Annotated in this window: 47 protein-coding genes (2 of these 47 cut by a window edge); 14 read left to right on the plus strand and 33 right to left on the minus strand. The window is 70.4% G+C overall.

What is annotated here, in order from left to right; translation table 11 throughout:
- On the plus strand, positions 1–849 hold the 3' portion of the coding sequence (locus tag AB0I81_RS19420) for a 2-hydroxyacid dehydrogenase (protein WP_360658340.1). It extends 156 nt beyond the left edge of the window; 849 of the gene's 1,005 nt are visible here — the last part of the coding sequence; the start codon falls outside the window, past its left edge; its stop codon occupies positions 847–849.
- Here AB0I81_RS19420 and AB0I81_RS19425 read toward each other — a convergent pair.
- From AB0I81_RS19425 to AB0I81_RS19455, 7 genes are all read right to left on the minus strand, one after another.
- Entirely contained in the window at positions 839–1,699 is an 861-nt protein-coding gene (locus tag AB0I81_RS19425; protein ID WP_360658342.1) for a carbohydrate ABC transporter permease, read from the minus strand. The genes AB0I81_RS19420 and AB0I81_RS19425 overlap by 11 nt on opposite strands.
- Positions 1,696–2,577, minus strand: coding sequence for a sugar ABC transporter permease (locus AB0I81_RS19430; protein ID WP_360658344.1), 882 nt, complete (start codon positions 2,575–2,577; stop codon positions 1,696–1,698). The genes AB0I81_RS19425 and AB0I81_RS19430 overlap by 4 nt, the downstream gene beginning before the upstream one ends.
- Before the next feature lie 47 nt (positions 2,578–2,624).
- On the minus strand, positions 2,625–3,893 hold the full coding sequence (locus AB0I81_RS19435; RefSeq protein ID WP_360658346.1) for an ABC transporter substrate-binding protein: 1,269 nt from the start codon (positions 3,891–3,893) through the stop codon (positions 2,625–2,627).
- A 320-nt stretch (positions 3,894–4,213) separates the two neighbouring features.
- Positions 4,214–4,987 carry an AMP-binding protein gene (locus AB0I81_RS19440; protein ID WP_360658348.1) on the minus strand — a complete coding sequence of 258 codons (774 nt, stop codon included), beginning with the start codon at positions 4,985–4,987 and terminating at the stop codon, positions 4,214–4,216.
- A 415-nt stretch (positions 4,988–5,402) separates the two neighbouring features.
- The gene (locus AB0I81_RS19445) at positions 5,403–7,907 is read right to left on the minus strand and encodes a LuxR C-terminal-related transcriptional regulator (RefSeq protein WP_360658349.1); all 2,505 of its coding nucleotides are present in this window, start codon (positions 7,905–7,907) and stop codon (positions 5,403–5,405) included.
- A 165-nt stretch (positions 7,908–8,072) separates the two neighbouring features.
- Complete coding sequence (locus AB0I81_RS19450; RefSeq protein WP_360658351.1) at positions 8,073–9,509, minus strand: penicillin-binding transpeptidase domain-containing protein; 1,437 nt, start codon at positions 9,507–9,509, stop codon at positions 8,073–8,075.
- 36 nt (positions 9,510–9,545) lie between these two features.
- Positions 9,546–9,905 (minus strand): MerR family transcriptional regulator, encoded by a 360-nt coding sequence (locus AB0I81_RS19455; protein ID WP_360658353.1) that lies wholly within the window; start codon positions 9,903–9,905, stop codon positions 9,546–9,548.
- A 150-nt stretch (positions 9,906–10,055) separates the two neighbouring features.
- Between AB0I81_RS19455 and AB0I81_RS19460 the strand changes: the two genes are divergently transcribed.
- Positions 10,056–10,979, plus strand: a complete 924-nt coding sequence (locus AB0I81_RS19460; protein ID WP_360658355.1) for an aldo/keto reductase — start codon at positions 10,056–10,058, stop codon at positions 10,977–10,979.
- A gap of 12 nt (positions 10,980–10,991) precedes the next feature.
- On the opposite strand, the gene AB0I81_RS19465 is transcribed toward AB0I81_RS19460, so the two are convergent.
- Complete coding sequence (locus AB0I81_RS19465) at positions 10,992–11,630, minus strand: TetR/AcrR family transcriptional regulator (RefSeq protein WP_360658357.1); 639 nt, start codon at positions 11,628–11,630, stop codon at positions 10,992–10,994.
- A gap of 89 nt (positions 11,631–11,719) precedes the next feature.
- Here AB0I81_RS19465 and AB0I81_RS19470 point away from each other — a divergent pair, with 89 nt between their 5' ends.
- Positions 11,720–13,039: a GH1 family beta-glucosidase gene (locus tag AB0I81_RS19470; protein WP_360658359.1), complete on the plus strand. Its 1,320-nt coding sequence runs from the start codon at positions 11,720–11,722 to the stop codon at positions 13,037–13,039.
- Here the strand turns inward: AB0I81_RS19470 and AB0I81_RS19475 are convergent.
- Positions 13,021–13,917, minus strand: a complete 897-nt coding sequence (locus AB0I81_RS19475; protein ID WP_360658361.1) for a hypothetical protein — start codon at positions 13,915–13,917, stop codon at positions 13,021–13,023. The two genes, AB0I81_RS19470 and AB0I81_RS19475, sit on opposite strands and share 19 nt — an antisense overlap.
- A 201-nt stretch (positions 13,918–14,118) precedes the next feature.
- Between AB0I81_RS19475 and AB0I81_RS19480 the strand changes: the two genes are divergently transcribed.
- Together AB0I81_RS19480 and AB0I81_RS19485 are read left to right on the plus strand one after the other, a co-directional pair.
- Positions 14,119–17,142 carry a M14 family zinc carboxypeptidase gene (locus AB0I81_RS19480; protein WP_360658363.1) on the plus strand — a complete coding sequence of 1,008 codons (3,024 nt, stop codon included), beginning with the start codon at positions 14,119–14,121 and terminating at the stop codon, positions 17,140–17,142.
- Between the two features lie 125 nt (positions 17,143–17,267).
- Entirely contained in the window at positions 17,268–18,701 is a 1,434-nt protein-coding gene (locus AB0I81_RS19485) for an aldehyde dehydrogenase (protein WP_360658365.1), read from the plus strand.
- Between the two features lie 310 nt (positions 18,702–19,011).
- Here the strand turns inward: AB0I81_RS19485 and AB0I81_RS19490 are convergent, their stop codons facing one another.
- The 5 genes from AB0I81_RS19490 to AB0I81_RS19510 all read right to left on the minus strand — a co-directional run bounded on the left by AB0I81_RS19490 (position 19,012) and on the right by AB0I81_RS19510 (position 26,300).
- A complete protein-coding gene (locus AB0I81_RS19490) occupies positions 19,012–19,767 on the minus strand; it encodes an alpha/beta fold hydrolase (RefSeq protein WP_360658367.1) in 756 nt (251 codons plus the stop codon).
- Between the two features lie 10 nt (positions 19,768–19,777).
- On the minus strand, positions 19,778–22,399 hold the full coding sequence (locus AB0I81_RS19495; RefSeq protein WP_360658369.1) for a LuxR C-terminal-related transcriptional regulator: 2,622 nt from the start codon (positions 22,397–22,399) through the stop codon (positions 19,778–19,780).
- A gap of 90 nt (positions 22,400–22,489) precedes the next feature.
- Entirely contained in the window at positions 22,490–22,870 is a 381-nt protein-coding gene (locus AB0I81_RS19500) for an AMP-binding protein (RefSeq protein ID WP_360658371.1), read from the minus strand.
- Between the two features lie 78 nt (positions 22,871–22,948).
- Positions 22,949–25,504: a LuxR C-terminal-related transcriptional regulator gene (locus AB0I81_RS19505; protein WP_360658373.1), complete on the minus strand. Its 2,556-nt coding sequence runs from the start codon at positions 25,502–25,504 to the stop codon at positions 22,949–22,951.
- A 52-nt stretch (positions 25,505–25,556) separates the two neighbouring features.
- Positions 25,557–26,300, minus strand: a complete 744-nt coding sequence (locus AB0I81_RS19510) for an AMP-binding protein (RefSeq protein WP_360658375.1) — start codon at positions 26,298–26,300, stop codon at positions 25,557–25,559.
- A 257-nt stretch (positions 26,301–26,557) separates the two neighbouring features.
- Between AB0I81_RS19510 and typA the strand changes: the two genes are divergently transcribed.
- Both typA and AB0I81_RS19520 read left to right on the plus strand, forming a co-directional pair.
- Positions 26,558–28,408: a translational GTPase TypA gene (gene typA, locus AB0I81_RS19515; protein WP_360658377.1), complete on the plus strand. Its 1,851-nt coding sequence runs from the start codon at positions 26,558–26,560 to the stop codon at positions 28,406–28,408.
- Between the two features lie 223 nt (positions 28,409–28,631).
- A complete protein-coding gene (locus AB0I81_RS19520; RefSeq protein WP_360658379.1) occupies positions 28,632–31,169 on the plus strand; it encodes a hypothetical protein in 2,538 nt (845 codons plus the stop codon).
- A 53-nt stretch (positions 31,170–31,222) separates the two neighbouring features.
- On the opposite strand, the gene AB0I81_RS19525 is transcribed toward AB0I81_RS19520, so the two are convergent.
- The 4 genes from AB0I81_RS19525 to AB0I81_RS19540 form a co-directional block, all read right to left on the minus strand.
- On the minus strand, positions 31,223–31,873 hold the full coding sequence (locus tag AB0I81_RS19525) for a DUF2461 domain-containing protein (protein WP_360658381.1): 651 nt from the start codon (positions 31,871–31,873) through the stop codon (positions 31,223–31,225).
- 64 nt (positions 31,874–31,937) lie between these two features.
- Entirely contained in the window at positions 31,938–32,636 is a 699-nt protein-coding gene (locus AB0I81_RS19530; RefSeq protein ID WP_360658383.1) for a polysaccharide deacetylase family protein, read from the minus strand.
- Positions 32,637–32,762: 126 nt separating this feature from the next.
- Positions 32,763–33,068, minus strand: coding sequence for a hypothetical protein (locus AB0I81_RS19535; RefSeq protein ID WP_360658385.1), 306 nt, complete (start codon positions 33,066–33,068; stop codon positions 32,763–32,765).
- A gap of 157 nt (positions 33,069–33,225) precedes the next feature.
- Positions 33,226–33,840 (minus strand): XRE family transcriptional regulator, encoded by a 615-nt coding sequence (locus AB0I81_RS19540; protein ID WP_360658387.1) that lies wholly within the window; start codon positions 33,838–33,840, stop codon positions 33,226–33,228.
- A 91-nt stretch (positions 33,841–33,931) separates the two neighbouring features.
- On the opposite strand from AB0I81_RS19540, the gene AB0I81_RS19545 reads away from it, so the two are divergent.
- Positions 33,932–34,771, plus strand: coding sequence for a DMT family transporter (locus tag AB0I81_RS19545; RefSeq protein ID WP_360658388.1), 840 nt, complete (start codon positions 33,932–33,934; stop codon positions 34,769–34,771).
- 37 nt (positions 34,772–34,808) lie between these two features.
- Positions 34,809–35,720, plus strand: a complete 912-nt coding sequence (locus AB0I81_RS19550; protein ID WP_360658389.1) for a sensor histidine kinase — start codon at positions 34,809–34,811, stop codon at positions 35,718–35,720.
- 4 nt (positions 35,721–35,724) lie between these two features.
- Here the strand turns inward: AB0I81_RS19550 and AB0I81_RS19555 are convergent, their stop codons facing one another.
- Positions 35,725–36,309 carry a sigma-70 family RNA polymerase sigma factor gene (locus AB0I81_RS19555; protein ID WP_360658391.1) on the minus strand — a complete coding sequence of 195 codons (585 nt, stop codon included), beginning with the start codon at positions 36,307–36,309 and terminating at the stop codon, positions 35,725–35,727.
- 249 nt (positions 36,310–36,558) lie between these two features.
- On the opposite strand from AB0I81_RS19555, the gene AB0I81_RS19560 reads away from it, so the two are divergent.
- Positions 36,559–37,632, plus strand: coding sequence for a PLP-dependent cysteine synthase family protein (locus AB0I81_RS19560; RefSeq protein WP_360658393.1), 1,074 nt, complete (start codon positions 36,559–36,561; stop codon positions 37,630–37,632).
- A 139-nt stretch (positions 37,633–37,771) separates the two neighbouring features.
- Here AB0I81_RS19560 and AB0I81_RS19565 read toward each other — a convergent pair whose 3' ends face one another.
- On the minus strand, positions 37,772–38,746 hold the full coding sequence (locus AB0I81_RS19565; RefSeq protein WP_360658395.1) for an iron-siderophore ABC transporter substrate-binding protein: 975 nt from the start codon (positions 38,744–38,746) through the stop codon (positions 37,772–37,774).
- 86 nt (positions 38,747–38,832) lie between these two features.
- Here AB0I81_RS19565 and AB0I81_RS19570 point away from each other — a divergent pair, with 86 nt between their 5' ends.
- From AB0I81_RS19570 to AB0I81_RS19580, 3 genes are read left to right on the plus strand one after another with little or no spacing between them, the layout of a single operon-like run.
- Positions 38,833–39,867: an iron ABC transporter permease gene (locus tag AB0I81_RS19570; RefSeq protein ID WP_360658397.1), complete on the plus strand. Its 1,035-nt coding sequence runs from the start codon at positions 38,833–38,835 to the stop codon at positions 39,865–39,867.
- Positions 39,867–40,910, plus strand: coding sequence for an iron chelate uptake ABC transporter family permease subunit (locus tag AB0I81_RS19575; protein ID WP_360658619.1), 1,044 nt, complete (start codon positions 39,867–39,869; stop codon positions 40,908–40,910). Before AB0I81_RS19570 ends, AB0I81_RS19575 begins: the two co-directional genes overlap by 1 nt.
- Positions 40,907–41,695: an ABC transporter ATP-binding protein gene (locus tag AB0I81_RS19580; protein WP_360658399.1), complete on the plus strand. Its 789-nt coding sequence runs from the start codon at positions 40,907–40,909 to the stop codon at positions 41,693–41,695. The genes AB0I81_RS19575 and AB0I81_RS19580 overlap by 4 nt, the downstream gene beginning before the upstream one ends.
- 4 nt (positions 41,696–41,699) lie before the next feature.
- Here AB0I81_RS19580 and ftsY read toward each other — a convergent pair whose 3' ends face one another.
- From ftsY to AB0I81_RS19605, 5 genes are all read right to left on the minus strand, one after another.
- Positions 41,700–42,878 (minus strand): signal recognition particle-docking protein FtsY, encoded by a 1,179-nt coding sequence (gene ftsY / locus AB0I81_RS19585; protein WP_360658401.1) that lies wholly within the window; start codon positions 42,876–42,878, stop codon positions 41,700–41,702.
- A 53-nt stretch (positions 42,879–42,931) separates the two neighbouring features.
- Positions 42,932–46,714 carry an AAA family ATPase gene (locus AB0I81_RS19590; protein ID WP_360658403.1) on the minus strand — a complete coding sequence of 1,261 codons (3,783 nt, stop codon included), beginning with the start codon at positions 46,712–46,714 and terminating at the stop codon, positions 42,932–42,934.
- 185 nt (positions 46,715–46,899) lie between these two features.
- A complete protein-coding gene (locus tag AB0I81_RS19595) occupies positions 46,900–47,094 on the minus strand; it encodes a hypothetical protein (protein WP_043618321.1) in 195 nt (64 codons plus the stop codon).
- Between the two features lie 190 nt (positions 47,095–47,284).
- Positions 47,285–47,572, minus strand: a complete 288-nt coding sequence (locus AB0I81_RS19600; RefSeq protein WP_360658405.1) for an acylphosphatase — start codon at positions 47,570–47,572, stop codon at positions 47,285–47,287.
- A gap of 9 nt (positions 47,573–47,581) precedes the next feature.
- Positions 47,582–48,511 carry a LysR family transcriptional regulator gene (locus AB0I81_RS19605; RefSeq protein WP_360658407.1) on the minus strand — a complete coding sequence of 310 codons (930 nt, stop codon included), beginning with the start codon at positions 48,509–48,511 and terminating at the stop codon, positions 47,582–47,584.
- 92 nt (positions 48,512–48,603) lie between these two features.
- On the opposite strand from AB0I81_RS19605, the gene AB0I81_RS19610 reads away from it, so the two are divergent.
- Positions 48,604–49,965, plus strand: coding sequence for an MFS transporter (locus tag AB0I81_RS19610; RefSeq protein ID WP_360658409.1), 1,362 nt, complete (start codon positions 48,604–48,606; stop codon positions 49,963–49,965).
- Here the strand turns inward: AB0I81_RS19610 and mutM are convergent.
- From mutM to AB0I81_RS19650, 8 genes are all read right to left on the minus strand, one after another.
- Positions 49,929–50,774, minus strand: a complete 846-nt coding sequence (gene mutM, locus AB0I81_RS19615; RefSeq protein ID WP_360658411.1) for a bifunctional DNA-formamidopyrimidine glycosylase/DNA-(apurinic or apyrimidinic site) lyase — start codon at positions 50,772–50,774, stop codon at positions 49,929–49,931. The genes AB0I81_RS19610 and mutM overlap by 37 nt on opposite strands.
- Positions 50,775–50,892: 118 nt before the next feature.
- On the minus strand, positions 50,893–51,612 hold the full coding sequence (rnc, locus tag AB0I81_RS19620; RefSeq protein WP_360658620.1) for a ribonuclease III: 720 nt from the start codon (positions 51,610–51,612) through the stop codon (positions 50,893–50,895).
- Between the two features lie 287 nt (positions 51,613–51,899).
- Positions 51,900–52,079, minus strand: coding sequence for a 50S ribosomal protein L32 (gene rpmF, locus AB0I81_RS19625; protein ID WP_033409409.1), 180 nt, complete (start codon positions 52,077–52,079; stop codon positions 51,900–51,902).
- A gap of 1 nt (position 52,080) precedes the next feature.
- Positions 52,081–52,632, minus strand: coding sequence for a YceD family protein (locus AB0I81_RS19630; RefSeq protein ID WP_360658414.1), 552 nt, complete (start codon positions 52,630–52,632; stop codon positions 52,081–52,083).
- 72 nt (positions 52,633–52,704) lie between these two features.
- Positions 52,705–53,181 (minus strand): pantetheine-phosphate adenylyltransferase, encoded by a 477-nt coding sequence (coaD, locus tag AB0I81_RS19635; protein ID WP_360658416.1) that lies wholly within the window; start codon positions 53,179–53,181, stop codon positions 52,705–52,707.
- A 14-nt stretch (positions 53,182–53,195) separates the two neighbouring features.
- Positions 53,196–53,780 (minus strand): 16S rRNA (guanine(966)-N(2))-methyltransferase RsmD, encoded by a 585-nt coding sequence (gene rsmD / locus AB0I81_RS19640; protein WP_360658418.1) that lies wholly within the window; start codon positions 53,778–53,780, stop codon positions 53,196–53,198.
- A gap of 481 nt (positions 53,781–54,261) precedes the next feature.
- Entirely contained in the window at positions 54,262–56,433 is a 2,172-nt protein-coding gene (recG, locus tag AB0I81_RS19645) for an ATP-dependent DNA helicase RecG (RefSeq protein ID WP_360658420.1), read from the minus strand.
- A gap of 108 nt (positions 56,434–56,541) precedes the next feature.
- A protein-coding gene (locus AB0I81_RS19650; RefSeq protein ID WP_360658422.1) for a DAK2 domain-containing protein crosses the window boundary here: on the minus strand, positions 56,542–57,671 show its 3' portion. It continues 415 nt past the right edge of the window; the window shows 1,130 of its 1,545 coding nt (coding positions 416–1,545); its start codon lies beyond the right edge, outside the window; it ends in the stop codon at positions 56,542–56,544.

The following is a 57,671-nucleotide window of genomic DNA, read 5'->3' on the forward strand; positions in this document are numbered from 1 at the left end:
GCCTCCGACGTGGAGGAGGAGCTGATCGAGGCGCTGCGCGGCGTGGAAGTCTGCGTGACGCAGATGGCGCCGCTGACCAAGCGTGTCCTGGACGCCTCGCCCGATCTGCGGCTGTTCTGCGTGAGCAGGGGCGGTCCCGTCAACGCCAATCTGGAGGCGGCGGCGCGGGCGGGGGTGTCGGTGACGTACGCGCCGGGCCGCAACGCGGTGGCCACCGCCGAGCACACGCTGGCCATGTTGCTGGCCGCCACCCGGCGCATCCCGCAGACGCACGGCGACCTGGCGGGGGGCGTGTGGCGGGGCGACTACTACACCTACGACAACGTCGGCCCCGAATTGGAGGGCGGCACGGTCGGCCTGGTCGGCTACGGGGCCATAGGCCGCCGCGTGGCCCGCATGCTGGCGGGCTTCGGCGCGGAGGTCCTCGTGCACGACCCGTACGTGGACGTCGAGAACCAGGTCGAACTTCCCGAACTGCTCGAACGCTCCCGCTTCCTCTCCCTGCACGCCCGCGCCACCCCGGAGACCGCCGGCATGATCGGCGCCGCCGAGATCGCCGCCATGCCGCGCGGCTCCGTCCTGGTCAACTGCGCCAGGGGCGCGCTGCTCGACTATGACGCGTTGTGCGACGCGCTCGACTCGGGCCACCTGTTCGGCGCCGCGATGGACGTCTTCCCGCAGGAGCCGATCCCGGCGGGCTCACGCCTGCTCACGACGCCGAACCTGGTCATGACCCCGCACCTGGCCGGGGCCAGCAAGGAGACGGCGATGAAGGCCGCCGCGATCGTGGCGGCCGACGTGGCCCGCTACGTACGCGGCGAGCCCCTCGCCCACCTGGCTAACCCTTGAGCGCCCCGGCCATCAGCCCCCGCATGAAGAACCGCCCCAGCAGGACGTAGATCACCATCGTCGGGATGGACGCCAGGATCGCCGCCGCCATCTGCTGGCTGTACGGGGTGGCCTGCGCGCCCGCGATGTTGTTCAGCATCACGGTCGTGGGCCAGCTCTGCGGCCCGGTCAGGAAGACGGCGAACAGGAAGTCGTTCCAGAGCGAGGTGAACTGCCAGATGATCACCACGGCGATGGCGGGCCCCGACACCGGCAGCACCACCGACCAGTACGCCCGCAACATCCCGGCCCCGTCCACCCGTGACGCCTCGATCAGCTCGTCGGGGATCGTCACGTAGTAGTTGCGGAAGATCAGCGTGCAGATCGGGATGCCGTACACGACGTGCGCCAGCACCAGCCCGGGAATGCCGCCGTAGAAGACGCCCTGCAGCCCGGCCAGCTCATCCACGTTCACCAGCAGCTGCACCAGCGGGATCATCACCCCCTGGTAGGGGATGAACATCCCGAACAGGAACAGCGTGAACAACACGTCCGCCCCGGGAAAGCGCCACTTGGACAACACGTACCCGTTCATGGACCCCAGCGCGCACGACAGCAACGACCCCGGCACCGCCAGCAGCACGCTGTTCCACATGCCGGGGGCCAGCTTCTCCCAGGCCACCTGCCACGCCTCGGTCGTCCACGTCTGGGGCAGGTTCCACGCCTGCCCCGCGTCCGCCTCGGTGAGCGGCTTGAAGCTGGTGGCCAGCAGGACGTAGATCGGGATCAGGAAGACCAGCACGAAGAGCAGCAGCAGCCCGAACCGCAGCCACGCGAAGCCCACCGCCCTGCGCCCGGCCACCGCCGTCATGATCGCCTCTCCTTACGGACCGACCAGATCAGGTACGGGATCACGAAGACGGCCACGCTGAGCACGATGTACGAAGCGATAGTGGCCCCCTTTGCCGGGTCGTTGGAATCGAACACCGCCACCCACATGAACACCGCGGGCACGTCCGTGATGATCTGCTTGCCCGACACCGCGACGATCAGGTCGAACACCTTGAGCGAGATATGTCCGAGGATGATCAGCGCGGACAACGTGACCGGCCGCAGCAGGGGCAGCACCACGTGCCGGTAGACGCCCCACTCGGTGCAGCCGTCCACGCGCGCCGCCTCGCGCAGCTCCTCGGGCACGCCCCGGAACCCGGCCAGGAAGAGTGCCATGACATATCCGGACATCTGCCAGATGGCCGGCAACGCCATCGCGGCCATGCCCCAGTCCGGGTCCCTGAACCACTGCCACTGTGGCAGTCCAATCCAGTCGAACAGCCGGTTCAGCCCGACCGCCCGCTCCTCCGTCCCCGAGTTCATCAGCCACCGCCACACGATGCCGGTCGCCACGAACGAGATGGCCATCGGGAACAGGTAGATCGCCCTGAACGTCCCCTCGCCCCTGATCCCCTTCTCCATGAGGAACGCCAGCAGCCACCCGAGCAGCAGCGCCCCCAGCACGAACACGACCGTGAAGACGATCGCGTGGTTCACCGAGATGTGCCATCGGGGCAGGTCCCAGATGTCGATGAAGTTCTGCAGCCCGACGAACTTCCCCTCGGACACGGCATCGTGCTGGTCGGTCATGGCGACCTGGAAGTTCCAGCCGAGCATGCCGTACACGAAGACGCCGATCGCGATGATCGACGGCGTGACGAGGAGAAGTCCGGGCAGCCACGTGCGTGCCCGCCTCACAAGCCTTCCCTCCAGGGGGCGGCCACGGCCGCCCCCATGAGCCAGAGTTACTGGGCGTTGGCGGTGGCCGCGTCGGCCAGCGCCTGCTGCAGCGCCTTGACGTCCTTGCTGCCGATGTACAGGCCCACCGCCTCGTTGATCGAGGCCAGCCACGGCTGGTTCACCGCCACGCCGTGCTGGATCGATCCGGCGAGCTTGTTGCCCGACCAGTCCTTGAGCGCGTCGGCCAGGTAGTCGGTGTACAGGCTCTGGTCGGCGTCCTTGCGCGCGGGGATGGAGCCCTTCTTCGGGTTGAAGGCGTCCTGGCCCTCCTTGCTGGCCGCGACCTTCAGCCAGGCCATCGCCCCTTCACGGTTCTTCGCGCCCTTGGGCAGGGTGAAGCTGTCGGACAACCACAGGTAGGTGCCCTCGGTGCCGGGCGCGGGCGCCCAGTCGAAGTCCGTCTTCGACGCCTTGCCCAGGCCGCCCTGCGGCGGATTGTGGAAGTAGCCGTACGCCCAGTCACCCATGACGTTGAACGCGGCCTCGCCGTCGGCCACCTGCTTGGCCGCGGGCTGCCAGTCGTCCTGCGGGTCGCCCGCGTACGTCATGATCTTGGCGAAGTTCTCCAGCGCCGCCGTCACCTGCGCGCTGTTCCAGTCGGCGCCCGGGTTGAACAGGGCGTTGTAGGCGTCGGTGCCCAGCGTGCCGAGCAGCACGCTCTCCATCAGGTGGGTGACGGTCCACTCCGACCCGATGGACAGCGGGATCTTGCCCTTGGCCTTGACCTTCTCCAGGGCCGCGAGGAACTCCTCGATCGTCTTCGGCGCGGCGGCGACCCCGGCCTCCTTGAGCACCGCGGGGTTGAACCACAGGACGTTGGAGCGGTGGATGTTCACCGGCACGGAGTAGATCTTGCCCTCGACGCTGATCTGCTCGACGAGCTGGGCGGGGAAGACGTCCTTGAGCTTCAGCTCGTCATACAGCGAGGTCAGGTCCTCCAGGTTGCCCGCCTTGATGTAGCCCTGCAACTCGGCGCCCGCGTGTCCCTGGAAGGTGTCGGGCGGGGTGTTCGCCTGGAGCTTCGACTGCAGCAACGCCTTGGCCTTGTCACCCGAGCCACCGGCCACCGCGGCGTCGAAGAAGGTGTAGGACGGGTTCTGCTCCTCGAAGATCTTTCTCATCGCCTGCAGGCCGTCGGCCTCACCCGGGCCCGTCCACCATGAGAAGACTTCAACCTGCTGTTTCCCGCCGCCGGTGGCCGCGGGCGGCTGTCCCGTCTGTGCCGTCTGCCCGCCGCCGCCTCCGCAGGCAGCCAGGGTGAGCACGCTTGCCATCGTGATCGATAAGGCCGCTAACCATCGTCGCATTACGCACCATCCCTTCGAAGTCCCCCGAAAGTTGGTGAATGCTTGACAACGTTGTCAACAACGGCTATCAACCCATTTTCCGGCGCGTGCCGTCAAGGGATCGGCGGTAACAGCTCCGCATATTCGCCGCCCCGCGCCCGCTCCCGCCAGCCGACGCGCCCCAGGCACCCGTCCCGGCCCCTCAGCCAGCGCGCTCCAGCCACCCGTCCCGGCCCCTCAGCCAGCGCGCTCCAGCCACCCGTCCCGGCCCCTCAGCCAGCGCGCTCCAGCCACCCGTCCGGGCCTAGTCAGCCGACGCGCTCCAGCCGCCCGTCCGGGCCCGTCATCACCGTGACGCCGAAGTCGTGGCTGGTGCCCGCGAGATCGCCGTCCTTCGCGGCCACCACCAGCGCGCCCTTCGACACCCCGAGACAGACCAGGGCGAGCAGCCCGCAGCCGCCGTCGGGCAACCACGTGCTCAGCACCACGTCGGACTCGGCCAGGCGGACCGTCAGGTCCAGCTCCGCCATCCTGGCCAGCAGCTCCGCGTGCGACAGGCGGCTCCCGTCGGCGAGCAGGAGGGCGTGCTGGCGCTTGGCGTCGAGCGGCGGCAGCGCAGTGGGCTCCAGGGTGAGCAGGCAGCGGAAGTCGATCGTGTCGACCGCCGGACCCAGCGAGACGACCTGACGGATCCGCGACTCCTCGGCCGCCAGGATCGCGGTCTCCGCCAGGTCGGGCGTGGTGATCAGGGTACGGGCGTCGCATTCACGCAACCACGCGGCCATCTCATAGGCGCTGGCCGACGGGTCGATCGGCGCCGCCACCCCTCCTGCGGCCACCACGGTGTGCGCCGCCAGCGTCTGGGCGCCCGCCGTGGACACGCACACGCCCACCACCTGGTCACGCCGGGCGCCCCTGCGCACCAGCCCGGAGGCCGCCCTGGTCACCTCGTTCACCAGCCTGCGATAGCCGTAGACATGGCCACCACGCAGGTCGATCAGTGCGGGGCGGTCGCCGCGCTCGTAGGCCCGGCGGAACACTTCGTGGATCACGGTGCCGGTGGTCGAGGCGGTGCGTTTCATGCCCGCCAACGTACGACCGCCGGGGCGGCCGGAGCATCCACCGATCTATGTAGGCACCTATGCATTCGTCACCGGATCGGCGCGGCGGGTTGGGCGGGCCCGAGCCCTGCGCGGCTCGAGCCCGCTGCCACGCGTCCGGAGCCAGGCCTCCACCCCTCCGAGAAGGCCCCTGCTCCGCATGGACGCGTGACGTCCCCGACCGATCGGCCGCGGCGCCCCCGTCGCGAGGGGCGAGGTACGCGCGGTGCGGTCGATCACAGGAAGAAACGGTAGGCGTGCAGGGGGTGGCGGCACATGCACTGACATGCCCATTCGAAGATGTATGCGCGATGTGTAGAAGGCCACCAGCCCCGGAGCCTGGCGTAAAAAGGCGCCCGCCTCAGTGCTCGCCCCGGCGGGTGCCTCAGCGGCTGCCTCAGCGGCTGCCGACCACCCATGCGGCGATCTGTGTACGCGTGGCGAAGCCCAGCTTGGCCAGGATGTTGGCCACGTGGCGGGCGACGGTGGCCGGGCTGATGACCAGTTCGTCGGCGATCCCCCGGTTGCTCAACCCCCTCGCGACCAGCTCGGCGATCTCCTGTTCCCTGGGCGTCAGCCTGCTGTCCTGGGCCACGGCCGTGACCGGCTCGGTGGGCGGCTCGGGCAGGTCGCCTTCGAGCGCGCAGGCCACGGCCTGGTCGGCGGTCAGGTTCGCGCCCTGCGCCCACAACACCGCGACGACGGCCTCGCCGAGGCGGTCGCGGGCGGGCCGCAGCACCTCCTCGGTACGCGCGTCCGGCTGCCGCCCGCCCAGCGCCACCGAGGCCGCCACCAGCAGGACCGCCCGCCGGTGATCGCCCTCGGCGGTGACCAGGGACGCCCACGCCGCCAGCCGCCTGGCGATGCCCGCCCGCAGGCCCGCGTCCCGGCTGAGCACCAGCGCCTCGGTGAGCCTCGCCCTGGCCTCCACCAGATCGCCCTGGTCCAGCGCCACCCAGCCGAGCCCGGCCAGGCAGCTCACGATGTGCTGCCTGGCGTCCATGTGGCGCAGCAGGCGCAGCCCCGAGGCGTAGTGCCGCTTGGCGGTGGCGGGGTCGCCCGACCGCCTGGCCGCGCGGGCCAGGCCGATGTGGCCGAAGGTCTGGCCGAAGTGGTTGTCGATCTCCTCGCTGATCGACAACACCTCCTGGTAGCCCCGCCGTGCCTCGTGCATCCGCCCCTGGTGCAGGCACAGGCTGGCCCATGTGGCCTGGACCAGGGATTCCAGGACGAGGTCGCCGGACTCCCTGGCCGTCTCCAGCGCGTTGCCCAGTTGCTCCTGCTCGCCCGTCAGCCTGGCCAGCACGATCGTGCCCATGGCCGCGCCGTAGCTGTCCCCGGCCGCCGCGCACAACTTCAGCCCCGCGCGTACGTGCCGCAGCGCCGGTTCGCGATCCCCGGCGGCCAGCGCCAGCTCGCCGCGCACGATCGAGGCGCGCCCGCGCAGCCCGTGCGGCACCTGGGGGGCGTCGAGGGCGAGCAGCCGGTCGAGCCGCTCGGCCACGTCGAGCTTGCGCCCGCTCCCGACCAGCAGGTAGCGGATGCCGGTCATCATGGTGAGCGCGGTCTCCGGCATGCCGATCGCGATCGACCAGTCGCAGGCGGAGATGACCTCGGCCTTGAGCCCGTCGAAGAGGTTGATGTGCCGCTCGACCACCGGCCACGACGTGCGCGCCCCGGGCCCAAGCGAGTCCTCGAACCCGACGGCCATCCTGGTCAGCGCCATCAGGTGGCCGCGCCGCAGCTCGGCCTCCTCACCGGACTCGGCCAGCTGTTCCAGCGCGTATTCGCGTACGGTCTCCAGCAGCCGGTAGCGCGCGTACCCCGCGACCTCCCCGTCGAGGACCACCAGCGACTTGTCCACCAGGTCGCACAGTCGCGGCAGCACCTCCTCCTCCGTCAGCCCGGGGCCCGAGCAGACCGATTCGGCCAGGTCCAGCGTCCAGCAGGAGCGGAAGGTGGCCGTACGGCGCAGCAGCAGCCGCTCCTGCGGGGTGAGCAGCCGGTAGCTCCAGTCCACGGCCGCCCGCAGCGTGCGGTGCCGGGCGGGAGCGGTGCGCGCGCCGCCCGCCAGCAGCCTGAACCGGTCGTCGAGCCGCTCGACGAGCTGCCCCACCGACAGGACCCTGACCATGGCGGCGGCCAGCTCGATCGCCAGCGGCACCCCGTCGAGCGCCTCGCACAGCTCCACGACCAGCGGTCTCGTCTCGTCGGTCAGCTCGAACCCGGGCACGGCGGCAGTGGCCCTGGCCACGAACAACCGCACCGCCTCACTCTCGCCCCCGCTCCCCGCACCGCCTTCCGTCCCGCCCCCGGTCCCGCCTCCGGACCCGCTCCCCGGCCCGCTCGCGGCACCGGCTCCAGACGCGCTCCTCACTCCGCTCTCCGGCCCACTCCCGGTGCCGCCTCCGGTCCCTGCTCCGCTCTCCGGCCGGCGCACCGACAGCGGTGGCACCCGCCACACCGTCTCGCCCGGCACGCGCAGCGGCTCCCGGCTGGTGGCCAGGACGGTCACGCCGGGACAGGCCCGCAGCAGATCGCGGCACAACTCGGCGCACTCGCCGATGACCGGCTCGCAGTTGTCGAGCAATAACAGGATCCGCCGATCCCCGATCGTCTCCGTCAGCTCGCCCGCGATCCCAAGCCCGGCCGCGACATGCGCCCTGAGCTGCCCCTTCTCCAGGTCGGCCAGCTCGGTCACGCACACCCCACCCGGATGGGCGGAGGCGATCCTGGCGGCGAGCCGCAGGGCGAGGCGGGTCTTGCCGATGCCGCCGGCCCCGCACAGGGTCACCAGACGCGAGACCCGCATCAGGTGGACGAGTTCATCGATGTCGGCCTCCCGGCCCACGAACGCGTTGGGCTCGGCCGGTAGGTCGCGGAAGTCGCCAGGTCGCTTCATCACTGTGAGTGTGCCATCAACTACGCTTCGCGCCCATACTTAATCGATGCCAATGCGCTCAGGCCCTCACCCCAGCACCGCCTTAGCGACCGTACGACCTCACCCCAGCACCGCCTCGACGACCGTACGACCTCACCCCAGCACCGCCTCGACGACCGTACGACCTCACCCCAGCGCCGCCTCGATCACCGCGCGGGCGATCACCGCGACCGCGTCCGCCCGATCCCCCGGCCGTTCCAGCACCACCCCCACCGCCACCTCCGGCGTCTGGGCCGGCGCGAAGGCCGTGACCAGGGCGTGGTCCGCGGGCTCCCCCTCGTCCGCGGCCGTCTTGGACGCCATCCGCACCCCGGGACTCCCCGCCGCCGTGCCGCCCGGCGACGACGCCGACGTCATCATCGCCGCCAGAGAACGGGCCAGTCCGGGCGAGACGGCCCTGCGGTAAGGCGCCGGATCGGCCCGGTTGATGACCGAGCCGTCCGGCAGCCGCACCTCCTCCACCAGGTACGGCCGCATCAGCACCCCGTCGTTGGCCACCGCCGCCGACATCATGGCCACCATCAGCGGCGTCACCCGGTTCTCGTGGTGCCCGATGGCGGCCAGGGCCGTCTGGGACCGGTCGGCGGTCAGCGGATACCGGCTCGGCGTCGCGGGCAGCGGAATCCGCAGATTGCCCGCGTTGAAGCCGAACGCCTCCGCCTGATCCCGCAGCGGATCCTGCCCGAGCCGAAGCCCGATGGTGGCGAACGCCGTATCGCATGACGCCTGGAACGCGTACGCGAGCGTCGGACGCCCGCTCTCCGCGCAGCGCCCCTCCACGTACGCCGGCGCCCCGGGCAACCGCAGCCGCGCGGGCGCCTCCACCGGCGCCGACGGGCTGTACTCCCCCGACGCCAGCGCCGCCGCCGCGGTGACCAGCTTGAACGTCGACCCGGGCGGATAGACCTGGTTGAGCGCCCGGTTGAGCAGGGGCTGCGCGGGCTCCTGCCGCAACCGCCGCGCCGTCTCCGCCAGCCGGCCCCGGTCGAACGTGGCCAGCGCGTTCGGGTCATAAGTCGGATACGTGGCCAGCGCCCGCACGGCCCCCGTCGCCGGATCGAGGGCCACCACCGCCCCGGGCAACCCGGCCGACCTCAGCCCCTGGTGGGCCGCCCGCTGCACCCGGTCGCTGATCGTCAGCCGGACGTCGGCCCCCTCGATGGTCCCGCGCTGGACCAGCGACCTGAGCCTGACCTTGGGGTCGGCCCCCGACAACACCGCGTCCTGCGCGTGCTCGATGCCGGTCGCGCGGTGCAGCGCGGTGTACCCGGTGACGGCCGCGTACGGCTCACCCTGTGGATAGAGGCGCCGGTAGCGGTACGGGCCCGCGCCGGACGGGCGGCTGACGGCGAGCGGGGTGCCGTCGTAGGACAGGATGGCGCCGCGCGGATGGCCGTACCTGGCGAGCAGGGGGCGCTCGTTCCTGCGGTCGGCGTTGAGCGTGGGCGGGCCGATCGACTGGAGCAGCGTGATGTGCGTGAGCAGGACGAACAACATCGCCGCGGAGAGCCGGGCGACCCGGAGCAGCGGGACGTCGAGCAGCCGGCCCCTCGATCCAGCCATGAATCGAGATCTAGCAAGCGGGCCGCAAAGGCAGGGCTAGAGGACTCTGCGGTAGTAGGAAATCTTGGTGTGGATGTAGCGCTGGCGCGCGGCGAGGTTCTCGATCTGCGCCTGGACCTGCCGGTCGTGCTCCTCCAGGAGCTTGATGCGGTCGGGGATCGTGTGGTCGCCCGCGCGGACGAGTTCGGCGAAGCGCAACATCGTGGCGATCGGCATGCCCGTGTCACGCAGGCAGCGGACCATGCCCAGCCAGCCGACGTCCTCCTGGCTGAACCTGCGCTGACCGGCCGCGTTCCTGTCGATGCGCTCCAGCAGGCCGATCTTCTCGTAGTAGCGCAGGGTGTCGATGCTGAAGCCCGTCTCCTCGACCACTTCGGCAGGTGTGTACACGCTCACGCGACCTCCTCCGGAGGCCGCGCGAGCGAAACACTGCTGTGTCTAATTGTTCGCTCACTGCGCTCACTCACGCTCCCAGGATTTCACCTGGAGTGGGCTCCAGGTCAAGAGGTTGACCTGGAGCCTGGTCCAGGTCTCAGCATCTGAGCCATGAACTTCGCACTCGGCACGATTCCGTTCGGCACGACCGTCGGCATGGGCGACACCTTCGCCATCCTGGACCGCTTCCGGGAGGCCGGCGGCACCATGCTCGACACGGCCGACAACTACCCCTTCTGGGTGGAGGGCAGGACCGGCGATGAGAGTGAGCTGGCCATCGGCGCGTGGCTGGCCGCCCGTGGCAACCGGGAGGAGGTCTTCATCAGCACCAAGGTCGGCGCCCGGCCCACCGTCCCCGGCGACCTCACCCTGGACTCGGCGGAGGGCCTGTCCGCCGCCGCCATCGCCACGGCGGCCGAGGGCAGCCTCAAGAGATTGGGGACGGACTACATAGATGTGTATTGGGCGCACATCGAGGACCGTTCCGTACCGATTGAGGAGACTTTGGGGGCGTTCAACGAGCTGGCGGAGGCAGGCAAGATCCGCGCGCTCGGCGCCAGCAATGTGGCCACCTGGCGGCTTGACCGGGCCAGGACCATCGCGGCGGCGCGCGGCTGGATGCCCTACACCTTCGTGCAGCTCCGTCACACCTACCTGCGTCCGCGCCCGGACACCAGGCTCGCCGAGTCGGGGCACACGCTGGCCTCGGACGAACTGCTCGATTACCTGGCCGCCGAGCCCGGGATGACGCTGTGGGCGTACAACACGCTGATGTTCGGCGCCTACACGCGTCCCGACCGCGCGATCCCGGACATCTACGATCACCCGGGCACGACCCGGCGGCTGGCCGCCCTGCGTGAGGTCGCGGACGAGCTGGGCGTCACCCGGAACCAGGTCGTCCTGGCCTGGCTCATGGGCGACGGGATCGTGCCCATCGTGGGCGTCTCCACGATGGCGCAGCTGGAGGAGGCCATCGGCGCGGCGGACCTCAAACTGGACGCCGAGCTGCGGGCCCGCCTGGACGCCGCCTGCTGAGAGCGGGGGCGGTCAGGGCAGGTGGTCGGCCAGGTAGCGGCGGACGAGTTGCTTGCACTCGGCGATGAGGACGGGGTCGCCCTTCCTGTCGGCCCGGAAGGCGAGCTTGAGCACGGCGTCCGTCGCCTCCACCGCCACCAGCAGCGCCCGGTCGAGCCCTGGACCCGCGGGGGCGTCCAGGAGTTCGAGGGTCAGGGCGCGCAGGCGTTCGGCCACGACGACGTTGTTCTCCCGCGTCTCGTTGAGCGCCCGGCTGCTGCCCTCGACGGCCGGGCCGCCGGGGGCGGCGAGCACCTCGCCGAAGTCCACCACGGCGAATCCGGGCGTGCTGCGCTTCATGTCGACGAACTCGTCGATGGTCAGATCGACCAGGTCCGTCCAGTGCGAGACGTCCACGGTGGGGATGAGCTGGGTGATGCGCTGCAGGAACGCCTCCAGGTTGCGCCGCGCCAGCGCGCGCACCAGCCCCTGCTTGTCGTGGAAGAACTGGTAGAACGTGCCGATCGGCACCTCGGCCCGGCGCGCGACCTCTTTCGTGGTCAGCGCCTCGTAACCGACCTCGTCTAGCAGGAGCGCGCACTCGTCGAGCATCCGCTCCACCCGCACGACGCTCCGGCGTTGCGCGGGGCGGCGACGCAAGGTACTGGTCATGTTCCCATCCTGGCGCATTTCCGCGGGCCCCGAGTCATGGAATTCCACGTCGGTTAACATGAGCCTTTCTCGCATAACGGGAGGCCGGGATGTTCTTATGGGGTACGGCCACGGCGGCCTACCAGATCGAGGGCGCCACGGGCGAGGACGGCAGGGGCCCCTCCATCTGGGACACCTTCGCCCACGAGCCCGGCCGTACCAGGGACGGGCACACCGGGGACGTGGCGTGCGATCACTACCACCGCTGGCGCGAGGACGTCGCGCTCATGGCGGGGCTCGGCGTGAACGCCTACCGCTTCTCGATCGCCTGGCCGCGCGTGTTGCCCGTGGGCTCGGGCCGGGTGGATCCGCGGGGCCTGGACTTCTACGACCGGCTGGTGGACGCGCTGCTGGCGGCGGGGATCGAGCCGGTGCCGACGTTGTTCCACTGGGATCTGCCGCAGGCGCTGGAGGAGCGCGGCGGATGGCTGAACCGCGACGTCTGCCGGATCTTCGCCGACTACGCCGCCACGGTCGCCGCCCGGCTGGCCGATCGTGTCCCGTGGTGGATCACGCTGAACGAGCCGTTCGTCCACATGGCCTACGGCTACGCCATGGGCGTGCACGCCCCCGGCAGGCTGCTGATGACCGGCGCCCTGCCCGCCGCCCACCACCAGTTGCTCGCCCACGGGCTGGCCGTCCAGGCGCTGCGCGCGGCCGGCGCCCGTCAGGTGGCGCTCACCAACAACTGCACGCCGGTACGGCCCGCCTCTGACGGGGAGGCGGACCTGAAGGCGGCCGAGGCGTACGACATCCTGCACAACCGCCTGTTCAACGACCCCATACTTCTCGGGAAATATCCGGACCTGTCGGCGTATGTGCCCGAGGTGGACTTCGTCCGCGACGGAGACCTGGAGACCATCTCCGCCCCGCTGGACGCCCTCGGCGTCAACTACTACAACCCCACCCGCATCGCCGCCCCGCCACCCGGCGCCGGGCTCCCGTTCGAGGACGCGGGCATCACCGGCCACCCGGTCACCGCCTTCGGCTGGCCTGTCGTCCCCGACGGCCTGCGCGAACTGCTCACGGGCCTCAAGTCGAGGTACGGCACCGCCCTCCCGCCGATCCTGATCACCGAGAACGGCTGCTCCCAGGAGGACGCCCTCACCCCGGACGGCAGGGTCGAGGACGACGCCCGCGTCGCCTACCTCGACGGCCACCTGACCGCCATGCGGCAGGCCATGGCCGAGGGCGTGGACGTACGCGGCTACTTCGTCTGGTCGCTGCTGGACAACTTCGAGTGGGCCGAGGGCTACCACCAGCGCTTCGGCCTCGTACACGTGGACTTCGCCACCCAGCGCCGCACCCCGAAGCGCTCCTACCACTGGTACCGCGACTACCTGCGGAAGGCTCAGAACACCGACACGTGAACGTGGTCGTAGTGGTTGGCGGTGACCCCGCCGCGGTCCGACATCGGATCCCAGCCGCCGCCCGACCGGATGTCGTAGTAGCGCTGCTTCCAGATGATGTACATGACGCCGAGCCGCGAGCCGTTCTTGATCAGCCAGTCGGCCAGCGCGTCGCCGTTGGCCGCGTCGTTCCCGCCGGCCATACTGCCGCCGCCGGACATCATGAAGTCGCAGGCCCTGCCCTTGCCGTGCTCGCCCGGGTCACCGGGGCGCAGGCAGCCGACGCCGTACCGCATGGGGAAGTTCGCCATGATCTCCGCGCGGACGTTGATCATGCGCGGGGTCAGGCCCTCCGCGCCGCCCGGCTGCTGGAAGCCGTACTTCTGCAGCAGCTTCTGGATGTCGTCCTTCTTGTTCTGCAGGGTCTTGATCTCTTTGCGGAGCTTCTCGACCTTCTCGTTGGCGTTGAGCTTCGCCTCGTCGGCCTTCTCGATCAGCTTCTTGACGTTCTCGACCCGCTGCGCGCGCTCGTTGGCCATGTAGGTCATGTTGGCGGCCTGCCCCAGCATCGCGTACGGGTCGCCGTTGGGCGTGATGAGCCGGATGCCGTCGAGCGGCCCCACCATGTAGGAGGTCTGCACGATCCGGCTCACCTCCTCCTGGGCGGCCCTGAGCTGGGCCTGCAGGTTGCCGGAGTTGTCCGTGGCCTTCTTCGCCTGGATCCTGATCTCCTCCAGGCTCTGGATCTGGCCGCGGTAGAGGTCGTTCAGCCGCGCCGCCTGCTTGGTGAGTTTGCGCAGTTCGGCGGGGGAAGGGTCGGCCGCGGCCGGGGTGGGGGAAGGCAGTCCGAGCAGCCCCGAGAGAACGGCGACAAGAACGGCGAGCCGCCAGATTCTCACACCCGTCCCCTCCCTCATAGACGGTCCGAAACTATAGAAGATGATCTTGATCTCTGTCATCCGAATGACCGAACTGCTGCACCTTTGGAGGTGTTTTCAGGCTTTTGTCCGGTTTGAGGGCCGACGGAAAGTTGGGTCTTGTCTAGATCGCTCCAAACGTCTGAGATGGCGATCGATTCCGTCTCTGCGAAGGGGCAGACCGTGTCTCGATCCTTTGTCCTCACCACCGCCGTCATCCTCGGCTTATGCACCTCCATCGTGGCGACGCCCGCCGTGGCGTCCGTGGATCCGCTGCCACCCGCCGACCGCATCGAGTTGTACCAGCTCGACAGCCCGCCGGGCACCGCCCAGGCGCTCAGGGAGAAGGGCTTCGACGTCGTCAGGCAGGAGTCCAAGGGCGACAAGGAACACATCGAACTGACCGCCGACCGGCCGGACCTCGCCGCCCTGGCCAAGCTGGGCCACCGGCCCCAGGTCGTACGCAATCCGCAGGGCCAGTCCCAGCTGGAGGCCGCCAAGGCGCAGGCGGCCGCCGGCTACACCGTCTTCAAGTCCTATTCCGAGCCCGGCGGCATCGCCGACCAGCTCAGGGCGATCGCCCGCGACCACAGGGACGTCGTCAAGCTGCAGTCGATCGGCAAGAGCCTGCGCGGCCAGGACATCCTGGCCGCCAAGGTCACCACCGGCGCCCGGCTGCTGCCCGACGGCGTCAAGCCTTCGACGCTCTTCTCCGCCACCCAGCACGCCCGCGAGTGGATCTCCACCGAGGTGGACATGCGGCTGCTGAAGCACGTGGTCGCGAACAAGCGCTCGCTGCGGGACCTGCTGAACAGGACCGAGCTGTGGTTCGTGCCGGTGGCCAACCCCGACGGCTACGACTTCACCTTCACCGACGGCAACCGCCTGTGGCGCAAGAACCTGCGTGACAACAACGGCGACGGCCGGATCACCGGCGGCGACGGCGTGGACCCGAACCGGAACTTCCCCACGAACTTCCACTACGACGAGGAAGGCTCCTCCAGCATCCCCAGCAGCGAGACCTACCGCGGCACCGGCCCGGCCAGCGAGCCGGAGACCAGGGCCATGGACGGCCTGCTGCGGCGCGTCGGCTTCGAGACGCAGCTCAACTACCACTCCTACGGCCCGCTGCTGCTCTACCCGATCGGCTGGCAGATCGCCACGGAGACCGCCGACAACCCGATCTACGAGGCCCTCACCGGCGACGACGCCAACCCGGCGGTGCCCGGCTTCGACCCCGACCTCGGCGCCGAGTTGTACACCACCAACGGCGACACCAACGACCACGCCCACTCCCGGTACGGCACGCTGTCGTGGACGCCCGAGCTCAACGAGGGCTGCGACGGTTGCGGCTTCGTCTTCCCCGACAACGAGGCGCTGGTCCAGGAGGAGTTCGAGAAGAACCTGCCGTTCGCGCTCGACGTGGCCAAGTCGGCCGCCAACCCGGTCGAGCCGGTCAGCCACCTGGGCAACAGGACGCCCGACTTCGTGATCGACCCGTTCGAGGTCAGCCACGGCAGGGACCAGGTCGTCCAGGTCAACGCCAAGCGCAGGCTCGGTCCGGTGTTCCTGAACTACCAGGTCAACGGGGGCCGTACGAAGACGGCACTGACGAGGGAGTGGAAGGGCGGCGAGCGCTACGGCAAGGGCTACGACCGCTACTACCACCGGCTGCGCGGCAAGATCACCGGCACCAAGCCGGGTGACAAGGTCAAGGTCTGGTTCAGCTCGATCGGCAGGAAGAGCGCCGACTTCACCTACACCGTCGCCACCGACATCGGCGGCAAGGTGCTGGTGCTGGCCACGGAGGACGTCACCGGCCTGAGCCCCGCGCAGGGCGTGACCGAGGCCAAGTACGCCGACGAGTACGCCGCCGCCCTGCGGTCCTCCGGCTACACCTCCGACGTGTACGACATGGACAAGGCAGGCCGCAAGGCCCCGCACCCGCTGGGCGTGCTCAGCCACTACAAGGCGGTGGTCTGGGAGACCGGCGACGACGTCATCCCCAGGTCGCAGGGCCAGGTGCCGGGCACCACCTCCAAGGGCGGCGTGGACACCGAACTCGCGGTGCGCGACTACCTGAACGAGGGCGGCAAGCTGCTGCACGCCGGCAAGTACCCGTCGTACGCGGCCAACTTCAACGGCTCCTACTACTACGAGCCCGACCAGCCGCAGAACCCCGAGTGCACGGTGGACGACGACCCGCCCTGCATCCCGGTGTTCAACGACTTCCAGCAGTACTACCTGGGCGCGTACGTCTTCTTCGACAACGCCGGCACCGACCAGAGCACCCAGCAGCCGTTCGCGCTGCAGGGCAACGGCGGCGCGTTCGACGGCTTCAACGCCACGATCGAGCCCAGCCACACGCAGTCGTTCGTGGCCACCTCGGCCATCCTGCCCGCCGCGGACTTCCCCCGCTTCGCCAGCTCGGCCCAGGTCAAGTGGGTACGCCCGGGAGGCCCGTTCGACCCGCACACCGGTTCCTGGGACGTCTACAGCGGCATCGCCGACGTCTCGTGGAAGCGGCTGACCAAGACCATCGACCTGACCGGCAAATCCAGCGGCGACCTGTCGTTCTGGACGTCGTACGACACCGAACTGCACTGGGACCACCTGACGGTCGAGGCGCGCACGGCGGGCGGCGACGACTGGACCACGCTGCCGGACGCCAACGGGCACACCACCCAGGAGACCGGTGACAGCTGCCTGGTGGAGAACAGCGGCGGCTGGCGCGTGATCCACCCGTTCACCCAGCGCTACCAGGGCGTCAACTGCGAGCCGACCGGCACCTCCGGCGCGTGGCACGCGGCCTCGGGCAACTCCGGCGGCTGGCAGCAGTGGAAGATCGACCTGACCCCGTACGCGGGCAAGCAGGTCGAGATCTCCATCTCCTACATCAGCGACTGGGCCACCCAGGGCGCGGGCGTCTTCCTCGACGACGCCACCGTCACCCTGGACGGCGCGGTGAGCGAGACGACCTCGTTCGAGACGGACCTGGGCGGCTGGGCCGTCGGCGCGCAGCCCGAGGGCAGCTCGCCGTCGATCAACAACTGGTTCCGCACGGACCAGGTCTTCGAGGAGGGCGGCGGCATCGTCACCGAGGACACCGTCTACCTCGGCTTCGGCGTCGAGACCGTGGCCGATCAGAGCGCACGCGACGATCTGGTCAAGCGCTCCATGCGGCACCTGCTCGGCAATCCTCGCTGACGTCTGACCGAGGGGTGCGGCGCGCGACGCCGCACCCCTCTTGCGTGCCCGGACAGAACATGATTCGGTCACCTTGAGGCACACCGATAGCAAGCAAGCATTCGGTCAAGCGAGGAGCTCACGACATGCGCCAGCACGACAAGCTGTTCATCGGGGGCGAATGGGTGGCCCCAGCGGGCACCGGCACCATAGACGTCATCTCCCCGCACACCGAGGAGATCGTCGGCCGCGTGCCCGACGGCACGCCCGAGGACATGAACCGCGCGGTCGCGGCGGCCAGGGAGGCGTTCGACCACGGGCCGTGGCCGCGGATGACGTTCGCCGAGCGGGCCGCGGTGATCGGCAGGCTGGCCGAGATCTACAACGAGCGACAGGCCGAGATGGCCCAGCTCATCACCGAGGAGATGGGCTCGCCGATCAGCTTCTCCAACCTCGCGCAGGCGCCCCAGCCGCTCGGCATGTTGCAGTACTACGCCGAACTGGGCAAGACGTTCGCGCAGGAGGAGCAGCGGCCGGGGCTGTTCGGCCCGATCACCGTGCGCAGGGAGCCGGTGGGCGTGGTCGCGGCCGTGGTGCCGTGGAACGTGCCGCAGTTCGTGACCATGACCAAACTCGCGCCCGCGCTGCTGGCCGGCTGCACGATGGTGCTCAAGCCGGCCCCCGAGACGCCGCTGGACGCCTACCTGCTGGCCGACTGGGCCGCCGAGGCCGGCGTGCCGAGGGGCGTGCTGAACATCGTGGTCGCGGGCCGCGAGGTGGGCGAGCACCTGATCTCGCACCCGGGCGTGGACAAGGTGGCCTTCACCGGCTCGACCGCGGCGGGCCGGCGCATCGGCGCGATCTGCGGCGAGCAGCTCAAGCGGGTCAGCCTGGAGCTGGGCGGCAAGTCGGCCGCGATCATCCTGGACGACGCCGACCTGGCCGCCAGCATGGGCTTCCTGTCCATGGCCTCCCTCATGAACAACGGCCAGGCGTGCGTCGCCCAGACCCGCATCCTGGCCTCCCGCCACCGCTACGACGAGGTCGTGGACGCGATCGCGGGCATGGTCGGCGCCCAGCCCGTCGGCGACCCCGCCGACCCCTCGACCGGCATCGGCCCGCTGGTGGCCAAGCGGCAGCAGGACCGGGTGGAGGGCTACATCAGGCTCGGCATCGACGAGGGCGCCAAGGTCGTGGTCGGCGGCCTTGACCGGCCCTACGACAAGGGCTGGTACGTCTCGCCCACCGTCTTCGCGGGCGTCAGCAACGACATGCGCATCGCCCGTGAGGAGATCTTCGGGCCCGTGCTGGCGGTGATCCCGTACGAGGACGAGGCCGACGCCGTACGCATCGCCAACGACAGCGACTACGGCCTGGCCGGCACGGTGTGGACGGCCGACACCGAACACGGCATGGACGTGGCCCGCCAGGTGCGTACCGGGACGTACGGCGTGAACTGCTTCATGCTGGAGACCGGCGCGCCCTTCGGCGGCTACAAGGCCAGCGGCATCGGCCGCGAGCTGGGCCCCGAGGGCCTGAACAGCTACCTGGAGTACAAGACGATCGCCCGCCTCGGCTGAGCCCATCTCGGCTTCGACTGAGACCGTCCTGGCTGAGACCGTCCTGGCTGAGGCCGCACGTGAAAAGGGCCCCGCGTCGCGAGGCCCTTTTCCCTGCGTGGGCGGCCACCCAGCGCGCCCCCGCGACGCTGGGCGGCGAAACCACCCGGAAAGCCGCCGAAAACCGCCACCCACAGAAAATCACGACACTGTGGGCAACCGCCCGGTTACTACTGCAGTATCTCCTACGTCCACCGCAGCGTCGGTTTCCTTCCCTGCGGACTTTCTCCCGGTGGATTCTTTCCTTCCGCCCTAGGTAGACGTGTTTCACTCACGAAAAGTTCGAAGAGATCCACTTGCCGATTCTGCGGATGAGTTCGGGGGTCGCCGCGGACTCCGCGTGGCCGTACCCCGGCTCGATCCAGAGCTCCTTCGGCTCCCGCGCGCCGTCGTAGAGTTGCCGCGCGTGATCGAGCGGGAAGAAGGTGTCCGCGTCCCCGTGCACGATCAGCAGCGGCACGGGCGAGATGAGCCCGGCGGCCTCGTGCGGCGGCATCGGGATCGGGTCCCACTGGGCGCGCGCGATCCTCGTGCGCTTGGCCACCCGCGCCGCCCACCGGCCCAGCGGCCGCTCGATGGCCCAGTGCACCTGGCGCATCGGCCTGGTGCCCCGGTAGTACCAGCGGGCCGGGCCGCTCACCGCCACCACCGCGTCCACCCCGCCACGCAGCCCCGCGTGCCGGACGGCCACCGACGCCCCCATGGAGAAGCCCACGACCGCGATCTTGGAATAGCCGACCACGCGGGCGTGCCTGATCGCGGCCTCCAGGTCGAAGACCTCCCGGTCGCCCACCGTCGTCTCGCCGCCGGAGCGCCCATGACCGCGGAAGTCGAACGCGATCACCCCGCCGTACCCGCTCAGCACGTGCGCGATGCGGCGGGCGGTGCGGTCCCGCCACGAGCCGGTGAAACCGTGCGCCAGCACGATCCCCACATCCGACGAGTGGGGCGAGCGGGTGTGCGCGGCGTCGATGCGGACCCCGTCCTCGGTTCTGAGCATGACGGGGAAATGCGGCGCGTAAGGCATGGAACAGAGGTTATGTCCGCTGAACGTCGATCCCGCGCTCGGCCGCCCACACCGCGATCTGCGAGCGGGCGTCGAAGCCCAGTTTGTCCATGATGTTGGCGATGTGCCTGGCCACGGTTGCGGGGCTGATCACCAACTCCCCCGCGATGGCCCGGTTCGTCAGGCCGCGGGTGAGCAACGCGGCGATCTCGCGCTCCCTGGCGGTCAGCCCGGCCCCGCCCTCGGGCCCCCGCCCGGCCGCCCCAGACGGCCAAGCCCGTCCGGCCGCTCCTGACGGCCAAGCCCGCCCGGCCGCTCCTGACGGCCAAGCCCGCCCGTCCGCACCCGATGGCCATGCCTGCCCATCCGTCTCCTCGAACGGCCAGCCCTGCCCGTCGAGCGCGCGGACGGCCGCCTCTCCGGTCGGCTGGTTCTCGCCGTCGAGCACCCGCCCGGCCGCCTGCCCGGTCGGTTGGATCTCGCCGTCGAGCACCCGCCTGGCCGCCTCCGGCGTCCACTCCGCGCCCCTGGCCCACAACAGCCGCACCCGGCCCTCACCAAGCCGCTCGCGGGCCAGTGCCAGCAGTTCCTGCACCCGTCCCGGCGTGCCGAACTGCCCGATCGACTCGCGCAACGCGCCCGCCGCCGCCGCGGCCAGCACCGCGCCCTCCAGGTCGCCCCACGCCTGGGCCAGGGCCGACAGGGCCATGAGCGCCCGTACGATCCCCCTGCGCTGCCCGGTCTGCGTGGACAACTCCAGGCTCGCCGACACATGTCTCCTCGCGGCGGCATGGTCGCCCAGCCCGGCGGCCACCCGGCCCACCTGCGCATGGCAGCGGGCCAGCTCGACCCGGTTGTCCATGCCCTCCAGCAGCGGCAGCGCGGCGCAGTGGTGCGACATGGCCGCCTCCAGGTCGCCCGCAGCCTCGGCCACCGCGCCGAGATGGGTCAGCGCCCTGGCCTGCGTCCAGTGGTGCCCGGCCGCCCTGCCCAGCGCGAGCGCCTCCTCACCGCGGCACCGCGCCTGACGCAGCCGTCCCTCGAAGAGCGCCAGGTTGAGCTGCGCGATCCGGACCGTGGCCAGGTTGAACAGGTCGTCATGCGCGGTCGCCGCCGCCTCCAGCTCCTCCAGGTAGCCCGTCGCCCGCTCGGTCTGCCCCGTACGGAAGAACACGGTCAGCGCCACGCCGTAGGTGATGCCCAGCCAGTGTGTGTAGGGATGCCGCTTCTGCTCCGCCACGCCCTGCACGATGAGCTCCTGCGCGCGCTCCAGCTCATCACCCAGCTCCAGCCCGTACGCCAGCGCCCCCTTGGCCACCGCCAGGAGGTCGGCGGGCACCTCGGACACGTCCAGCGCCAGCAGCCGCTCATGCCATCCGACGCTCTCCCTCAGGTCGCCGCGGACGGCCAGGATCGCCAGCGCCGCACGGGCCAGGCGCAGCCCGAGCACCGGCTCGCGCGCCCGCACCGCCCACTCGATCGCGATCCCGCAGTCGTCGAGCAGCTCACGACCCCTGCTGAAGTACGCGAACCGCTCCGGCCACGGCATCCGCCGATCGAGCGAGCCGCCCTCGTAACAGCGCTCCACCTCCTCGCAGAACACCCGCAGGTGCCGGCCGCGCAGCCGCTCCACCTCGCCCACCTCGGCCAGCCGGTCGGCGGCGTACTGGCGGATGGTCTCCAGCAGGTGGTAGCGCCCCGACGCGCCCTGGTGCAGCACCAGCGACTTGTCCACCAGGCCGCCCAGCAGGTCGAGCACCTCACCCCTGCGCAGGATCCCGCCGTCGGCGCACACCCGCTCGGCCAGCGTGAGGTCGAACAACCCCGCGAACACCGCCAGCCTGCGCAGCAGCACCCGCTCCTTCGGCTTGAGCAGGTCGTGGCTCCACTCCACGGTGGCCAGCAGCGTGCTCTGCCGGTCGGGCGCCGTACGGTGGCCGGTGGTGAGCAGGGTGAACCGGTCGCCGAGCCGGTCGGCGATGCGCCCCGGGCTCAGCAGACTCGTACGGGCCGCCGCCAGCTCCAGCGCCAGCGGCAGGCCGTCGAGCGCGCGGCACAGGCGTACGACGTCGTCCATGCTCTCCGACACCCCGCGCGCCCCCGCCGCCAGCGCCCGCTCCACGAACAGCAGCACGGACTCGGCGTCGGGATGGTGGTCGTCGGGCAGCTCCAGCGGCGGCACGCGCCAGATCAGCTCGCCCTGGATGCGCAGCGGCTCCCTGCTGGTGAGCAGGAACCTCAGCTCGGGGCACTCGGCGATCAGCTCCGACACCAGCTCGGCGCAGGACTCGACCAGGTGCTCGCAGTTGTCCAGCACGATCAGCGCGCCGGCGTCGCGCAGGCGCACCAGCAGGCCGTCGAGCAGCCGGCCCGGGATCTCGTCGCGCACTCCGAGCACCCCGGCGATCTCGCTCACCACGAGCGCCGGACTGCCGACGCGGGCCAGCTCCACCAGCCACACGCCGTCGGCGAACCAGGGCAGCGCCTGCTCGGCCACCCGCAGCGCCAGCCGGGTCTTGCCGATGCCGCCCACGCCACTCAGCGTGACCAGGCGTTCCTCACGGACGAGCGCGCCCAGCTCCACCACGTCACGCGCGCGTCCGATGAAGCGGTTGGGCTCTACGGGCAGGTTGTGCGGAGCACGAGGGGTCATGTCGTCCAGGCCTGGGCGGTCACGGGAGGCTCACCTTCGCGCCAAGTCTCCCCCTACGCGGGGCCCGATGCGATCACTTTGCGTACATAGTTAACGACTGGTTGGACACGAATGTGCAGCGCTCAGGTCTGCGACGCTCATGATGATCCGTACCCGGGACTCGTCGGCCGCCTCCAGAGCCGGCCGGACGTTGGAGATCATCACCCGGGCCGCGCTCTCCTGGATGCGATCCCGCAGCGTGGCCGCGTCCAGATCGACGGGCAGCGGCCAGACGACTCCGCCGGCGGCGATCACCGCGTGGGTCGCCACCAGCAGGTCGGGCCCCACGGGCAGGCAGATGAGCACGGTGTCCCCAGCGCGCACTCCTCTGCGCCGCAGCTGGACGGCCGCGACCGCGGACCTCTCGTCCAGCTGCTCCTCGGTGAGCTTCAGGCCGGTGCCCGAGTCCACCATCACGATGCGCTCATCCATGTGGCCCACCGTAGGGAGGGCATCTCGTGCACACATGGGGCGGAATATGCAGATCCCTATGCAGAAGCGCGCGACCGCTCAGGAGGAGCCCTTGGGATGCTCGGCAGCCCACACCGCGATCTGCGCCCTGGAGGTGTAGCCGAGCTTCTCCATGATGTTGGCGATGTGCCTGGCCACCGTCGCCGGGCTGATCACCAGCTCCCCGGCGATGGCCCGGTTGGACAACCCCCGGGTGAGCAGGCCGGCGATCTCCTGCTCGCGGGCGGTCAGCAACGAGTGCCTGACCGGCTCGGCCGCCACCGGCGTGCGCTGCACGAGCCGCTCGCCCTCCAGCACGTGGCGGGCGGCGTCGTCGGGACTCATCGCCCTGCCACGCGACCACAACGAGGTGGTACGGCCGTCGCCCAGCTTGGTGCGGGCCCGGCCGAGCAACTCCTCGATCCTGACCGTGGCCGCGTGTTGCCCGATCGACTCGCGCAGACCGGACGCCGCCGCCGCCGCCAGCACCGCGCCGTCCAGGTCGCCTTCGTACTCGGCCAGCACCGACAGCCCCACCAGACAGCGGGCCACGCCCTGGCGCTGCCCGGTGGCCCGCCCCAGCGCAAGGGCGGCGGCCAGCCGCTCCCGCGCGGTGCCGAACTCGTGCAACATCGCCGCCACCCGGCCGATCCTGGCCAGGCAGCGCGCCAGTTCGGTATCGCTGCCCACCTCACGCAGCCAGGGGACGGCCAGCTCGTACTGGGCCTTGGCGGTCACCAGGTCGCCGCGGGCCTCGGCCACCGCGCCGAGCTGCCCGGCCGTCCTGGCCATCAGCCAGCGGTGACCGTGCTCGCGGGCCCGCGCCAGCGCCTCCTCGCCGTGCCGCTGCGCCTCGCGCAGCCGGCCCCTGGTCAGCGCCACCGCCGACAACCCGAGCAGCCCGGCCGTCTGGTTCCAGGTGTCGCCGGAGCCGGTGGCCAGCGCCAGGCCCTCCTCCGCGTGGTGCAGAGCGTCGTCGGCGCGGCCCATCCGCAGCAGCACGACCACCATCAGGCTGTGCATGACGCAGCGCGGGAACACCTCCTCCGGCGCCATCCCCGCCAGGCTCTGCCCGGCCGCCTCCAGCGACCTGCCCAGCTCGTCCCTCGCCTCCAGGCCATAGGCCAGGTACGCCTTGGCGTGCGCGACCTGGGTGGCGGGAACCCCGTCTCGGTCGAGCGAGAGCAGCCGCTCCACCCAGCCGACGATCTCCGTCAGGCTGCCCCCCATGGGCAGCAGCCCCGTGCTGGTCGTGCACAGCCGAAGGCCCAGGACCACGTTGCCGGACTCGGCCGCCCAGTCGAGCGCCACCCGCTGGTCGGCGACCAGGTCACGGCTGGCGATCAGCGCCTTCAGCCGTACCGGCCAGGGCGTGGCGGGCTGCACCATCTCGGTCGCGAAGTGGCGCTCCTGCAGCTCGCAGAGCACGTTGAGGTGCCGCTCGCGCAGGACCTCCCGCTCGCCGGCCTGGTCGAGGCGCTCGATCGCGTACCGCTTGATGGTCTCCAGCAGCCAGTAGCGCCTGCGGCCCTCGTCGCACAACACCAGCGACTTGTCCACCAGGCCGCCGAGCAGGTCGACGATCTCGCCCGGGGCGATGGGACGTTCGGCGCAGGTCTGCTCGGCCAGGTCGAGGTCGAAATCACCGGCGAACACCGACAACCGGCGCAACAGAATCTGCTCCTTGGCCGAGAGCAGGTCGTAACTCCACTCGACGGCCGCCAGCAGCGTGCGCTGCCTGGCCGGGGCGGTGCGCCCGCCGGTGGTGAGCAGGGAGAAGCGGTCGTCTATCCGGTCGGCGATCTGCCCGGGACTGAGCAGGCTGGTACGGGCGGCGGCCAGCTCCAGCGCCAGCGGCAACCCGTCGAGCGCCCGGCACAGGCGCACCACGTCACCCAGGCTCTCCGGCCCCAGCCTGGTCCCCGCCGCGGCCGCCCGATCCATGAACAACTGCACCGCCTCGGAGCCGGCACCGGCGTCGGCCAGGTCGGGAGCGCCATCGCTGGGGGCCGCTCCTCCTGGCGCTCCTCCTGGCGCTTCTCCTGGCGCTTCTGCTGGCGCTTCTCCTGGCGAGCGGGGAGCTTCTCCGGGCGAGCCGGGGACGGTCTTGCCGGGCAGGAGGTCGGGCAGGTCGAGTGGTGGCACCCGCCAGATCAGCTCACTGGCGATGCGCAGCGGCTCCCTGCTGGTGGCCAGCACGCGCAGTGACGGGCAGGTCGCGACCAGCGCGGCGGTGATCTCGGCGCACCTGTCGACCAGATGCTCGCAGTTGTCCAGCAGCAGCAGGCAGGACTGGTCGCGCAGGCGGGCCGCCACGGTGTCGAGCAGCGGCCGGCCGGCCTCCTCACGCACGCCGAGCACGCGCGCGATCTCCTGCTCGACCAGCTCGGGACGGCCGAGCCTGGCCAGCTCCACCAGCCAGACGCCATCGGGATAGGCCGGCACCAGCCCGATGGCCACCTTCATGGCCAGCCGGGTCTTGCCGATGCCGCCCACCCCGCACAACGTCACCACACGCGTCTCGCCGAACAGGTCGTGCAGGTCGTCGAGGTCACGCTCGCGACCCACGAACCGGTTGGGCTCTGCCGGAAGGTTGTGCCGGGGGGATGTTGGCATGTGCTCACCCTGCGTCGCGGAAGGATCACACTCTTCCACAGTGTCGCACTTTTCACAGGCCAAGCGAGCTCACGACCGCCCTTTCGTCCACGACGCGCAGCACGGGATCGCCGAGCAGCCTCCTGGCCAGCTCGTACGGCGCCACGACCACGGTGGCCCCGCGCTCCTGCGCCAGCACCCGGCAGCCGATCACGCTGGGCTCGTGGGCGACCACGACCTCGGCCCCCGACGTCATGGCCAGATCGATCACCCGTAGCCCGCGCAGCGGCTCGCTCACCGCGCTGAGCACGATGTCGTCCTTGCCGATCACCAGCCGGGTGGCGAGGTTGCGCAGGTCGGTGGTCAGCTCCGAGTTGTCGAACAGGCGCCGCCCGTCGAGCGAGAGCGCCGGCCCGGCCAGCGGCCCGAACTCCAGCGCGCCGTCGGTCATCAGCTCCGAGAACAGCCTCGCGCCGGGCGTGGGGCGGAAGGAGAAGACCTGGTCCACCTTCACCCCGGCCGGGTCGAAGTGGTCCTGGGCGATCATCATGCGGGCGGCGCCCGAGGCCGCGAGCACCGCGACCCCGCCGGCCCAGGCGACGGCGTGCACCGCCACGGGCAGGGTCGCGCCGAGGGGAACGTTGACCAGGACGTGGTCGCCATAACGCAGGCCCTTGGCGCGCAGGCCGGCCGCGGCTCGGGTGACCCGTCTGGCGAAGGCCGCGTAGGACAGCACCTCACCGGTCCTGACGTCGCTCACCGCCGGCTGATCGCCCTGAATCGGTGCCGCCGCCATAACCAGCTCTGTCCAGGTCATGCCGACAATCTAGGTTTCCGGCCGGAGCTTGCCATGCGCACAATTGTGCAATGCGCTATGTAGCCGCCCCCGGCGAGCCGCAGGTGGGGCCCTGACGTGGTTGCTCACAGCTACGGTGGCCGGTTCGTAACGGTGAGGATGCCCGCGTGTACCCTCGCCGCCATCTTGTCGCGCTCTTGCCATCTGAGGGGATCAACTAGACTTATGAGGTCGCGACTTCGCGCGGCCGCCCCCACGACACAGAGCGAGACGTCATCATGCCTTTGAACAGCCGCGACGACCTGCGGAACATCGCGATCATCGCGCACGTCGACCATGGCAAGACCACGCTCGTCGACGCCATGCTCTGGCAGTCCGGGGCATTCCGCGCCAACCAGGACGTCGACGACCGTGTGATGGACTCCAACGACCTTGAGCGCGAGAAGGGCATCACCATTCTCGCGAAGAACACCGCGGTCAAGCACGGCGGGATGACCCTCAACATCATCGACACCCCCGGCCACGCCGACTTCGGCGGCGAGGTCGAGCGCGGCCTGTCGATGGTCGACGGCGTGGTGCTGCTGGTGGACGCCTCCGAGGGGCCGCTGCCGCAGACCCGGTTCGTGTTGCGCAAGGCCTTCGCCGCCAAGATGCCGGTTATTTTGTGCATCAACAAGGTGGACCGCCCCGACGCCCGCATCAAGGAGGTCGTGGACGAGGTCTACGAGTTGTTCATGGACCTCGACGCCACCGAGGAGCAGATCGACTTCCCGATCGTCTACGCCTCCGCCAAGGCCGGCCGGGCCTCCATGGAGCGCCCCGCCGACGGCGGGATGCCCGACTCCGAGGACCTCGAGCCGCTGTTCGACATCATCAAGTCGACGATCCCGGCGCCCACCTACGACCCGAACGCGCCGCTGCAGGCCCACGTCACCAACCTCGACGCCTCCTCCTACCTGGGCCGGATCGCGCTGTGCCGGATCCACCAGGGCGTCCTGCGCAAGGGCCAGCAGGTGGCCTGGTGCCGTACCGACGGCTCGATCCAGCGCGTCAAGATCACCGAGCTGCTCATGACCGAGGCGCTGGAGCGCAAGCCGGCCGAGGAGGCCGGCCCCGGCGACATCATCGCCATCGCCGGCATCCCGGAGATCATGATCGGTGAGACGCTGGCCGACCCCGACGACCCGCGCCCGCTGCCGCTGATCACGGTGGACGAGCCGGCCATCTCGATGACCATCGGCACCAACACCTCGCCCCTGGTCGGCAAGGTGAAGGGCGGCAAGGTCACCGCGCGCATGGTCAAGGACCGCCTCGACAAGGAGCTGGTCGGCAACGTCTCGCTGCGCGTGCTGCAGACCGACCGGCCCGACGCCTGGGAGGTGCAGGGCCGTGGTGAGCTGGCGCTGGCCATCCTGGTGGAGCAGATGCGCCGCGAGGGCTACGAGCTGACCGTCGGCAAGCCGCAGGTGGTCACCAAGGACATCGACGGCAAGGTGCACGAGCCGGTCGAGCGGCTGACGGTCGACTGCCCCGAGGAGTACCTCGGCGCGGTCACCCAGCTCCTGGCCGTGCGCAAGGGCCGCATGGAGCACATGACCAACCACGGCACCGGCTGGATCCGGATGGAGTTCGTGGTGCCGGCGCGTGGGCTGATCGGCTTCCGTACCGAGTTCCTGACCGAGACGCGCGGCACCGGCCTGGTGCACCACGTGTTCGACTCCTACGAGCCGTGGTTCGGCGAGCTGCGCACCCGTAACAACGGTTCGCTGGTGGCCGACAGGTCGGGCCCGGTGACCGCGTTCGCCATGCTCAACCTGCAGGAGCGCGGCGCCCTGTTCGTCTCGCCGACCACCGAGGTCTACGAGGGCATGATCGTCGGTGAGAACTCCCGGTCCGACGACATGGACGTCAACATCACCAAGGAGAAGAAGCTCACCAACATGCGCTCCTCCACCAGCGAGGAGACGGAGAAGGTGATCCCGCCGCGCGCCATGTCGCTGGAGCAGGCCCTGGAGTTCATCCGCGAGGACGAGTGCGTGGAGATCACTCCGGACGCCGTGCGCATCCGCAAGGTGGTGCTGGACGCCGCCACCCGTGGCCGCGCCGCCGCCCGCGCCAAGCGAGGCTGACCGCAAGTCTCACATCACACATCCGGCCGCGCTTCGCTCGCTTTTTGCGAACAAAGCGCGGCTTTCGGGTAAGTACGGGCAGTAAGTGTCCGGCCTCGGCCACGTGCGATTGCAGAACTCTCCCGTGTCTCGCCGTAAAGAAAAGTTGTTATGGGAGCAGCTGTAATCACACCGTTACCCTTAGAGATAGAACAAACGCGTATGCCGGAGAATCATCCAAATTGTGGGAAAGCTCCGGATCGCAATCGCGTTCGGGCTGGCGCTGGTGTCGTTGGGGGCGATCGTTTGGTGCACCGTCGCAGCCAGGCCCGTGGCAGGACCCGCGCCGCCGAGAGGCATGGCGGCGCCCAACCCGTGGGTGGCCGCCGCCATCCGTGCCACCCTCGACATGCGCTATGCCCGCAGGGCCACCACCGAGATCATGGTCACCAGGGCGCGCACGGCCGACCTGGACTCGGTTCCTGAGGGACGGCTGGACCCTCGCCAGCGCCAGGTCAAGGTGACCATCGTGCACCGGCTCCAGCTCACCCGCGAGGACCCGCTCACCGAGGCGTTACGCCAGGGCAGCGGCTTCCCCGACACGATCCAGCAGGTCAACGACTCCGTCTTCGGCCCGATCAAGGTGGACGGCACCAGCCTGGAGCCCACCACGCGCCTCGCGCCGATCCTCACCTCCGACAGCAGGCAAGTCACCGCCCAGTTCACGGTCACGGTGTTGCGGCAGGTCCACATGGACGCGCTGCTGAAGCTGGGCTTCGGGCAGCCCACCTCCTTCCCCCTGATCGTGACCACGCGGGCGGTCACCGTGCTGCCCGGCGAGTGGACCGTGCTGCGCCTTGAGGGCTTCGAGCCGGAGCAGGAGCAGGAGGACCGGCTGGTGTTCACCGTCGGGGCCTACCCGGTGAGCATGACGCTGGCGCCGGACTCCTACGGGTTCGCCGACGTGGTGGTGGCCGACGACTTCTCGTGGGCCACCGCGCTCGGCGTGCTCACCGCGATCGCGCTGTTCGTCTTCCTGCTGCGCTCGCTGGGCCAGGGCTGGTGGGCGCGGCTGGCCAACAGGGAGTTGTTCATCGTCCTGATGCTGGCCGCGCCCACGCTGCTGATCCCGCTGTTCGCCGAGGACTGGTCGGCGGTGGCGTACGTGATCCTCTTCGTCGCCCTGCCCCTGCTCGCGCTGCGGCACGCCGGCCGGGTGCTGCCGACGAGCCCGCCTTGGAACAGCCGCGACCTGCTGATCGTGACCGGGGTCGGGCTGCTGATCGGGCTGGGCATGCTCAGCTGGTCGTGGCTGCACGGCCAGCTCTCCGGCCAGGCCCTGCTGGCGGGCGGGGCGGTGGCGGCCGTGGCGGCGGCGGGCTCGGCGGTCGCCTTCAGCGTGGACCTGGGCGTGCGGCCGGTGATCATCCGGCTGGTCGTGTTGTCGGCCGAGGCGGCGATCGGGCTGCTGGCGCTGGCCCTGTGGTTGCGGGCGCTGCTGGGCGGGGTGTACCCGCCCGACAGCATCCGGCTGGTGCTGGCGCTGAGCTGGGCGATGATCCCGATCGGCGCGATGGCCGTGGCGACCAAGCAGTGGAAGCGCCAGACCGTCGTGGGCGCCGTGCTCATCAGCCTGCTGGTGCAGGGCTGGCCGACCGAGTGGCTGGACTCGGGGTCGTGGAGCCTGGCGGTGTCGCAGCCGGAGCCGCAGATCGGCAGCCTCGTCCTCACTCCGATCGTCCGCGGCGTGCTGGGGCTGCTGCTGCTCGGTTTCGTGATGCTGGTGCTGCGACTGCGGCGGCTCGGCGGGCAGGTGTCGGCGATCGACAACCCGGTCGTGGAGTCCACCATGATCTGCGTGCTGATGGTGCTGTACATCACGCCGGGCGGCAGCACGACATTGGCCGACATCGACGTGCCGCTGCCCCTGCTGGCCATCACCTCGCTCGTGGCCTGGGGAACCGCCCGCTGGCTGCTCAGCGGCCCGCGCCCGGCGCTGCCCGAGCCGCTCAACCTGGAGGAACACCGGCAACTCGTCAGGGCCGCCCTGCACAAGCGGCTGCTGCTGGTCTCCGAGCAGGAGCTCTACCGGATCGGGCGGGGCAGGATCGGCGGCGGCGACATGACGATGTCCGAGTTCGACCAGCAGCGCAACGTCCTGGAGTCGGCGCTGAACCAGCACGGCAGGCACCCGGAGACCGCGTTCGCCACCTCCGCCGGCTGCACGCCCTGGCACAACGGCGTGCACGCCTTCACCGTCAGCCTGCTGCTGAGCCTGCCGTTCGCGCTGGTGTACGGCTGGCCGGAGGGAGTGGACCTGACCAGCTTCGTCTTCGACGGGCGCTACCTGATCACCGTGCCCGCATTCGGGTTCCTGTTCGGCTACTTCTACCCGCGCATCCGTGGCACCCAGCCGATGACCAAGGCCTTGCACCTGGCCGCCGCGGCCCTGATGACGGAGTTGTCGGGCTTCCTGTCCACGCTCGCCGAGCCGGACATCGGCGCCTTCGACAAGCTGGTGGTGATCGGCATCGTGGTGGGGCAGGTGATGATGGTGTGCATCGGGCTCGGGCTGTTCTGGGAGTGGCGGATGATGCACCTTGCGGGCGAGCCGTGGGCGCGCGTACGCAACCTGCGCAGCGTCCGCAGCCTGGCGGCGCCGACGCTGGCCCTGCTGCTGGCGGCCGGCACGACGGCGGCCTCTTCGGCGGCGGGACAGACGGTGGACCGCATCCTGAAGGGCGACCAGATCGTCACGATCACCACCCCACCACCCCGCTGAGCCACCAGGGCCGCCACCCCGGGGCCGCCGATCCACGCTGGCACCCCGGGCGGTCAGCGGCGGGGCAGTTCGCTGCCCCGTACGTGCGTGCACAGCCACTCCACCAGCGGCCCGAACGCCCGCCACGTGTGCTCGACCCGCTCGCGCACCTGCGCCGTGTGCACCCACTCCGCGGGCTCGAACCGCATCCCGGCGAACAACGACTTGTGCCGCAGCAGCTCGATCCGCGGATGCTCATCCCCGAACCCGCGCGGCCGGGTCTTGAGCCGCTCGCCGCGCAGTTCGTAGCCCTCGGCCGTCAGCGCGTCCGCGATCGACTCCAGCACCTTGCCGGACAGGTCCTCATCCACGGCCGCCCGGTAGCGGGCCACCTGGTCGGAGGCCGTGGAGTAGACGCCGCCCGCCGTGGACAGCCCCTCCGCGCTGATCTCCACGTAGAACCCGATCGCGGGCATGGCCTCCACGAACGCGCCCTGATGTGTCTTGTAGGGCGTCTTGTCCTTGGAGAAGCGCACGTCGCGGTAGGGCCGGAAGAGGTGCGCCCGCCCGAACTCCCCGGCCAGCTCCTCGGTGAGCGCGAGCATGGGCTCCCGCACGGCCTCCTCGTAGAGCCGCTTGTGCTGAGCGAAGTAGGTCTTGGAGTTGTCCGCCTCAAGACCCTCGTAGAAGAGGATCGCCTCGTCGGGAAAGCCGCTGAAACCCATGGCGACAAGACTGCCACGCGCCACCGACAACTCCGTCCGCCGGTGGTGAAGTGCGGATGACCGGTCATCGCTCGGTGTAGGTCCGGCCGGGGGACGGCGTCCTGCCGTACAGCTCCGACACGGTGACGAACGTGTAGCCCTTCCTGTCCAGCGAGTCGAGCAGCTTCGGCACGGCGTCCACCGTGCTGCGGTGGATGTCGTGCAGCAGCACGATCGAGCCGGGCTTGGCGTCGCCGGCCCGCTTGGCCACGGTCGCGGCGACCCGGTCGCGCCAGTCCAGGGTGTCCACGTTCCACAGGATCTGGGCCAGGCCCTCGCGCCGCGTCTCGGCCTCGACCTGGTCGTCGGTAGACCCGTACGGCGGCCGCATCACCCGCATCCGCACCCCGGTCAGCTTCCGCACGATGTCGTCGGTGTATTTGAGCTCCCGTTTGAGCGCTTCCTGCGACAACCCGGCCAGCGCCGGATGGCTCCACGAGTGGTTGCCGATCTCGTGGCCGTCGTCCACGATGCGCCGGACGGTGCGCCCTTCCTTGTCGGCCGCCACCATCTGCCCGATGACGAAGAACGTGGCCCTGACGTCGCGGCTGCTGAGCAGGTCGAGCAGCCGCCCGGTGTGCTCCCCCGGGCCGTCGTCGAAGGTCAGCGCCACGCATTTGAGCTTCGCGCAGTCGAACTTACGGCTGCGCGGCCAGCCCGACTGCATCGACACCAGCCGCTTGGCGAGCACGACGGGATCGACGGCGACCGGACTGGACGGCATGAAAGGCACCTCGGCCTGGTGCTGGCGGCGTGGCACCGATTGGGTGACGCAGCTCACCATAGCGACAAGGGCCAGCGGCAAAGCCCACCCGCGCATGATTCCCCCCGAAACGCCGCACGCGGGGGCTTACGGATAATCCTGGACCGGTGCCCCCCGCAGCTCCCTGGCCAGGTCGTCCCACCAGAGTGGGATATCCGCCTGCAATTCCTTGTAGCGGCGCGCCACGCGCATGGCACATCCGACCGGATCCGTACCCAGATGCCGACGTTTAACCGGCCCTTCCTGCCAACGGTAAAATCCATCCCTATAGCGGACGACCAGTCCTATCCACACCGAGATGGTCTCGTCGTCGCCCACCTCGTACGCGCTGGTGACGCCCAGACCATGCAGCTCCGAATGGAGCTTCTCCGTCGCCGCTCGGGCCTCACTCACACGCCACCCCCTGCCGACGTTTCGCAAGCCGTGCGGAGCGGGCGCGACCCGCTCACCGCATACAAGGGATGTACCCAACAACGGGCATCAGCCGTCCAAGACATGGAGTAATCATGAAACTCCGCCGGGTTACATGGGGGGCGTTCGCGGTAATTGGTCACGCGGGCGCGGCAGGATTTTGGGGCTGCGGTGGCGCGTGTGAGTCGTGGGGCTCGCGCGGTTCGGCGACGACCATCATGAATCTGAGCTGCCCTTCGCCCCGGTTCGCGTAGACATGGGGCCGGTCCGCGGTGAAGAGCACGGCGTCGTCCTTGCCGATCACGTAACTCTTGCCGTACACGGTCAGCGTCAGCTCGCCCTCCAGCACCGTGAGCATCTCGCGGGTGCCGGGCGGATGGGCGTCGCCGTCGTGGTGCTCGCCGGGCGCCAGCCGCCAGTCCCACAGTTCCAGGATCATCGGCACGTCCGCGCCCACCAGCAGCCGCGCCTCGGTGTCGCCCTGGCGGAAGGTGACCACGTCCGACTTGTCCACCACCCGCACCATCGGCACGTCGGCCACCTCGACCAGCCTGGCCACGGTGACGCCGAGCGCGGAGGCGATCCGGGTCAGGGTGGACACGCTGGGGTTCGTCCTGCCCTGCTCGACCTGGACCAGCATGCCCCTGCTCACCCCGGACCTGGCGGCCAGCGCGTCGAGGGTCAGCCCGCGGTGCGCGCGCTGGGCGCGGACGTTGTTCGCGATGGCCTGCGTGATCAGCTCCGCATCTTCCATGAGAGTGCAGTCTAGTGAAAAGGATTTGCAGTGGGTTGTACTCTTTGTGTTGCACTAACAGTGCAACAGAGTGAACTGGAGGAGCCCTGCGATGTCGGTGATCCTGGCCACGGCCTGCGCGCTCGTCTACGGCACGGCGGACTTCTTCGGCGGCCTGGCCACCCGACGCTCGCAGGTGTTGTCGGTCGTCGTGCTCTCACAGATCGCCGGCCTGGCACTGATCCTCGGCCTCATGTCGCTGCTGCCGGGCGCGTACAGCGACGCGGCCCTGTCCTGGGGGCTCGCCGCGGGCCTGTCGGGGGCGGCCGGGATGGTGCTGTTCTACCGGTCGCTGGCCACCGGCGTCATGTCGGTGGTGGCGCCGACGACCGCCGTCACCTCGGCCGCGCTGCCGGTGGCGTTCGGGCTGGTGAGCGGCGAACGACCGCACGTCTGGGCGCTGATCGGGGTGGCGCTGGCGCTCGGCTCCGTGCTGCTGATCAGCCAGGACAGGTCGGGCGGCGGGCGCTCATCGGCGGCGTCGGTGCTGACCGCGCTGGCCGCGGGGGCCGGCTTCGGCGGCTTCTTCATCCTGCTGTCCATGGCGCCGCACGAGGCGGGCCTGTGGCCGCTGGTCGGCGCCCGGCTGTCGTCGGTGTCCATGGTGGCCCTGGTGGCCCTGCTCACGCGGCGTACGCTGCGGCCGGGACCGGGCTCGCTGCACATCATCGTGGCGGCCGGGGTGCTCGACATGGGGGCCAACGTGCTCTACTTGCTGGCCCAGCAGGACGGCCTGCTCAGCCTGGTCGCCGTGCTGGTCTCGCTCTATCCGGCCAGCACGCTGCTGCTGGCCAGGAAGGTGCTGGGAGAACGGCTGCGGGCCGTCCAGGTGGCCGGCGTGGGATGCGCGCTCGCGGCAGTGGCTCTCATAGCCGTTGCGCAGCACCTCTAGCGCTTGCTACGTTTCGCCCGTGCGCCCTGGTGGGTCGTTGAAGCACGTCGCGGTGCCGTACGACTCTGATGAGTCCTTCCTGGATCTGGCCGTGCCGCGGGTGCGCTCCGCGCTGGACGAGGGCAGGCGCGTGCTGGTGATCACCTGCCGCCCCAAGCTGAACCTGCTGGCCGATCGCCTGGGCCGCGACGCCGGGCGGATCGACAGCCGTGCCTCGTCCTCCTGGTACGACCATCCGTACCGCACGCTGGCCGCCTACCACGAGTACACCAGGGGCCGCCGCACCCTCGTGATCGGCGAACCCGTCTGGCGGGACCGGAGCCTGCGCGAGATCAGGGAGCTCATCCGCTACGAGTCCGTGGTCAACGCCGCGCTGCACGCGACGGCCGTGATCATGTTATGCCTGTACGACCTGCGCGACGTGCCCAAGGACGTGCTCGACTTCGGCCCGATCAACCATCCCATGTTGCTCGGCGCGGACGGCGAGGTGACCAGCACCCAGTTCGTCCAGCCGCACGAGCTGGTGCTGAACGGCGACCGCCAGCCGCTGCCGCCGCCGGGCGGCGACGCCGAGACCATCCGGTTCACCGGCAGGGAGCTGAAGCGGCTGCGGCAGGGCGTCGGCGACTACGCCAGGGCGCGCGGCATGGACCGCAACCTCATCACCTCGCTGGTGATCAGCGTGTCCGAGATCGCGGCCAACAGCGTCGAGCACGGCGCCGGGCACGGCACGATCACGATGTGGGTGGCCGACGGGGAGCTGGTCTGCGAGGTCGCCGACCCCGGCGGCGCCCTGCACGACCCCTTACCCGGCTACATACCACCAGAGCCCGAATCCCCACGGGGATACGGGCTCTGGATCAGCAGGCAGTTGTGCGATCTGGTCGAGTTACGCGCGGAAGACGGACTCCTTCGAGTCCGTCTTCATCTCAAGATGGGGTCGTCCTAGGAGGTCAGGCGGCACGCTGGGCCGGCAGTCGCACGGCGCCCTCTTCGCGCACGTACTCCTCCAGCATCCCCCGGAGCTGGCGGCGGCCACGGTGCAGCCGCGACATCACGGTCCCGATGGGCGTGCCCATGCGGTCGGCGATCTCCTTGTACGCGAACCCCTCGACGTCGGCCAGGTAGACGGCCACGCGGAAGTCCTCGGGCAGGGAGCGCAGAGCGTTCATCACGACGTTGTCGGGCAGCCGGTCGAGCGCCTCGGTCTCGGCCGAACGCAGCCCGGTCGAGCTGTGCGACTCGGCGGCGTGCAGCTGCCAGTCCTCGATGTCCTCGGCGGCGGACAACTTCGGCGACCGCTGCTTCTTGCGATAGTCGTTGATGAAGTTGTTGGTCAGGATCCGGTGCAGCCACGCCTTGAGGTTGGTGCCCTCGCGGAACTGGTGGTAGGACGTGTACGCCTTGGCCACCGTCTCCTGCACCAGGTCCTCCGCGTCCGCGGTGTTACGGGTCAGGCGCATGGCGGAGGCGAAAAGCTGCGAGGTCACGGGCACGACATCGCGCTCGAACCAGTCCTGACGCTGCTCATCGGTCATAGTGATCAATTTTCATTCCCCCTTGCGCTATCCCCCGTTCGGCACAAGCCGCCTGACAGCATTTCCATCCTCGCAAGCCCCGCCTAAGGGGCGCGTTAGGAGGTTTCGCCTTGGTCAGAAGGGGTTGATCGTCCATCTGCTCGCGGCGTGCGTGGTCACGTCCACGGCCGGACAAGTCTCATTATCATAACACTAACCATCCAATTTTGTAGGAATAGTGGCCAGAGTCACATGGGATAGCGTATGAGGATGAGTTTCGTGGACCGGCACCACCTGGGCACACGCCGCTGGGTAGCTGAGGCCATACGCAAGGTCGAGGCCGATGCCAACCGTAGTTGCGACACACATCTGCACGTCTTTCCGCTGCCCTCGCATTGGGGGGTAAACCTCTACTTGAAAGACGAGTCAGTACACCCCACTGGTTCACTGAAACACCGTCTGGCCCGCTCGCTCTTCCTGTACGGCCTGGCCAACGGCTGGATCGGCCCGGCCACGACCTGCGTGGAGGCGTCGAGCGGCTCCACCGCCGTCAGCGAGGCGTACTTCGCCCGCCTGCTCGGCCTGCCGTTCATCGCCGTCATGCCCGCGTCCACGTCGCCGGAGAAGATCCACCTCATCGAGTTCTACGGGGGGAAATGCCATCTGGTCGACGATCCCACCCAGATCTATGACGAATCTCACCGGCTGGCCGACGAGACCGGCGGCCACTTCATGGACCAGTTCACCTACGCGGAACGGGCCACCGACTGGCGCGGCAACAACAACATCGCCGAGTCCATCTTCTCCCAGATGTCCCTGGAGCCCCACCCGGAACCGGCCTGGATCGTGGTGGGCGCCGGCACCGGCGGCACCTCCGCCACCATCGGCCGCTACATCCGCTACCGCCGCCACCCCACCCGCCTGGCCGTCGTGGACCCGGAGGGCTCGGCCTTCTACCCGAGCTGGACCTCCGGCGACACCTCGCTCACCGCTCCGGGCTCGCGCATCGAGGGCATCGGACGGCCCCGCGTGGAGCCGTCGTTCCAGCCCACGGTCATCGACCGCATGATCGCCGTGCCCGACGCCCGCTCGATCGCGGCCATGCACTGGACGCGCGAGGTGACCGGCCTGGACGTCGGGGGCTCGACGGGCACGAACCTGGCCGCCTGCGTGGACCTCATCGGCGAGATGCGCGACGAGGGCGTGCGGGGCAGCATCGTGACCCTGGTGTGCGACAGCGGCGACCGGTACAAGGGCACCTACGGCAACCCGGGCTGGCTGGCCGGCCAGGGCCTGGACATCGAGCCTCATCTGGACGGCCTGCGCGGCTTCATGACGGCCTGACCCGGATCGACGCCTTCATGACGGCCTGACCCGCCTTGGCGGGATCAACGGCTTCATGACGGCCTGACCCGCCTCGGCGGGATCAACGGCTTCATGACGGCCTGACCCGCCTCGGCGGGATCAACGGCTTCACGACGACCTAACCGGCTTTGGCGGGATCGACGCCGAACAGTTCGGCCACGTCGTCCAGGATCGCGTGCGCCCCCTGGATGCCCACCGCGCTCATCCACGTCAGGTCGTCCACCTCGTGCTTGTCGCCCTTGAGCCGGCCCCACAGCGGGTTGCCGACGAACTTCTCCTTCGGCCCGGCGCTGGCCGGGTCCGGGTAGGTCGAGACGAAGATGTGGTCGGCGTCCAGGTCCGCGATGCGTTCCTGGCTCACGTCCACCGCGATCGCGTCCTGCGCGACCGGCTGCTTCTCCGGGCGCGGGAACCCGACGTCCTTCATGACCACTCCGGAGTAGGACGCCTCCACGTACAGCCGGGTCGTGGGCTCACCGGCGAAGCGCACGATGGAGATCGTCGGCAGTTCGCCGTCCTTCTCCTTGATCGACGCGCCGATTTTGCCCGCCCGCTCCTCGAACGCCTTGAGAGTGGCGTCCGCGAGGTCCTCCTTGCCCAGGGCCTGGCCCATGAGGCGCACGTTCTCCTTCCAGATGGCCCCGGTGGTCTCGCTGAACACGGTCGGCGCGATCTTGGAGAGCTTGTCGTACAACGCCTCGTGCCGCACCTTCGCCGACACGATCAGGTCGGGCTTGAGCGCGATGATCTTCTCCAGGCTCGGCTGCTCCAGCGTGCCGACCGGGGTCGCCTCCTTGCCGTACCGCTCGGCGACCGTTCCGAGGTATGCGGGCAGCTTGTCGTCGATCGACCGGTACATCGTGTAGCCCACCACCGGCGTCTCCAGCGTCAGCACCGCGTCCACGAAGCTCTGGTCGAGCGCGACCACCCGCTTCGGCTGCGCGGGGATGACCGTCTCGCCCATCGCGTGCTTCACGGTCCTGAACGGGGCCGCGCCCGTGGACGGCGGCGCACCGCCCGTCGTCCCGGCCGAGCCGCAGGCGGCCAGTCCGGCCATGAGGACAACGCCGGCCAGCAACCGCAACGGTCTCATCGGACCCCTTCCAAAGGTAAGGCTAACCTAAACGCAGTCTAAGCTGACATACTGCACAGGATCGAGCAACGGCGAGGAGGACATGGGTGAGCGCAACCGCCGTCGCCCCCCGCCTCACCCGTCTCCGCGCCCGCCGCCTCACCGTGCTGCTCGCGCTGCTCGCCTGCGTGGCGCTCGCCGTGATCCTGAGCATCACGATCGGCTCAAAATCCGTGCCGATCGCCGACGCCTGGCACGCGCTGACGGCCCCCACCGGCACCGAGAACGACATCATCATCCGCTCACTGCGCGTCCCCAGGACCGCCCTGGGCATCCTGGCCGGAATCGCGCTCGGCGTGGCCGGCGCGCTCATGCAGGGCCACACCCGCAACCCGCTCGCCGACCCCGGCCTGCTCGGCGTCACGCAGGGCGCCGCCTTCGCGATGGTGGCCTCGATCATCCTGCTCGGCGCCTCCAGCCTGCTCGTCTACATCTGGTACGGCCTGGCGGGCGCGCTGGTCGCCAGCGTGGCGGTGTTCGCGCTCGGCATGGCCGGCGGCAGAGGCGGCCCAACCCCGGTCACCCTCGCCCTGGCGGGAACCGCCGTCAGCGCCCTGCTGTACGCGCTCACCTCGGCCATCGTCCTGCTGGACGAGCAGGCGATGGACGTCTTCAGGTTCTGGCAGGCCGGCTCGATCGCGGCCAGGGGCGCGGACGTGGTGTGGCAGGTGCTGCCGTTCATCGTCGCCGGGCTCGTGCTCGCGCTGGTGAACGCCCCGGGGCTGAACGCGCTCTCCCTCGGCGAGGACGTGGCCAGGAGCCTCGGCCAGAACATCCCCATGACCAGGGCCGTCGGCGTCACCGCCGTCACGCTGCTGTCCGGCGCGTCGGTCGCCGCCTGCGGGTCGCTGGCGTTCGTCGGGCTCATCGTGCCGCACCTGGCCCGCCCACTGTCGGGCACCGACCACCGGTGGCTGGTGCCGTACTCGGGGCTGATCGGCGCGGCGCTGCTGCTGACCGCCGACGTCATCGGCCGCCTGGTCGCCCCGCCGGGTGAGCTGGAGGTGGGCGTCGTGATCGCGCTGCTCGGCGCGCCGTTCTTCGTCGCCCTCGTCCGCCGCAGAAAGCCCGTGCGCCTGTGATGACCACCCTGTCCCTGCGCGTGGGCGCCCTGTCCTGGCGGGTACGGCCGCGCGGCGTCGCCGTCACCGTGGCGGGACTCGTGCTGCTCACCCTGCTCATGGCCCTGAACATGCGCATCGGCGACATCGAGATGACGCTGGCCGAGGTGATCGCGGGCACCTTCGACGCGAGCAGCCCCGCGCACTTCGTCATCATGGAGCTGCGCCTGCCCCGCGCCCTCACCGGCGCCCTGGTCGGCGCCGCACTCGCGCTGTCCGGCGCGATCATCCAGTCGATCGCCCGCAACCCGCTGGCCAGCCCCGAGATCCTCGGCGTCACCACCGGCGCCTCCGTCACCGTGGTCGCCGGCGTCGTGGCCGGCGGCAGCGTGTACGGCGGCGCCAGCGGCCTGCTGTCCACCCTCGGCATCCCCGCCCTGGCCCTGCTCGGCGGCCTGATCGGCGCGGCCGTCGTGTACGGCCTGGCCTGGCGGCGCGGCCTGGACGGCTACCGCCTGGTGCTGGTCGGCATCGGCGTGGCCGCCGTGTTCACCAACGTCAAGTTCTGGCTGCTGACCATCGGCGACGTCAACGACACCAGCCGCGCCATGGTCTGGATCAGCGGCTCGCTCAACGCCAGGGGCTGGGAGCACGTGACGCCCACGGCGCTGGCCCTGGCCGTACTGGTGCCGCTGACCCTGCTCGGCACCCGCTCGCTCGACGCCCTGCGCTTCGGCGACGACACGGTCACCGCGCTCGGCGTGCGCATGAACACCGCCCGCGCGCTGCTGATCCTGGCCGCCGTGCTGCTCGCCGCCGTGGCCACCGCCTCGGCCGGCCCGATCGCGTTCGTGGCCCTGGTCTCGCCGCAGATCGCGCTCCGGCTCGACCGCTCGGGCCGGCCTCCGCTGCTGTGCTCGGCGGTCATCGGCGGCGTGCTCACCACGGCGAGCGACCTGATCGCCAGGACCGCGTTCTCCCCCATCGAACTGCCCGTCGGCATCGTCACGGCCGTGCTGGGCGCCCCGTACCTGATCCACCTGATCTGGAGGTCGCGAAAGTGAGACTGCAGGCCGCCGGAGTCAAGCTCGGGTACGGCGAGCGCGTCGTCGTGGACGGGCTCGACCTCGGCATCGAGGCGGGCACCGTGACCACCATCATCGGCCCGAACGGCTGCGGCAAGTCCACGCTGCTGCGCGCGCTCGGCCGGCTGCTCAGACCGCAGGGCGGCGAGGTGCTGCTGGACGGCAAGCGCATCGACAAGATCCCCACCCGCGAGGTGGCCAAGATCCTCGGCGTGCTGCCCCAGTCGCCCAGCGCCCCCGAGGGCCTGACGGTGGCCGACCTGGTGGCCAGGGGACGGCATCCGCACCAGACGTGGTACCGGCAGTGGTCCTCCGACGACGAGGGCGCGGTCGCGGCGGCCCTCGACCTGACGGGCCTGGCCGACCTGGCGGAACGGCCGCTCGACGAGTTGTCCGGCGGGCAGCGGCAGCGGGCGTGGATCTCCATGGCGCTGGCCCAGGGCACCGACCTGCTGCTGCTCGACGAGCCGACCACGTTCCTGGACCTGGCCCATCAGGTGGAGGTGCTGGAGCTCGTACGGCACCTGCACCAGGAGGCCGGCCGCACGGTCGTCATGGTCCTGCACGACCTCAACCTGGCCGCCCGCTACGCCGACCGGCTGGTGGCCATGCGCTCGGGGCGGGTGATCGCCTCGGGCGCCCCGCAGGAGGTGCTGACCGAGGAGCTGCTGCGCGAGGTGTTCGAGCTGGACGCCAGGGTCATCGCCGACCCGGTGGCCGGAACGCCGCTGGTCGTCCCGATCGGCCCGCTCATCCGCCGCTGAGCTCTTATTCGCCCAGGATCGCGTCCACGAACACCTCGGGGTCGAACGGCGCCAGATCGTCGGGCCCCTCACCGAGCCCCACCAGCTTGACCGGAACGCCCAGTTCCCGCTGCACGGAGATGACGATGCCGCCCTTCGCGGTGCCGTCGAGCTTGGTCAGCGCGATGCCGGTGATGTTGACCACCTCGGCGAACACCTGGGCCTGGCGCATGCCGTTCTGACCCGTCGTGGCGTCGAGGACCAGCAGCACCTCATCGACCGTGGCCTTCTTCTCGATGACCCGCTTGACCTTGCCCAGCTCGTCCATGAGGCCGGTCTTGGTGTGCAGGCGGCCCGCCGTGTCGACGATGACGGTGTCGACCTTCTCCGCCATGCCCTTGGCCACCGCGTCGAAGGCCACGGAGGCCGGGTCGCCGCCCTCGGGGCCGCGTACCGTGTCGGCGCCCACCCGATCGCCCCAGGTCTGGAGCTGGTCGGCGGCGGCGGCGCGGAAGGTGTCGGCCGCGCCGAGCACCACCTTCTTGCCGTCGCCGATCAGGGAGCGGGCGAGCTTGCCCGTGGTGGTGGTCTTGCCGGTGCCGTTGACGCCCACGACGAGCAGCACCGCGGGCCGCTCACCGTGCTTCTGGACGTGCAGCGTACGGTCGAGGTCGGGGTTGACCTGGGCCAGGAGCTGCTCCCTGAGCAGGCCGCGCACCTCCTCCTGGGTGCGGCTGCCCAGCACCTTGACCTTGGTGCGCAACTCCTCGACCATCGCCTGGGTCGGCGCGACGCCCACGTCGGCCGTGATCAGGCTCTCCTCGATCTCGTCCCACACCTCGTCGTCGAGGCGGTCGCGCGACAGCAGTTCGAGCAGCCCGCGCCCGAACGCGCTCTGCGAGCGGGCCAGCCGCGAGCGCAGCCGCACCATCCGGCCCGCGGACGGCGGCGGAACCTCGACCTCGGGCTCGACGACCATCGGCTCGGCGGGCTTGGCCGCCGGCGGCGGAAGCGTGGTGGTGCCGCCCTCGGCCTCCTCACCGGCGCCCGCCGGCGGCTTCTCCTTCTCCTCGGGAAGCACTTGGGCCTGCGGCGGCTCGACAGGAGGCGCCTTGCGCCCCGGCCTGAACAGCAGGAAGAGACCGCCGGCCGCCAGCAGGGCGACGACGGCCACGATCACGATGACGCCGAGGTAACCATCCACAAGATGTCAGTTTTCCAGATCGACCACCATGGTCACGCCCAAGACCACACCGATCAGGCGGACTCTCGCTCCCGCAGCCGCTGGCTGACCACCTGCGTCACGCCGTCGCCGCGCATCGAAACGCCGTAGAGGGCGTCGGCTATCTCCATCGTGCGCTTGTTGTGGGTGATGACGATGAGCTGTGAGCTCTGTCGAAGTTCCTCGAACAACATCAGCAGCCGCTGCGTGTTGGTGTCGTCGAGCGCCGCCTCGACCTCGTCCATCACGTAGAACGGCGACGGCCGCGCCTTGAAGATCGAGATCAGGAACGCCACCGCCGTCAGCGACCGCTCCCCGCCCGACAGCAGCGACAGCCGCTTGACCTTCTTGCCCGGCGGCCTGGCCTCGACCTCGATCCCGGTGGTCAGCATGTCGGACGGCTCGGTGAGCACCAGCCGCCCGTCGCCGCCGGGGAAGACCCGGCCGAAGATCTGCTCGAACTCCCTGGCCACGTCCTCGTACGCCGAGGCGAACATCTGCTCAACCCGGTCATCGACCTCCTTGACCACGGTCATCAGATCGCGCCTGGTCTTCTTGAGGTCTTCGAGCTGGGAGTTGAGGAAGGTGTGCCGCTCCTCCAGGGCCGCGAACTCCTCCAGCGCCAGCGGGTTGACCTTGCCGAGCTGGTTCATCTGGCGCTCGGCCGCCTTGGCGCGCTTCTCCTGCTCCTCGCGTACGTACGGGACCGGCGGCTCGCCCGGCACCTGGGCCTCGGGGCCGTACTCGCTGATCAGCGCCTCGGACTCGACGCCGAACTCCTCCAGCGCCCGCTGCTCCATCTGCTCCAGCCGCAGCCGCTGCTCGGTGCGGGCCACCTCGTTGCCGTGCACCCGGTTGACCAGCTTGTCCAGCTCGTGGCCGAGTTCGCGCACCCGCACGCGGACCTGCTTGAGCTCGGCGTCCACCGCCACCCTGGCCAGGTCCGCCTCGTCCCGCTCCCTGGAGGCGAGCCGGATGGACTCCGCCAGCGCCGTGAGCACCTGCTTGGCGCCCTTGCTGACCGCCTCGGCCACGGCCGCCTGCCGCCTGCGCCTGGCGCGCTGCGCCGCCGCCTGTGCGCGCTCATCGCGCTCGCGCCTGGCGGCCCGCAGCAGGCCGTCGGCGCGGCCCTCGATGCCCTTGGCGCGCTCCTCGGCGGTGCGCACCTGCAGCCTGGTCTCCATCTCGCGCTGCCTGGCGCTCTCGCAGGCGCTCGCCAGCTCGTCGCGCTGGTCGGTGGTGGGCTCGGACTCCAGCTCCTGGGCGTACTCGGCCTCGGCCAGCCGGATCTCCAGCTCGGCCAGCTCCTCCAGCCCTTCCGTACGGGCCTCCTCCGCCCTGGCCACCCTGCCCGCCAGGCGCTCGGCCTCGTCGCGGGCCGCGTCGGCGGCGGCCTCCAGCTGGGCCAGCCGCTTGGCGGCGGCCGCGTTGCGCTGGTCGGCCTCCCGCTGGCGGCCCCTGACCTGGTCGAGCGCGCCCTGGGCGGCGCTCACGCCCGCCTGGGCGGTGGTGACGGCGGTCTGGGCCTCGCTGACGTGGGCCTGGGCGGCCTCAAGGGCGCTCTGGGCCTGCTGTTCCGCCTCGATCGCCTCGTCCAGGGCCTCTGTGCTCTGCTCGGCCCTGGCCTCGGCCTCCTCCAGGTCCCTGACGGCCTCGTCCAGCGCCGCCCTGACCTGGAGCACGGACGTACCGCCCTCAGACCCTCCGGCGGCCAGGTGGGCGGTGACCAGGTCTCCTGCCCTGCTCACCGCCTTCAGCTCGGGGTGGCGCTCGACGATCGCGCGGGCGGCCTCCAGGTCTTCGGCGAGGACGACACCTGCCAGCACGTGGTCCAGGGCGGGGCGCAGGTGGTCGGGCACCGTCACCAGGTCGGCCACCCACCGGCCACCGCCGGGAGCCGCCGCACGGGGGCGCCGGGCCCCGCCGTACACCTCCTCGCCGTCGCGGCGCTCAGGGAGCGTGGAGCCCGCATCGGAGCTCGCGCCGCCACCCGGGGCCGCGTCGCCGGGGCGTTCGGGGTCGGTGCCGGCTGGGAGGGCCACCAGGAGGGTGGCCTGGCCCGCGCCGCGGGTGCGCAGAAGCTCCAGGGCCTCCACCGCCGTGTCCAGGGTCTTCACCGTGATGGCCTCGGCCACGGGACCGAGCACGGCCGCGACCGCCAGTTCGGCCCCCGGCGTGACCTGCATCGAGGCGGCCAGCGGGCCCAGGACCCCGCCCAGGTCGGCCTCCAGGAGGGCAGTGCCGCCGTCGCCCTTGGCCAGGCCCAGTTCCAGGGCGTCGCGGCGGGCGGCCAGGGCGGCCACCGAGCGCTGTGCCTCCTGGTCGGCGGTGCGGGCGGTGCTCACGCCCGACTTGGCGGCCTGCAGCGCGGCGCGCGGCGCGTCGAGGGCGGACTTGGCCTCCTCCGCGGCGGCCCGCGTCTCGTCGGCGACCGCCCTGGCCTCCTCGACCACGGCCTGCGCGGTCGCGAGCTCCTCGACGAGCGCCGGATCGACGGCGGGCTCCTCCAGGCGCTGGGTCTCCAGGTCCTCCCTGGCCTGCCGCTCGCGCTCGCCCGCGTCATCGACGGCGTGCTTGAGCCGCCCGATCTCCTCCTCGGCGGCGCGTGCCCTGCTGCGTACGGAATCCACCTGGCCGCGCAGCTTGGCCAGCCCTTCGCGCCGGTCGGCGGCGGCCCTGGCGGCCATCGCGAGCCGCTGCTCCTCCGCGCTCAGCCCGGCCTCGGCCTCGGAGCGCCGCTCGACGGCCTCCTCCAGCAACTCCTGCGCCTGTTCGAGCTCGGCCTTGAGAATCAGCTCCCGCTCGCGCACCTCGGCCGCCTCGCGTTCGAGGTCCTCGGGGTCGCGGCCGCGGCGTTCGATGGCGGCGGCGTCGAGCGCGTGCCGGTGGCGTTCTGCGGCGAGTTGCTCCAGGCCGGTGATGCGCTCGCGCAGGGAGGAGAGCCTGAAGTACGTCTCCTGCGCCGCCGCCAGCCGGGGCTGCGTCTCGGCCTCGGCGGCCTCCAGGGCGCTCTCGCGCTGCTGGCCATCGGAAAGTTCGCTCTCCACCTGCTGCCGCCTGGCCGTGATCGCGGCCTCGTCGGCGGCGTCGCGCTCCAGCGTGACGCGCAGGATGCACACGTCGTCGGCCAGCAGCCGGAGCCTGGCATCACGCAGGTCGGCCTGGATGACGGCGGCCCTGCGGGCGATCTCCGCCTGGCGGCCCAGCGGTTTGAGCTGGCGGCGCAGCTCGGTGGCGAGGTCCTGGACGCGGGTGAGGTTGGCCTGCATCGCGTCGAGCTTGCGCAGCGCCTTCTCTTTGCGCTTGCGGTGCTTGAGCACGCCCGCGGCCTCTTCGATGAACGCCCGCCGGTCCTCGGGCCCCGCGTGCAGCACGGCGTCGAGCTGGCCCTGGCCGACGATCACGTGCATCTCGCGGCCGATGCCCGAGTCGGACAACAACTCCTGGATGTCGAGCAGGCGGCAGGTGTCGCCGTTGATCGCGTACTCGCTCTGCCCCGACCTGAACATCAGCCGGCTGATCGTGACCTCGGTGTAGTCGATCGGCAGCGCGCCATCGGTGTTGTCGATGGTCAGCGTCACCTCGGCGCGGCCGAGCGGCGGCCGGGAGGAGGTGCCGGCGAAGATGACGTCCTCCATCTTGCCGCCGCGCAGCGACTTGGCGCTGTGCTCGCCCATGACCCAGGCCAGGGCGTCGACGACGTTGGACTTGCCGGAGCCGTTGGGACCGACCACGCAGGTAATGCCCGGTTCGAAGCGCAGTGCCGTCGCGGAGGCGAAGGACTTGAAGCCGCGCAGGGTGAGGGTCTTCAGATACAAGCGCGGCCCCCTTCTCCCTGAACGGACTTCGGAAAAGCCTACTGGTCCTTGGTGCCCCACACGGGCATTCACATTCCGGGCCGCGTTTGACCAGGGCTTTGTTTGTCTCAGGGCATATAACTACCGGGGAAATAACAAGGGACGCCTCTTCGAGACGTCCCTGGAATCTTGCGCTCCGATCACTCTCAGGTGAGTGCCGGCTCGCGCTCCTGCACGCGGCTTAGCGCCTCGTCGCGGGTTTGCGCTGCAAGAGCGTCATTCGTGGCCTGAAGTCGGATGAGTTCTGCCTCAAGATCCCGGATACGCTGCTGCAGGCGGCGCATTTCCGAGACCATTCGAGGGTCAGGACCGCCGACGTGGCCGAGTAGAGCCTTCGCCATGGTAAAGGGTCCTCCACGCTGAGTGACCAGACTGGTTCGCGCACTTCTATTCCGCGGGAGGGGTGCGCGTGGTACCTAACAAGAGTCGCACCGGCAGTGTGGGCGGTCAAGTCGAACGAACCGCTGCGCCCTACTGATGGGCACTCCCGACATACAACTATACCCTATTTGGGCGGTTTGACGAAACGGGCTACCTCTCCACGAACCCGAGCAAACTACCTCGGGGTTCACTCCACCGTTCCACTACTCCAACCACTCTGCCCGGCGTGTCGCAACCTCTGAGCAGCGCCAGCAACTTCTCGCATGACTCGCGCGGCCCCTCCGCCACCACCTCGACGCGGGCGTCTTCCGTGTTGCGTGCCCAGCCTACGAGACCGAGTTCCAGCGCTCGCGCCCGGGTCCACCAGCGGAAGCCCACGCCCTGCACCCGGCCACGCACCCAGGCCGTCAACCGGATGTTCTCGCTGCCGTCCGGCATCTCATCTCCTCATGCCACCAGCGTCTCCACCGCTGCTGCCTCCATTGCCGCCTCCATCGCCACGGACTGCTGGACCGCCGCCTCGTCGAACGCCCTGATGGCGGCCGTCTCCCTGGTCCGCACCCAGGCCAGACCCAGGATCGAGGCGGGCAGCCCGGTGACGGGCACGAAGGCGACGTCGGGCCGTACGAGCTGGAGCGCCGTGGGTGCGCAGAACAACATTCCGCCCCGGTCGAGCGCCACCTGGGTCAGCCCCTCCTGCGTGGTGGCCACCCTACCGGCCAGGGGAATCGGACGTCCGGAAGGCGTCACGGAGGGTGCTATCCGCTCGTGCCACGACAGCGGCGCCGGCCCCTCCAGCCCGATCAGCGGAACCGAGACCAGTTCCTCCACGCCGATGCCCGGCCGTCCCGCCATCGGGTGCCGTACGGAGAGGCCGAGCAGATGGGAGACATGGTTCAGGCCCGCGCCGGTGGCCAGGTCCGGCTCCTGCGCCGGGAGCAGCGTGAAGGCGATGTCCACCCGCCCCGAGCGCAGCTTGCTGTAAGGGTCGGAGAGGGGGATCTCCACCAGTTCGACCACGCAGCCGGGGTTGCGGCGCTCGAAGGCCCGTACGCTGCCCGTGACGACCTCTGTCGGCGTGGCCAGGAACCCGACCCTGATCACCCCCGTGACCTCGCGCGCCGCCGCCTTGGCGCTGATCACGGCGTCGGTCAGGCCGTCGTAGGCGGGTCGCAGGCCGGCCAGGAAGTGCTCGCCCAGCGGCGTGAGCCGTACGCGCCTGCTCGTCCGGTCGAACAGCCGGCCGCCGATCCTGGTCTCCAGGGAACGCATGAGCTGGCTCACCCGTCCCGGCGAGAGGTAGAGGCGCTCTGCCGTACGCGCGAAGTGCAACTCCTCGCTGAGCACGATGAAGCACTCCAGCTCCCTGAACTCCATGCACGCCTCCGGCTGGGTCGTTTAATCCACCTAAACCAAGCCTTCGATCTTCGTCATTGTTCCCGCAGGCGGCCGGCAGGAGGCTGGGCGCCATGACAGTGAGTGATGTTTCCGGACCTTATGTCTCCAGTGACCTACGGGCGCGCTGGCTCGCCGTGACCTCGGTCGCGGTGGGCACCTTCACCGTGGTGACCAGTGAGATGTTGCCCGTCGGGCTGCTGACCTCGATGGCCGGGGAGCTCGGCGTGTCGGCGGGCACGGCCGGGCTGGCCATGTCCGCCCCCGGGCTGGTGGCCGCCGTCTCCGCGCCCCTGCTGGCCGTCACCGCGCGGCGGCTCGACCGGCGGGTCATCCTGCTGAGCCTGATGGCGCTGCTGGCGGTGGCCAACCTGGCCGCCGCGCTGGCGCCGAACCATCCCGTCATGCTGGCCGCCCGGGTGCTGACCGGGGTGAGCATCGGCGGCTTCTGGGCCTTCGCGGCCGGGCTCGGGACGCGCCTGGTGCCCGAGCGGTCCGTGGGGCGGGCCACGTCGATCATCTTGGGCGGGGTGTCGGTGGCGTCGGTGCTGGGGGTGCCCGCGGCGACGTTCGTCTCGTCGTTCGCGGGGTGGCGCAGCGCGTTCGCGGCCGCCGGGGTCCTCGCCCTGGCCCTGCTGGTGCTCCTGGCCACCACCCTGCCGCCCCTGAAGCCACAGCCCGAGCCCGCGTCGGACCTGGAGCCGCCGGCCGAGCCCGCGTCGGGCCTGAAGCCGCCGGCCGGACCCGCGTTGGACCTGAAGCCTCCGATCGAGCCTGCGTCGGGTCTGGAGCCTCCGATCGAGCCTGCGTCGCCTCAGAAGCCACCGACCGTACCCTTGCCGTCACCTATGCCGGAAAAGGGCTCCTCGTGGCTCTCAGGGCCTCTCAAGGCCGTCCTGGTGCTGACCGTCCTGACCATCTCAGGCCACTTCGCGGCCTACACCTACGTCCGCCCGTTCATGGAGCAGATCACGCACGCCGGCCCCGCCCTGGTCAGCACGGCACTCCTGCTGTACGGCGCCGCGGGCGTGGCGGGCAACTTCGCCGCCGGCGCCAGGGCGGCCAGGAACCCGAGTGCCACGCTGATCGTGCTGGTCACGCTCATGGCGGCGGCCATGGCGGGCCTGGTGCTGATCGGCCTGCCGCCGCTGGTCGCGCTCCTGGTCTGGGGCCTCGGCTACGGCGGCGTCGGCGTGACCCTGCAGTTGTGGATCATGCGCTCGGGCGGCGGCGAGATGGGCACGGCGCTCTTCGTCGGCGCGTTCAACGTCTCCATCGCGCTCGGCTCGTTCGCCGGCGGCCGGATCGCCGACGGCGTGTCGGTCTCCGCGGTGATGTGGGTGGGTGCCGGGCTCGCGGTGCTCAGCGGAGTCGTCGCCGGCATCGCGGGCAGGAGTGCTCAGCGGGGCCGTCGCTGGCACCGCGGGCAGGAGTAGGACGAGCGGTTCATGAACACCTCGCGCGTGATGGCGCTGCCGCAGCGGGAACAGGGCAGGTCGCGGCGGCCGTACACCTCCAGCGAACGCTCGAAGTAGCCGCTCTCGCCGTTGACGTTGACGTACAGGCTGTCGAACGACGTGCCGCCCTGCTCCAGGGCGGCGCTCATGACCAGGCGCACGGCGGCGAGCAGTTCGGCCACCTTGGGCCTGGTGAGCGTCTGCGTGGGGCGGGACCCGTGCAACTTGGCGATCCACAGGGCCTCGTCGGCGTAGATGTTGCCGACGCCGCTGATCAGCGACTGGTCGAGCAGCGCCCGCTTGATCTCGGTGCGCTTGGTCCTGAGCCTGCGGGTGAACTCGGCCTCGTCGAACGCCGCCTCGAACGGGTCGGGGGCGATGTGCGCGATCGGCGCGGGCACGTCGCCCGCCAGCGGGCTCAGCATGACGTGACCGAACGTGCGCTGGTCGACGAAGCGCAGGTCGGGGCCGCCGTCCTCGAAGCGCAGGCGTACCCGCAGATGTTTCTCCAGCGGCGAGTCCCCGTCCACGACCAGCAGCTGGCCGCTCATCCCCAGGTGGGCCATGAGCGCCTCTTCCGCGCCCGAAAGCGGGAGCCACAGGTACTTGCCGCGGCGCTCCGCGGACAGTACCGCGCGGCCCTTGAGACGTGCGGTGAACTCGTCGGCGCCGGGGAGGTGGCGCCTGATGGCGCGGGGGTGCAGCACCTCCGCCGAGGCGATCTCGCGACCCGTCACCCATTGCGCGAGGCCGCGCCTGACGACCTCGACCTCCGGCAGCTCAGGCACCTCGGACCTCGCTCTCTGAGGAAGGTAAGTCTCACCCTTTGGACAACATCCGGGGCCGCGCAGCCCTTCCCCCGGCCTCTCCTGGAAGGGCCGCCGGGAACGTCAGGAAGTGGCGGGCTCAGCCCGTCGGCTGGCTTTCGCGCTGGTCGCGGCGGGCCCTGATGCGGGTCCACGCCGCCTCGGCCGCCTGCTGCTCGGCCTCCTTCTTGCTGCGCCCGGTGCCCGAGCCGTAGGACTCGCCGCCGACGCGCACCGAGGCCGTGAACGACTTGGCGTGGTCGGGGCCGCTCTCCTCGACGTGGTACTCGGGCACGCCGAGCGCCTCGGAGGCGGTCAGCTCCTGCAGCGAGGTCTTCCAGTCGAGCCCGGCGCCGAGCGAGGCCGAGCGCACAATCAGCGGGTCGAACAGCAGGTGTACGACCCTGAACGCCTCGTCGAGGCCCTTGTCCACGTAGATCGCGCCGATCAGCGCCTCAAGGGTGTCGGCCAGGATCGAGGACTTGTCGCGCCCGCCGGTGCCCTCCTCGCCCCTGCCGAGCCGCAGGAACCGGCCCAGGCCAAGGCCGCGGGCCACATCGGCCAGCGCGCGCATGTTGACCACCGCGGCACGGAGCTTCGCGAGCTGGCCTTCCGGCAGGTCGGGGTGATTGCGGTAGAGAGTGTCGGTGACCACCAGGCCCAGCACCGAGTCGCCGAGGAACTCCAGGCGCTCGTTGGTGGGCAGGCCGCCGTTCTCGTACGCGTAGGAGCGGTGCGTCAGCGCCCGCTCGAGAATGTCGGGGTCCAGGCCGACCAACAGGACCCGCTCCAGCTCGTCTCTGGCGACCTCCACGGCCACCGGCTTAGGACCTGCGCCCACGTGCTTCCTCCTCGGACATCTTCACATGGCGCGTCGGCTGCGCATGATGCCCGAAAACGTGGTGGGCGTCGGGGTACCTCGTAGCCCCGGCGTCCACCACGACCGCGGGCGAACCGCCGCCGCACGCATCTGAGACGGTAACGCCGACCGAGGCACAATTGCACCCGGTCGGCATCACGTCAACTGCTGACGGGAAACCCGGGACGCGGAGCGCCGCGGCGGTCGCGGTGCGGCGGTCCAACGGTCGGGCTTCCTCATCGGCGAGATCAGGCGGACGGCTCGATGACCTGACGACGGTTGTAGGTGCCGCAGGTGGGACACGCGATGTGCGGCTGCTTGGGCGAACGGCACTGCGGGCAGCTCACCAGGGCGACAGCAGTCGTCTTCCACTGGGAGCGACGGGCGCGGGTGTTGCTCCGCGACATCTTTCGCTTCGGGACGGCCACGTCACTTCTCCTGATCGTTATCTTGGTCGGTAATCAGACCTTGCAACGACGCCCAACGGGCGTCGATCTTCTCGTGCCGGTGATCCTCGCCGGCCTCGGCCAGCTTGACCCCGCACTCCGTGCAGAGCCCCTGGCAGTCTTCACTGCACACGGGGCTCAACGGCAGTGCGAGCACCACCGCGTCGCGGAACGTCGGCTCGAGATCGAACAGCTCACCGTCGAGCAGCGAGTCCTCCTCCGAGGCGTCCTCGTCGGAGTAGAAGAACAGCTCCTGCAGGTCTACCTCGATCTCCGAGGTGACCGGGTCGAGGCACCGCGCGCACTCCCCGGCGAGCGGGGCCTGCGCCGTGCCTGAGACGAGCACGCCTTCCATCACTGCTTCGAGCCGGAGATCCAGCTCGACTTCGGCGTCTTTGGGGACACCGATCATGTCGACGGCGAGGTCAGCCGGTGCCGGGACAGTCAGGGTCATCTGCCGCATCGTCCCTGGCCGCTTTCCCAGGTCATGAGTGGAGATCACCCACGGGGAGCGGGGGTCGAGGTGCTGAGTCATCCTGCTCTCGCTAGGCATGGCGAAAAACATCGCCGTCGTACAAGGCCGAAATGAAAGGATAGCAGCTCGCGCTCAGCCCCTGAGCCGCTCGATGAGCAGCTTGTGCACGAGATCGGGCACCAGACCCGAGACGTCCCCACCATATCGGGCGATCTCCTTCACCCGGGAGGAGGAGAGGAACGAATATTCCGGGTTCGTGGGCATGAACAACGTCTCGACTCCCGACAGGCGGTAGTTGAGCTGCGCCATCTGCAGCTCGTAGTCGAAGTCGCTGACCACCCTGATGCCCTTGACGATGGCGGGGATGTCGTTCTGTTTGCAAAAGTCGACCAGCAGCCCATGGAATTTCCGGACTTTGACGTTCGGATACTCCTTGGTCACGGTCTGCAGGACCTCTATCCGTTCGTCCACCGTGAACAGGCTGCTCTTCTCGACGTTGATGAGGACGGCCACGGTCACCTCGTCGTACAGCCGCGCTGCGCGGCCGATGATGTCGAGATGTCCATTGGTGATGGGGTCGAACGACCCCGGGCAGACTACGCGGCGCAAGTCGCCTCCCAGGTCTACGGGTTCCCGGCGGCGCGACCGTACCAAACGGACGCTTCGCCATAACGACGGACCCTCTCCTCAACGTAACCTTCAGGCCACATCAGGGGCTTTCCCCTGCTTTCCCGCTCGAACGCCACCAATCCCTCATTTACCAACCATCCGTTGTCGCGCAGCAGCTCCAGCACCACGAGCACCTCGTCATCGGACACGGCGTAGGGGGGATCGGCGAACACGATGTCGTACGGGCCGCCGCTCCCTGACTCCTCGCCCGGCCCCTTGCCGAGCAGCCGCTCCACCTTGTCGGCCACCACGCGGGCGCCTTCGAGGCCGAGCGAGCGGACGTTGGCCTTGATCGTGCGGATCGCCTTGGGATCGGACTCGACCAGCACGGCCTCGGCCGCGCCCCGCGAGAGGGCCTCCAGGCCGATCGCGCCCGAACCGGAGTACAGGTCCATGACGCGGGCGTCGCGCAGGCCGTAGAGGGAGTCGAGGGTCAAGAAGATCCCTTCTCGTGCCCTGTCACTGGTCGGCCTCGTCCCGCGTCCCGGCGGCACGGCCAGCTGCCGCCCACCCACTGCGCCTGCGATGATCCGCGTCATGTGACCCATTGTTCCGCATGTTCACGCAGGTCAAGAGTGGACAAGTGTCGCCCTCATCTGCGCAAGGATGATTCACATCGGCGCACCGGCCGCGCATAGTGATGTCTGCGGCCTTCAAGGTGACCCACGTGGAGGCCGACCGGCGTGATCGTGAGCCCTTCCGCACGCCGGTTCCCTCGGCACCTGACCCGAGGGTGGGCCCAGCCGGGGACGGCATTCGGGGGGAGGCCGTCCCCGCGGCTGGGTTCTTTTTCATCCTTTACGGCGGAGCCAACCCGGCGCCACCCGCCGCCCCGCCCTGACGACCTTCCAGGGTGACGCTTCCCCGCCTCACCGCCGCCCCACCGTAACGGCGCCCGCTTGACCGGCTCCGTGGTTCGCGCCTGGCCACCGTGCTCGTGGCGCCGAGCCCCACCGCGCAGGCGCCGAAAGCCACAGCCCCGGCCCCGGATCCGGGCCCGAGTGGCCTTGCTTCGTACGGTCAGGTCTTCTCCAGGTAGTCCGCGCGCTCGTCCGCCAGCAGCCGGTCGATCTCCGCGCGCAGGCCCTCGTGGGCCGTCAGGTCGGGATCGTCCGACAGCAGCGCGCCCGCCTCAGCACGGGCCGTGGTGATCACGTCCTCGTCCCTGAGCAGTTGCAGCAGCTTCAGCGAGGAGCGCTTGCCCGACTGCGCCGCCCCCAGCACGTCGCCCTCCCGCCGCTGCTCCAGGTCCACCCGCGACAGCTCGAACCCGTCCAGCGTGGCGGCCACCGCGTCCAGCCGGGCCCTGGCGGGAGTGCCCTCGGGGAAGTCGGAGACCAGCAGGCAGAGGCCGGGCAGGCCGCCCCGGCCGACGCGGCCGCGGAGCTGGTGGAGCTGGGAGACGCCGAAGCGGTCGGCGTCCATGATGATCATGACGGAGGAGTTGGGCACGTCCACGCCGACCTCGATCACGGTCGTGGCCACCAGGACGTCGATCTCGCCGCGCGTGAACGAGCGCATGAGCGCGTCCTTCTCCTCCGGCGGGAGCTTGCCGTGCAGGGTGCCGACGCGCAGGTCGTGGAAGGGGCCCTGGGTCAGCAGGTCGGCCACGTCGAGCACCGCCAGCGGCGGGCGGCGCTCGTCGTCCGTGGCCGTCAGGTCGCCCTCGTCGCCCTCCAGGTCGCCGATGCGCGGGCACACGATGTAGGCCTGCCGCCCGAGCCCGACCTCCTCCCTGACCCGCTGCCAGGTGCGCTCCAGGTAGTGCGGCTTCTCGGCGGCCGGCACGACGTGGGTGGTGATGGGGGCGCGGCCCGAAGGGAGCTGGGACAGCGTCGAGACCTCCAGGTCGCCGAAGACCGTCATGGCCACAGTGCGCGGGATCGGCGTGGCGGTCATGACCAGGACGTGCGGACGTCCGCCGCCCGCCTTCTCGCGCAGCGCGTCGCGCTGCTCCACCCCGAACCGGTGCTGTTCGTCCACCACGACCAGTCCCAGGTCGGCGAACTGCACGCGCTCCTGCAGCAGCGCGTGCGTCCCGACGACGATGCCCGCCGTGCCCGAGGCCGCGTCGAGCATGGCCGAGCGCCGGGCCGCCGCGCCCATCGAGCCGGTCAGCAGCGTGACCGCGGTGCCGCCGAACATGCCGCCCTGGGCCAGGTCGCCCAGCATGTTCGTGATCGAGCGGTGGTGCTGCTGGGCCAGCACCTCGGTGGGCGCCAGCAGGGCCGCCTGGCCCCCGGCGTCCACCACCTGCAACATCGCCCGCAGCGCCACCACGGTCTTGCCCGCGCCGACCTCGCCCTGCAGCAGCCGGTGCATGGGATGCTCCAGCGCCAAATCGGCGGCGATCTCCTCGCCCACCTCGGCCTGTCCCTCGGTCAGCGAGAACGGCAGCCGCGTGTCGAAGTCGGCCAGCAGCCCGTCGGAGCGCCGCGGCCTGGACTTGGCCGGCCAGGCGGTGGCGGCCTGGCGGCGCTGGAGCAGCACGGCCTGCAACACGAACGCCTCGTCGAACTTCAGCCTGTTGCGCGCCCTGCCCACCTCCGCGAAGTCCTTGGGCCGGTGGATGGACACCAGCGCCTCACCGAGGTCCTGCAGGCCGTGGCGGGCGCGCAGGGCGGCGGGCAGCGGGTCGTCCAGGGGGCCGAGCGTGTCGAGCACCATGCCGATCGCGCGCCTGATCGCCCACGGCGTCAGGTCCTTGCCCGCCGGGTAGATGGGCACCGGCGCCGCCGCGAACTCCTCCGCGTTCGACTCGCCCTCCTCGAACAGCTCGAACTCGGGGTGGGTGAGCTGCCAGCGCGGGTTCGTACGCGACCCGAACAGCCCCACCTTGCCGGCGAACATCCCCCGCCTGCCCGGCTTGAGCCGCGACTCGGCCACGTGGGAGCCCTTGCCGAAGAACGACAGGTAGATCCTCTTGCCGTTGCCGTCGACGACCTCGGCCTCCAGCCAGGTGCCGCCGCGGTTGCGCATGGGTTTGCGCATCAGCCTGGTCACCTCGCCGACCACGGTGACGTGCTCGTCCACCTCCAGCGCGTCCAGCGAGGTCAGCTCGCCGCGCTCGGCGTAGCGGCGCGGGTAGTGGCGCAGCAGGTCGCCGACCGTCTCCAGGTCGAGCACGCTGTGCAGGAGCTTGGCGGTCTTCGGGTCGAGCGCCTTCGTCAGAGGCTCGTCGAAACGGCTCACGGCATTAAGTTCTACCGCGCCGGGCCGACAGGAATCCCCCACCGGCACAATCCCTCCGGCCGCGATCCCCCGCTGCCGCGATCCCCCATTGCCACGATTCCCGCCGGGTCACTCCACGCCGATCAGGAGCGGGTAGCCGCCCTGCTCGCCGTCGTACACGACCACGTCCACCTCCGGCCGCGTACGGCCGAGGTACTCCTCCACCGCGCCCACCAGCCCCTCCGGCGCTTCCGAGCCCGTGACCAGCGTCACCAGTTCGCCGCCGCCCGCCAGCATCCGGTTCACGACCACGGTAGCCACGCCGTCGAGCGAGCCGCCGATCACCGCCACGTCCCCCTCGATGAGGCCGAGCACGTCACCGGGCCGGCACACCCCGGCGCTGGTGAACGCCTCCCTGTCCGCCACCGTCACATGCCCGTACCTGGTGTGCCCCGCCGCGTCGGTCATCGCCACCACGTCGTCGTCGAAGCGCCGCAGCGGATCGTGCACGGCCAGCGCGGCCAGCCCCTGCACGGTCGCCTCCGTGGGCAGGACGCTGACCGTCACCCCGTCCTCGCGGGCGATCTCCGCCGCGGCGGCGGCGACCGCGCGTACGTTCTCGTCGTTCGGCAGGACCGCGACCTCGCCGCCCGCCTGCCTGATCGCCGCCAGCATGGCGGGGAGCGTGGGACGCGTGCCGGGCGCGCGGCGCACCACGACCGCGCCGCACTCCTCGAACAGCCGCGCGATCCCGTCCCCGGCGGCGACCGCCACGACGCCCCGGCCAGCGTCGCCCGTGTGCGTGCGCTCGGCCAGGTAGGTGATCCTGATCCGGTACGGCCGGCCCGCCCGCACCCCGGCCTCGACGGCGGGACCCGCCTCCGGCACGTGGACGTGCACGTTCCACAGGCCGTCGCCGCCGATCACGACCAGCGAGTCGCCCATGGCGTCGAGCTCGCGCCGCAGCCGGGCCACCGCCCGGTCGTCGGCGTCCAGCAGGTACATCACCTCATACCCCGCCCCCACCTCCGTCATCGGCGACACCCGCGACGTGGGCGCGGGCACCTCGTAGTGGCCGGCCGAGGCCCCGGTGACCACCGTGGCCAGGGTCTCCAGCACAATCGCCGCCCCCGCGCCGCCCGCGTCCACGACGCCGCTGCGGGCCAGCACCTCAAGCTGGCCCGGCGTGCGGCGCAACGCCGCCCGCGCCTCCCCCGCCGCCTGCCGCGCCACCTCGGGCAGGTCCCCCTCCATCTCCT

Source organism: Nonomuraea sp. NPDC050404 (assembly GCF_040655495.1).
Lineage (GTDB): Bacteria > Actinomycetota > Actinomycetes > Streptosporangiales > Streptosporangiaceae > Nonomuraea.

Excerpts from the sequence above, each read along its gene's own strand:
- AB0I81_RS19425 (WP_360658342.1), bottom strand. The coding sequence starts at position 1,699 with ATGACGGCGGTGGCCGGGCGCAGGGCGGTGGGCTTCGCGTGGCTGCGG.
- AB0I81_RS19435 (WP_360658346.1), bottom strand. The coding sequence starts at position 3,893 with ATGGCAAGCGTGCTCACCCTGGCTGCCTGCGGAGGCGGCGGCGGGCAG.
- AB0I81_RS19440 (WP_360658348.1), bottom strand. The coding sequence starts at position 4,987 with ATGAAACGCACCGCCTCGACCACCGGCACCGTGATCCACGAAGTGTTC.
- AB0I81_RS19445 (WP_360658349.1), bottom strand. The coding sequence starts at position 7,907 with ATGAAGCGACCTGGCGACTTCCGCGACCTACCGGCCGAGCCCAACGCG.
- AB0I81_RS19450 (WP_360658351.1), bottom strand. The coding sequence starts at position 9,509 with ATGGCTGGATCGAGGGGCCGGCTGCTCGACGTCCCGCTGCTCCGGGTC.
- AB0I81_RS19460 (WP_360658355.1), top strand. The coding sequence starts at position 10,056 with ATGAACTTCGCACTCGGCACGATTCCGTTCGGCACGACCGTCGGCATG.
- AB0I81_RS19465 (WP_360658357.1), bottom strand. The coding sequence starts at position 11,630 with ATGACCAGTACCTTGCGTCGCCGCCCCGCGCAACGCCGGAGCGTCGTG.
- AB0I81_RS19470 (WP_360658359.1), top strand. The coding sequence starts at position 11,720 with ATGTTCTTATGGGGTACGGCCACGGCGGCCTACCAGATCGAGGGCGCC.
- AB0I81_RS19485 (WP_360658365.1), top strand. The coding sequence starts at position 17,268 with ATGCGCCAGCACGACAAGCTGTTCATCGGGGGCGAATGGGTGGCCCCA.
- AB0I81_RS19490 (WP_360658367.1), bottom strand. The coding sequence starts at position 19,767 with ATGCCTTACGCGCCGCATTTCCCCGTCATGCTCAGAACCGAGGACGGG.
- AB0I81_RS19495 (WP_360658369.1), bottom strand. The coding sequence starts at position 22,399 with ATGACCCCTCGTGCTCCGCACAACCTGCCCGTAGAGCCCAACCGCTTC.
- AB0I81_RS19500 (WP_360658371.1), bottom strand. The coding sequence starts at position 22,870 with ATGGATGAGCGCATCGTGATGGTGGACTCGGGCACCGGCCTGAAGCTC.
- AB0I81_RS19505 (WP_360658373.1), bottom strand. The coding sequence starts at position 25,504 with ATGCCAACATCCCCCCGGCACAACCTTCCGGCAGAGCCCAACCGGTTC.
- AB0I81_RS19510 (WP_360658375.1), bottom strand. The coding sequence starts at position 26,300 with ATGACCTGGACAGAGCTGGTTATGGCGGCGGCACCGATTCAGGGCGAT.
- typA (WP_360658377.1), top strand. The coding sequence starts at position 26,558 with ATGCCTTTGAACAGCCGCGACGACCTGCGGAACATCGCGATCATCGCG.
- AB0I81_RS19525 (WP_360658381.1), bottom strand. The coding sequence starts at position 31,873 with ATGGGTTTCAGCGGCTTTCCCGACGAGGCGATCCTCTTCTACGAGGGT.
- AB0I81_RS19530 (WP_360658383.1), bottom strand. The coding sequence starts at position 32,636 with ATGCCGTCCAGTCCGGTCGCCGTCGATCCCGTCGTGCTCGCCAAGCGG.
- AB0I81_RS19540 (WP_360658387.1), bottom strand. The coding sequence starts at position 33,840 with ATGGAAGATGCGGAGCTGATCACGCAGGCCATCGCGAACAACGTCCGC.
- AB0I81_RS19545 (WP_360658388.1), top strand. The coding sequence starts at position 33,932 with ATGTCGGTGATCCTGGCCACGGCCTGCGCGCTCGTCTACGGCACGGCG.
- AB0I81_RS19555 (WP_360658391.1), bottom strand. The coding sequence starts at position 36,309 with ATGACCGATGAGCAGCGTCAGGACTGGTTCGAGCGCGATGTCGTGCCC.
- AB0I81_RS19560 (WP_360658393.1), top strand. The coding sequence starts at position 36,559 with ATGAGTTTCGTGGACCGGCACCACCTGGGCACACGCCGCTGGGTAGCT.
- AB0I81_RS19565 (WP_360658395.1), bottom strand. The coding sequence starts at position 38,746 with ATGAGACCGTTGCGGTTGCTGGCCGGCGTTGTCCTCATGGCCGGACTG.
- AB0I81_RS19575 (WP_360658619.1), top strand. The coding sequence starts at position 39,867 with ATGACCACCCTGTCCCTGCGCGTGGGCGCCCTGTCCTGGCGGGTACGG.
- AB0I81_RS19595 (WP_043618321.1), bottom strand. The coding sequence starts at position 47,094 with ATGGCGAAGGCTCTACTCGGCCACGTCGGCGGTCCTGACCCTCGAATG.
- AB0I81_RS19600 (WP_360658405.1), bottom strand. The coding sequence starts at position 47,572 with ATGCCGGACGGCAGCGAGAACATCCGGTTGACGGCCTGGGTGCGTGGC.
- AB0I81_RS19605 (WP_360658407.1), bottom strand. The coding sequence starts at position 48,511 with ATGGAGTTCAGGGAGCTGGAGTGCTTCATCGTGCTCAGCGAGGAGTTG.
- AB0I81_RS19610 (WP_360658409.1), top strand. The coding sequence starts at position 48,604 with ATGACAGTGAGTGATGTTTCCGGACCTTATGTCTCCAGTGACCTACGG.
- AB0I81_RS19630 (WP_360658414.1), bottom strand. The coding sequence starts at position 52,632 with ATGACTCAGCACCTCGACCCCCGCTCCCCGTGGGTGATCTCCACTCAT.
- rsmD (WP_360658418.1), bottom strand. The coding sequence starts at position 53,780 with ATGACGCGGATCATCGCAGGCGCAGTGGGTGGGCGGCAGCTGGCCGTG.